Here is a 54,897-nt window from a genome sequence, read left to right on the forward strand (position 1 = left end):
CAGGCCGGTGCTGGTGGCGGGGGACAGCGTTGCCACGAAGGTGCACGCGGCCATGGCGGCGAGCAAGCGTGCGGCGTCGCGAGCGAACGCGGCGCCGACAGCGGCCACGGCCCCTGCCGACACGGAGATCGCTGCGGCCAGTGGAACGAAACCAGCGGCGAGCGGGTGAGTGCCGACGAAACCGAGCAGGTTGTCGATCGCGAGAAGAGCGGCGCCGGTGTTCGCGGTCATCAGGGCCGCAGTGGCGGCTCTGCGCGCCGTGAGCCGAGTTCGTGATGCGCTCACCGCTCGTCTCCTCCGAGCGGGCGGACAGTGTCACCAACCGCTCGGTACGCGGCCGCGCACTGTTTCTTGAGTCGGGGACCGATCGGCGACAGCGCGGCGATCCATCGCTCCTTGTCCGGGACCTGCAGCACGTGGCGTCGTCCGAGCTCCTCGATTGCCGCGTGCACCTCGGCAGCGACCCCTGGAAAGAGCGCGCTGTACTGATCCGCGGACGTGCTGCGCTGTTTCGGGTACTGCACGTACCGCTGACCCTCGCTCGAGACGAACAGCACGCAGGTCGTCATGTAGTCCTGCTCGGGGGTCACGGGGACGGGCACGCCGATGTCGTTCGCGATCCGGGGTGCTCCATTCGGAGGTATCACCGACGAGACCGTTTCGGGCGTTCCGATGACGTACCAGTGCTCACCCCTGGTCACTGCCCGCTCGGTGCCGAACGTACCGTCCCAGTCGGCGAGGGTCTGCGGCACCGACGCCGCGTGTGCGTAGACCCGGATGAACGCCGATGCGTCCGTATCGAGGCAGTCGAAGCCGCGCATGCTGTCCCAGGACGCGAGGTCGTCGTGCAGCGCATCTGCCCGCTCGCACGGCACAGAGGTGCGGAGTTCATCGGCGATCCGCTCCATCGATGCCGCGTCGAGAGCGGGTACGGCTGCCGGCGCGGGGACAGGATCCTGCGTCGGCGACTGCGCCCGAGGCGTCCGATCGTCGGAGCCCGACGAGCACGCGGACAGGACGGCTGCGGCGACGCAGACCACGGCAAGGGCCTCGGTGCTGCGTCGCCGCGATCGCTCCGGCATCACTGCCACTGCACGCCGGCCCAACCGGTGCCGGTGAGGCCCTTCATCTTCTTGGTGGCGGCCACGTTGCCCCACGGGACGAACTTCGAGCGTCCGGTCCCGCAGTTCAGGGTCGTCCAGGTCGGGGCGTGCCGCGAGTTGAACGACTTCCCCCAGATGCAGGGATTCGAGTTGCCCCGGTGCTTGTACCACTTGTACTGCACCTGGGTCGATGCCCTCGAGCCGATGACGCTGCAGCCGTTCAGCGACTGTGTCATCTTCGCGACGACGGCGAACGCTCGGTCCCTGCAGTCCCCCGACCGAGTGGAGCGTCCGTCATCGGCGATGACGACTTCCCCGCTGGGATCGAAGTTGTCGTCGATCACGACGTTCGACGGGACCTCGACCTGCGTCGCGCTCTGCGCCTGTGCCGGTGCTGCGATCAAGAGTCCCGCAGACATTGCGGCGGTCACGACTGCGGACGCGACCGAAAGAGTCTTCTTCATGTATTCCTCCCCGAACCGTCTCCGCGGGCGCAGCGACCCTGCCAGAATGCTGCATATCAATACCCGGCACAACCTTGCGGCCGTGATGACTACAGACGACTTGATGACGCAGGCAACGCGAAGGTCCCGACAGCACCTCGTACGAATGGCGAACGTGGGTACCTGGACAAAGCGACCGAGTCGCTCCGGAACGTCGGCCTGATCTCCACCGGTCAGGGTGACAAGGTGACCCGACCGGACGATCACGAGGAAGCCTGGTGACCAACGAATGAACGGTTCCACGATTGCGAGGAGCGCGGCGCGGGGACGACCCGCGGCGCGATGGTCGGGTGCGGTGGTGGCCGCGGTCGTGACGATGTCTCTGCTGACAGCATGCGCAGGAGGAAAACCGATGGAAAGTCCCTCGACTGACCACACCGTGAAGCCCGATGCAGCCAAGCGCACCGTGGTGGATCTCGTCGATCAAACGGCTCGTGCCGTGGACGGCGGCCCCTGGAAGGCCATCAGTGGCCCGCGAGTCGGCCTGTGCCCCGGATCTGACGGCTCGGGGCGTGCGGACGACAGTGGTGGAGTCACCTGGGTGTACGTGAAGCAGCGCGAGGGCGCGGCCGACCCGAGGGACGATCTCCGGAAAGTCGAGGCGGTGTGGAAGAGCCTCGGCATCACGACCGAGCGGTATCGGAGCGGCGGCGACGATCCTGATCTCGGGGTCCGGGGCCGCGGTGGTCCGATCGAGACGATCGACTTCCTCGCTTCCACGGTGGGTGGCTACAGCATCGACGCTGAATCGCACTGCGCCGACGGCGATTACGGAGAGATGACCGGGAGCGGCTCGGCCAGCTGATCAGGGGCTCGTCAACGGACCTCCGCTCGACCACAGCTCGTGCGCAATCCTCCGGCTGCTGCATGTCCGAGATGACCGTGTCGTGCGCGAAGGGCACGCTGTCCGTGTGGTCAGTCGGAAGAAGCGGGCGGTAGATCGATGGCAGGCTCCCTCGGCCGCAACCCGAGCTCGGCAGCAGCCGTGAGGTAGGCGCGGTACACCTCGCCGTACCGAGCGGTCGCGCGATCCGCACGAGCGACGTCCGCCGGGCGCTCGACGTTCGTCTCGTACCCGATCGTGCGGCGCTCCGCGACCTCGTCACCGATCGCTACTGACCACCGCCAGATGTCGGAACTCGAGGCGGCCCGCGGCGCATGCTGCAGCACCTCGTCCGGTACTGCGATCACTCGACGGTCGGGGGCCGCGCCGCGGGAGAAGGCGAAGAACATCGCGGGAACGGCGACGATGCCTCCGCCGAGGACCACGCCGATGACTCGGGCCACGGCTGGCTCGTCCCCGGGCAGCAGCGGCGGCGCGACCACGAAGCCGAACGCGCCGCCTGCCATGTACCCAATCGCGAAGGCCGCCAAGACGAACGCTGTTGCGAGCCGGTCCTGACGGCGCACGCCAGCGGGATCGTGGAGTCGGCGCCATCGAGACGCGGTGTCGGCAGCGGGGCCGTCGCGATCGACGTACACGCGGCCGTCGGGGGCCCGGAAGAAGGGTGAGTCTGCACGCTCCGGATCGATCACGGGGTTCCGTCAGCCCTGCTCATCGCCCCTGTGGTCAGCATCAGAAGTCCGGGCCCTGGTGAGTCTGACCTCTGCCCAAGGAACATCCGGCCATCAACCAACGCGAGCGTGCCCCCGAACGCGCAAACGAGCACCTGCGTCCACCACGGGATGCGTCGAGCGCAGTGCTTCTGCGAGTTCACGCCATCAATCTACGGCGTGACGCCGACGCCTTCCGCTGCTATGTTTGCGCGCACAACAAATCCCGGACGACGATGTCAGAGGACGCGCGATGACGCACGCAACAGAGCACCGCTTCGGCGAGACGATCCTGACGGTCGTCGATGCCACCGGCGCACCCATCCCCGATGCCGACATCACGGTCGAGCAGACCCGCCATGCCTTCGCCTTCGGCAACATCGGCTTCGACTTCATCGAACTGGCCAACGGCGGAGCCAACGTCGAAGCGACCGACGAAGCAGGCACCGAACACCTCGCCGACCTCTACGCCGACGTCTTCAACACCGCGACGCTCCCGTTCTACTGGGGCCGCTTCGAGCCCGAGCGCGGAGCCCCGGACACCGCCAGACTCCTGACGACGGCACAGTGGTTCCGCGACCGCGGCATCGCCCTCAAGGGTCACCCCCTGGTCTGGCACACGGTGCAGCCCGACTGGCTGCTGGGGCTCCCGCTGGACGAGGTCGAGCAGCTCCAGCGCGAGCGCATCCGCCGCGAGGTCTCCGCCTTCGCCCGCACGATCGACACCTGGGACGCCATCAACGAGGTCGTCATCATGCCGGTGTTCGACAACGGCGACAACGCGATCACCCCGCTCGCCCGGGCCAAGGGCCGCATCCCGATGATCCGGATGGCCTTCGAGGAGGCCCGCGCTGCCAACCCGCACGCCACCCTGCTGCTCAACGACTTCGACCTGTCGAGCGCCTACGAGTGCCTGATCGAGGGCGTGCTCGAGGCCGGCGTGCAGATCGACGCCATCGGGCTGCAGACCCACATGCACCAGGGCTACTGGGGCGAGGACACGATGCTCGCGATGGTCGACCGGTTCGCCCGCTACGGCCTGCCGCTGCACCTGACCGAGACCTCGCTCGTCTCCGGTGACCTCATGCCCGCGCACATCGTCGACCTCAACGACCACCAGGTCGCTTCGTGGCCGTCGACGCCCGAGGGCGAGGCGCGCCAGGCCGACGACATCGAACGGCACTACCGGAGCCTGGTCGGCCACCCTTCCGTCGAGGCGATCACCTACTGGGGCATCACCGACGCCGGCGCCTGGCTCGGCGCCCCGATCGGACTCGTCCGCGCCGACGGCACCCCGAAGCCGTCGTACGACGCGCTCCGCCGCCTGGTCAAGGAGGAGTGGTGGCTCGGCTCGACGGTGCTGCGCACCGACGACCGTGGTCGGGTGCAGGTCCGCGGTTTCCGCGGCGACTACCGCGTCGACGTGCGTGGCACGTCCGCCCCGTTCGCCGTCACCGACGTGCCCACGCAGGTGCAGATCGTCACGTGACCACCTGACGGCCTGGAGGCCCGGTGTGGCCCCGCCCCGCGCCTCCGGTCCGTCACCTGGTCGCGCGTCGTGCGGCCACCACACCCCAGAGGACTCCACCGACGAGGATCGCGGCGCACGCGACGAACGCGGGAACGTCGTCGGCGCGGCCGAGCGCGATGTAGACCAGGCTCACGACCACCGTCGCACCGCCGGCGATGCTCGTCGGGACGATCGCTGCTCGGTGGCCGAGCATCCAGTCCTCGTCGCTGCGCATGGTCGCCCGGGTGCGGATGCCCACGAGGCTGTTCCTGCCGATGAGGCCCCGCGCCGGCAGCGCGACGAAGACGATGGTCAGGACGGCGGCCGCCGTCTCGATCGCGATCACGTGATCTCCTTCTGGGTCGGACATCGCGCTCGGGTGTGCAGTGGGCCTGAGCGTGGAGCGCGTCAGACCAAACCTGCCGGTATCCGGTGAAATACGCAAGAGGCGGCAGGGCACGCTACCGCCGCACGTACCGGTGCTCCGGCCGCCCCGCAGCCCCGTACCGCAACTGCATCGCCACGGTCCCGTCGGCAGTGAGCTGCGCCAGGTACCGCTGCGCCGTCGCCCGCGACACCCCGATCGCCGCAGCGACCTCGGCGGCCGATCGTTCCTCGCCCGCGACGAGTTGCTCGAGCACCAGTGCCGCTGTGGCCGCCCGGGACGGCGAGGCCCCACCGCTGTCGCCGGCGTGCAGGATCCGGAAGGCCCGCTCGACGGCCTCCTGGTCGAGCGTCGACCGCTCGTCGAGGACGTTCCGCGACCGTGCGTAGGCCTGCAGTCGCTCGGCCAGCACCCCGGCCGCGAAGGGCTTGATCAGGTAGGCGAGTGCCCCGCTCCGCATCGCCCGGCGAACGGTGCCCGAGTCCGACGCTGCGCTCAGCACGAAGGCATCGGCGTCGATCGACCGCAGCAGGTCGAGCCCGCTGCCGTCGGGCAGGTAGACATCGACGAGCACCAGGTCCACGGTCCCGCTCGACAGGGCCGAGCGGGCAGCGGCGATGGTGCCGACGGGATCGAGCGCCCGGAACCCCGGTACCTCGTCGACCTGCCGCCGGTGCAGGTCGGCGACGTGGAAGTCGTCGTCGACCACCAGCACGGTGAAGACGGAACTCACGACACCACTCCTTCCAGTCGGGCGCAGAAGACCGCGCCGTGGTCGTCACCGCCGGGGGAGGCGAACCACACGTCGCCACCGTGCCGCCGGGCGATCTCACGTGACAACGGCAGCCCGATCCCGAGCCCGTGCACCTGCGAGACGTCCGCCGACGCGCCACCGGCCGCCGACCCGCGCACGAACAGCGAGTCCGCAGCACCGACCGGAACCCCGGGCCCCGAGTCCATCACCGACAGGTGCAGCGTCGTGCCGTCGTCGAGCACCTCGACCTCGACCCACGGTGAGCCGCCGTCCGGGGCGCTTCCGTCGCCGCTGAGCGCCGCCGACACCGCGTTGTCGACCAGGTTGCCGAGCACGGTGGTCACGTCGCCCGGCTCGGTGATCGTCCCCTGCACGAGCGTCTCCGCCCCGATCCGCAGCAGCACCCCGCGCTCGGCGGCCTCGACGCCCTTCGCCCCGAGGAACGCCTGCAGGTAGGGCTCGGTCAACCGGTCCGCGTGCTGAACGGGGTAGCGCAGCGGCCCGCGCTCCTGCACGTCCGCCAGGTACGCCTGCGCCCGGGAGGTCTCGCCGATGTCGAGCAGCCCCGAGATCGCGTGCAGCCGGTTCGCGAACTCGTGCCGCTGCGCGCGGAGCGCGGTGCTCATCGCCCCGACGGCGTCGAGCCGCCGGGTCAGGGCCTCGACGTCGGTCCGGTCGCGCAGGACGGCGACCCGGCCCAGGTCGCGTCCGTCGCGGAACACCGTGCGGACGTCGACGAGCAGCACCCGGTGCCCGGCGACGATCGTGGCGCTCGCCGGAGCCGCGGTGGTCACGTCCAGCATCGACCCGAGTGGCGCGGGCAGGTCGAGCGATGCCACCGGACGGCCGACCGGATCGGCCAGTCCGAGCAGTCGCACGGCTTCGGGGTTGCAGACGGTGACGACCCCCGACGGCCCGATCGCGATGACGCCTTCACCGACCCCGCCGAGCACGGCCTGCTGGTTCTGCACGAGCATCACGAGCTCCTCCGGCTGCAGCCCGAGCGTCAGCCGCACCAGCCGCCGGCGGATCAGCACCGAGGCGATCAGCGCGAGCAGGACGGCCACCAGCCCGGCACCGATCACCGGCATGCTGTCCTCGACCAGGGTGTCGTAGACGCGTGCCCGGGTGAACCCGACGCTCACCTCGCCGACGACGGCGGACTGCCGGGAGGCCCGGCTCGTCTCCGCCCCGCCAGCTGCGGGCGCGGAGACGGGCACCTTCGCCCGCGCCGACTCACCGAGTGTTCCGCGCGCCCAGGACACGGTCTCGCGACCGGCGAGTGCGGCGTCGGGGGAGGTGCTCACCATCTCGCCGATCCGGTCGACGTCGGGATGGGCCAGTCGGATGCCCCGGTCGTCGGTGACCACGACGAAGAGCGCCCCGGTCCGGCGCTGGGCCGCGAGTGCCGCACGCTGGACGGGTCCGTCGGCGAGGACCGCGGGGTCGAGGTCGGTGCCGTCGACGCTGAGCCGGGCGACCTCTGCGCGGACCTCGGACTGCGCAGCGACGCTCTGCGCGATCGCGAGTGCGGTCCCCTCGGCAGCGCGTTCGAGCCGGGTGACCTCGATCCGGACGAACACGGCACTGGTCAGGGCGACGACGGCGACGACCACGGCGAGCTGCAGGACGAGCACCTGGGTAGCGAAGCGGAGCCTGGGGCGCCGTGAACGGTCGTCGGTCACGACCCCAGCGTACGGAGGGTGCGCCGACCTGCTTGCGCACAATGCGCAGAAAGCGGTCAATGCGCGATGGTGCGCCAATGTGCAGAAGCGCGCCGCGCCTCCAGGCCGGGTCGTAGCGTGCCCGGACTGCCAGACACGGACGAAGGAGTCCTGATGCTCGTCATCCTCGGGTACGCGATGGTCCTGACCTTCATGGTCCTGATCATGACCAAGCGCATGTCGCCCATGCTCGCGCTGATCATCGTGCCGACCGTGTTCGGGCTGTTCGCGGGGGCGGGCCTGGGGCTCGGCGACATGGTGACCGAGGCGATCGGGACGCTGGCGCCGACGGCCGCGCTCCTGATGTTCGCGATCATGTACTTCGGCCTGATGATCGACGTCGGCCTGTTCGACCCGCTCGTCCGGTTCATCCTGCGGGTGACCGGCAACGACCCGGCGAAGATCGTGCTCGGGACAGCCCTGCTGGCGGGGGCGGTCTCGCTCGACGGCGACGGTTCGACGACGTTCATCGTGGTGACGGCCGCGATGCTGCCCATCTACCTGAAGCTCGGCATGAGCCCGGTCGTGATGACGTGCGTGGCGGGTCTGACGAACGGAACGCTCAACATCGTGCCGTGGGGCGGTCCCACCGCCCGCGCGGCCGCCGCGCTGAAGATCGACCCGACGGACATCTTCGTGCCCCTCGTGCCGTCGCTCGTGGTGGGGCTGCTGCTGTGCTTCACGTTCGCGTGGACGATGGGCCTGCGGGAGCGCAAGCGCCTCGGGCTGATCGAGTTCACCGAGGCCTCGCGGGGTGCGCGGGTGCCGGAACGGGCGAACGCTCGGGCCGGCTCACGGGTGCTCGCGGCGGTGGGCGGGACCGGCGGCGGGATGTTCACGAGCCCCACGGTCGCGCTCGGACTGCGCGGCGGGAAGGCCGACGGCCGACGTGCGGACGGCGAGGGCGTGGACGGCGCCGGCTCGGCGGACGAGGGTGCGGGTGCCGGCACCATGGCCGAGACGATGCTCGACCCGAACCGTCCGACGCTCCGGCCGAAGCGGATCTGGTTCAACCTGGCGCTGACCGTCGCCGTGATGGTGGCGCTCGTGATGGGCCTGCTGCCGCTGCACTTCGTGTTCATGATCGGCACGGCGATCGCCCTGCTCGTGAACTTCCCGCAGCTCAAGCAGCAGACCGCGCAGATCGTCGCGCACGCCCCCAGCATCGTCGGTGTCGTGTCGATGGTGTTCGCCGCCGGCGTGCTGATCGGGGTGCTCGACGGCACCGGGATGGTCGCGGCGATGGCCGACTGGCTCGTCGCGGTGATCCCGGACTCGATGGGCCCGTACCTGGCGGGCATCACCGGTGTGCTGAGCATGCCGCTGACGTTCTTCATGAGCAACGACGCGTTCTACTTCGGGATCCTGCCGGTGCTGTCCGAGAGCGCCGCGGCGTACGGGATCACGCCGGCCGAGATGGCGCGCGCCTCGGTCGTCGGGCAGCCGGTGCACATGCAGAGCCCGCTCGTCCCCGCGATCCTGCTGCTGGTGTCACTGGCGAACGTGAACCTCGGTGACCACCACCGGAAGGTGCTGTGGCGGGCCGCCGTGGTCGCGATGGCGATGCTCGTGGTGGCGATCGTCGTGCGGGTCATCCCGTTCGGGTGAGGCGGCGCTGACGGCTGACGGCTGACGGCGGACGCCTGACGGCGGGCGCCCGGCCGGCCGGCTCAGCCCGCGTCGAGCTCGCGCGTCAGTGCTGCGACGAAGTCGTCGACGTCCTGCTCCGAGGTGTCGTACGCGCACATCCACCGCACCTCGTTGCGGCTGGCGTCCCAGTCGTAGAACCGGAAGTGTTGCCGCAGCCGGTCGGCCACCCCGGCGGGCAGGGTCGCGAAGACGCCGTTCGCCTGGGTCTCCTGACTGAAGCCGACGCCCCGGATGCTGCCGTCGGCGATGCCCGCCTCGAGTGCTCCGCGCAGCCGGGCGGCCATGGCGTTGGCGTGCCGCGCCGAGCGCAGGTACAGGTCGTCACGCAGCAGGGCGATGAGCTGGGCGGAGACGAACCGCATCTTCGAGGACAGCTGCATGTTCATCTTGCGCAGGTAGGGCAGGCCCTGGGACGCCACGGGGTCGAGCACGACGATCGCCTCGCCGTAGAGCATGCCGTTCTTCGTGCCGCCGAAGCTCAGCACGTCGACCCCGGCGTCGGTGGTGAAGTCGCGGAGGGGTACCCCGAGGGTCGCGGCGGCGTTGGAGACGCGGGCGCCGTCCATGTGCAGCTTCATGCCGAGCGGGTGGACGTGGTCCGCGATCGCCCGGATCTCGTCGACCGTGTAGGCGGTGCCGAGCTCGGTGGTCTGCGTGATCGACACGACGAGCGGCTGTGCACGGTGCTCGTTGCCCCAGCCCCAGGCCTCGCGGTCGATGAGCTCGGGGGTGAGCTTGCCGTCGGGCGCCGCCACCGGCAGGAGCTTGATGCCGCCGATGCGCTCGGGTGCCCCGGCTTCGTCGGTGTTGATGTGCGCGGTCGTGGTGCACACGACCGCACCCCATCGCGGCAGCATCGACTGCAGGCCGACGACGTTCGCGCCGGTGCCGTTGAAGACCGGGAAGGCCTCCGCCCGGGAACCGAAGTGCTCCTGGACGACCTCGTGGAGGCGTGCTGTGTAGACGTCCTCGCCGTACGCGGTCTGGTGGCCGTCGTTGGCCGCGGCGATCGCGTCGAGGATCTCGGGGTGGACGCCGGCGTAGTTGTCCGAGGCGAAGCCCCGCAGGTCGAGGTCGTGCAGTCGGAGGGTCACCGGATCATCCTAGGTTCGCGGGGTCGACGGACGGGCGCGGGTTCCGGGGCCAACCGTCGCTCGGGTGTTCACCCGCGGTTCACCTGGTGTCGGGGTGCGCCAGGGGGCGGGTGCTGTTGCCGTTCGTGTGCGCGCCGAGGGTGTGCGGGCTCGGAAATGTCGAGGAAAGGTTAGTTCCGGGCACGAACTACCGGTCCCAACTGGGGTTCTGTGGCGCGGGCGGCTTGTGCCCCGACGGCTGTACCCCGGACCGTTCCGTCCGCCCCCGAACGGAGGGTGCGGGGACCAGAGGAACCTTGCGATCCGCTCAGGAAACCCGTCTGTTCACTTCTGAGCCGTTTCCTGGACGCCGGCTGAGGGGCATCCGTTGGGCGAGCGACTGCCAATGTGATGCCCGCCGGAACGGGAACGCAGCATCCCCCGGCGCACCCGACCTGCTGCCCCGGACCCTCCGAAGGATGCCGTTGTCCACAGATTCGCCCCGCCTGCTCACGGTCGTGCGGGACCCATCGGACGTCAGGTTCCGGAACATCGCTCGTGCTGGCGGTGTCACCGTCCTCGCGATCATGCTGCTCGTCGGCCTCTTCCTGGCCGTCCGGGCCGCGGAGGCCCTGCGTGTCGCCGGGTTCGGGTTCCTCACCACGCAGGCCTGGGACCCCGACGCCCACCGGTTCGGCATCGCCGCCGTCCTGGTCGGCACGGTCCTGATCGCCGGTGTCGCGATCGCGTTCGCGCTGCCCCTGTCCTTGGGCACCGCGCTGTACATCACCGAGTACGCGCCGCTGCGGATCCGCAAGGCGTTCATCGGCCTGGTCGACCTGATGGCCGCGATCCCGAGCGTCGTCTACGGGCTCTGGGGCTTCTTCTTCCTGCAGTCGCAGATCACCCCGGTGTCCCGGTGGATCTCGCAGTGGTTCGGGTGGATCCCGCTCTTCTCGGTGTCCGGCGTCGACCTCGACGACCCGCTCGCGTCGCCGACCGCGTACACGGCCTCGACCTTCATCGCGGGGATCGTCGTCGGCCTGATGATCACGCCGATCGTCACCTCGATCATGCGCGAGGTGTTCTCGCAGGCCCCGCTCGGTGAGCGCGAGGGCGCGCTCGCCCTCGGGTCGACGCGGTGGGGGATGATCCGGTCGGTCGTCCTGCCGTTCGGCCGTGGCGGCATCATCGGCGGGACGATGCTCGGACTCGGCCGGGCGCTCGGCGAGACCATCGCGGTCTACATGATCATCTCGCCGGTGTTCGTCATCCAGCCGCACATCCTGCAGGCCGGTGCGAGCTCGGTCTCCTCGCTGATCGCCCTGCGGTACGGCGACGCGACACCGTTCGGCATGTCGGCACTCATGGCAGCGGGTCTGACGCTGTTCCTGATGACGCTGTGCATCAACTTCGCCGCGTCCGCAGTGGTCGCCCGATCGCGTTCGGGAGCGAGCAGCTAGTCATGACCGACACCACCCAGGCGCCAGCGGGCGTCACGTCACCCCTGCCCACCGTCCCCCTGTCGACGCCCGTGCCGGCCAGCCCGGTGACCGCGTCGACCCCCTCCGGCTCCGGTTCCGGCACGGTCCTGCCGCGGCTCGAGCGGGGGTCCGAGCCGGACCGCGGACCCGAGGAACGCCGGTTCAGCGGCACTCGGATCAGCGACGTGCTCTGCGTCGTCGGCGCCGCGGTCGCGTCGGCCTCGGTCACGTCGATCGTCTTCACCGAGCTCGCACCGGTCTCCGGACCCATCGCGTTCGCCGCCGTCGCCTACGTGATGTTCCTGGTCTTCTACGCGCTCCTCGTCGCCACCAACGAGAGTGCGGCCGTGGTCCGTGACCGGGTCGTCTCGGCCGCGGTGCACTCGCTCGCGTTCGTCGTGGTCGCGACGCTCGTTTTCGTCGTCTCGTTCAGCGTGATCCGGGCGACCAAGGCCCTGCCGCACTGGAACTTCTACACCCAGGACATGGCGCTCACCGGGCCCCTCGACCCGATGACCTCCGGCGGCGTCCTGCACGCGGTCGCCGGGTCCCTCATCCAGATCTCGATCGCGCTCGTGATCACGGTGCCCCTCGGGGTGACCACGGCGCTGTTCCTGACCGAGGTGCCCGGGCCGTTCGCCCGGTTCGTCCGCACCATCGTCGAGGCGATGACCGCGCTGCCCTCGATCGTCGCGGGGCTCTTCATCTACGCCAGCGTCATCGTCGGGCTCGGCTTCGACAAGTCCGGGTTCGCCGCGTCCCTGGCGATCAGCGTGATGATGCTGCCGATCATGATCCGGTCCGCCGACGTCGTGCTCCGCCTGGTGCCGTCGACGCTCAAGGAAGCGTCGATCGGGCTCGGCGCCGGGCAGTGGCAGACGGTGTGGCGGGTCGTGCTGCCCACGTCCCGCTCCGGCCTCGTCACCGCGATCATCCTCGCCACCGCGCGGGGCATCGGCGAGACGAGCCCGGTGCTGCTCACCGCCGGCTTCGCGCCCGACCTGAACCTCGACCCGACGACCGGCCCGATGATCTCGCTGCCGCTGGCGATCTTCGAGTTCGTGAAGTCGCCCGAACCGAACATGATCGCCCGCGGCTTCGGCGCGGCCGCGGTCCTGATGTTCCTCGTGCTCGTGCTGTTCGTGATCGCCCGTGTGATCGGGTCGCAGACCGTCGCGACCCGCGAGCGCCGCAACGACCGCTTCCGCGCACTCGGCCGCCTCGTCCTGCGCTGGGTCGCCGCCGCCGAACCGGTCTGGCGCCCCGTCGGCCGCTTCGTCCGTCGGCACGCCCGACGCTACGTCCACCCGTTCCCCACCGACGCCTCCCAGAAGGACCCCTCGTGAGAACCCGCAGAACACGCCTGATGGGCGCGGTCCTGGCCGCCGCCGCACTGGCCCTGTCGATCCTCCCCGCCACCGCGGCCGACGCGGGTGAGTCCTACGTGCCCATCTCGGGCGCGGGCTCGTCGTGGAGCTCGGTCGCGATCCAGCAGTGGGCCGTGAACGTGCAGCAGTACGGCATGAAGGTCCGGTACGCCAGCACCGGGTCCTCCGACGGCCGCAACCAGTTCAAGGCGGGCACGGTCGACTTCGCCGTCTCGGAGATCCCCTACGGCATCAAGGACGGCGGGGTCACCGACGTCCCGCCGACCGTCGGGTACGCGTACATGCCGATCGTCGCCGGTGGCACGTCGTTCATGTACAACCTCAGTGCCGGTGGCAAGCAGATCACCAACCTGCGGCTCTCCGGCCCGGTGCTCGCGGGCATCTTCACCGGCAAGATCACGAGCTGGGACGACCCGAAGGTCAAGGCCGACAACCCCGGGCTCGACCTGCCGAAGCGCCGCGTGGTGCCGGTGGTCCGGTCCGACGGCTCCGGGTCGACCGCACAGTTCACGACCTGGATGAGCAAGAAGTACCCGTCCGAGTGGAACGCGTACTGCAAGCAGGCCGGTCGCCCGCTGCCCTGCGGCATCACGTCGAACTACCCGACGGTCGCCGGCAAGGGCTTCATCGCCCAGCCGAACTCGCAGGGCGTGTCCGGGTACGTCGCACAGAAGGCCAACGTCGGCACCATCACGTACGTCGAGTACTCCTACGCTCTGAAGACCGGCTACCCGGTGGCGAAGGTGCTGAACAAGGCGGGCTACTACGTCGAGCCCACCGCCTCGAACGTCGCGGTCGGTCTGCTCGGCGCCAAGATCAACCAGGACAAGCGGTCGTCGTCGTACCTGACGCAGATCCTCGACGGCGTGTACGACAATCCCGATGCCCGCACCTACCCGCTGTCGTCGTACTCGTACATGGTCGTCCCGACGACCACCGACGCGAGCCTCACGACAGCGAAGGGCAAGACCCTCGGCGCGTTCGACTACTACTTCCTCTGCGAGGGGCAGCAGCAGGCCGAGGTGCTCGGGTACTCGCCGCTGCCGATCAACCTGGTGCAGGCCGGACTCGACCAGGTGCGGCGCATCCCCGGGGTCGAGGCGAAGAAGATCGACATCCGGAAGTGCAACAACCCGACGTTCTCCGCCGACGGCAAGAACACCCTCGCCGTCAAGGCGCCGCAACCCCCGGCGTGCGACAAGCTCGGCGCGACCCAGTGCAACACCGGCACCGGCGGGGCGAAGGGCACCGCGACGCCGACACAGAGCGGCGGCGCGGCCGGCGGCGGCACGAACGACGGCGGCGGTGCCGGGGCGGCCGGGGGCTCCGGCTCGGGGTCCGGCGGCGGTTCGGGTTCCGGTGCGGAGGGCGGCGGTTCCGGGGGCTCCGGCTCGGGAACCGGCTCCGGTTCGGGTTCCGGGAGCGGCTCGACGGACCAGCTCTCCGGCGGCAGCACCGGCAACGGCGGGACCGGCGCGGTGCCGGCACTCAACAACGGCTCACCCGTGCAGTGCGACGCCGACAGCGGCGTGTGCCAGAACGTGGCCGCCCTGCCCGTCGAGGTCGACGCCGCCGACGGCTGGACGCCGACCCGCACCCTGATGCTCTGCGCCGTGGCCGCCCTGCTGGCCGTGGTCCTGCTGCCGCCGCTCATCGGCGTGCTCGTGTCCCGACGGAGGGCCCAGAAGTGAAGAACCAGCACCTCGTCCGACTCGGCTCCGCCGCGCTCGTCTTCGGCGCCGTCACGTCGACCATCGCCGGTTCGCTGCTCGTCGCCACGATCCCGGCGTCGGCCACCGCGCCGTCGGCCACGCCCTCGTCCGCGGTCACGAAGTCGTGGGTCGACGCACAGGCCGCGATCGGCGCCGGGGGAGCGACCCCCGAGCCCGATCCCGACGCAGCCGACTTCTCGAAGATGTCCTTCACGGTCAGCCAGACCGAGGAACTCACCGACCAGGGCATCACCGTGAGCTGGACCGGTGCGAAGCCGACCTCGCCGAGCGAGTACGCCACCGACTACGTCCAGCTCATGCAGTGCTGGGGCGACGAGGCGGCCGGACCGTCCCCCGAGCAGTGCCAGTGGGGCGCTCCGTCGTCGACCATCGCGGGACTGACCGGTGTCGGGGCCGCCAAGCGCGACCTGGTGAACGGGGACGACCCCCGGCAGGACCCGACCCTGACCGGACCGGACGCGAACCCCGACCTGCTGCTCGAGCCACCGGTCGAGAACCCGTTCCTGCGGGCGTACCGCGTGCCCTTCCGGTCCGTCGACGGCACGCTGTCGAAGAGCACGACCGAGCTGTCGAAGCAGTTCGACGCGACGACCACGAACGAGGTCACCGCCGCCCGGACCGCGAGCGACGGCACCGGCCAGGTCACCTTCGAGACCCAGTCGGGCCTCGAGGCCCCGCAGCTCGGCTGCGGACAGGACCGTGTGGTGGCCGGCAAGGCGACACCGCGGGACTGCTGGCTGGTGATCGTGCCCCGGGGCAGCCACAACCTCGACGGTGGCACCGCGGCGTCGACCGCCGCCGGTCGCGTCACCGGGTCGCCGCTGTCGGCGTCGGCCTGGCGCAACCGCGTCGTGTTCCCCCTCGGCTTCCAGTCGGTGGCGCAGGCCTGCCCGATCGGCAACGCGGAGCAGCGCATGGTCGGGTCGGAGCCCGCCACCGAGGCGGTCACCGCCTGGCAGCCGGCTCTGTGCGGGCTCGGCACCACCTACGGCTACTCGCAGATCGGCGACGAGGAGGCGCAGCACCAGATCGTCTCCACCACCGGCGGGGCGTCTCGACTCGCACTCGTCAACACGCCCGTCGACCCCGCGACCGCCCCCGACACGACCATCCGGTACGCCCCGGTGGCCCAGTCGGCGATCGTGATCGGGTTCTCGATCGACTACCGCCTGTACCCGGACGCCCCGGCGAAGGCGAGGAACGGTCTGCAGGCGCAGGAGCTCACCCTCGACGCACGGCTCGTGGCGAAGCTGCTCACGCAGTCGTACCAGGCGGACGTGCCCGGCCGCGGCAAGGGTGACCCCACGGTGGCGGCGAACCCGTCGAGCATCGTGACCGACCCGGAGTTCCTCGCGCTCAACCCCACCTTCGTCGGCTCGAAGAGCGACACCGCTCCGGCCGGCCTGATGGTCGCGCTCGGCGACACCGACGCGAACGCCCGGGTGTGGGCCTGGCTGCGGGCCGACCCGGTCGCGGCGGCCTTCCTCGACGGGCGCCCGGACGAGTGGGGCATGCGGATCAACCCCGCGTACCGCCCGCTGGCGCTGGCCACCGACACGACGGTCGACAGCTTCCCGAAGGCCGACCTGACCATCGCGAAGGGCGGCGACCCGGACGAGACCGGCTACGGCACCCTCGACATGCGGCCGTACATGAACGACATGCACGAGGGGGCCTACCGGACGCTCAAGGCTGACCCGAACCAGAAGGACTCCTGGAACCCGTTCGGACAGCCGAAGGGCTACACCTCGCTCGGCGCGCAGGTGCCGGGGAGCCGGTTCCTGCTGTCGATCACCGACACGGCATCGGCTGCCCGGTACGCGATCCCCACGGCCAAGCTCGTGAACGCCGCGGGCGAGGCGGTCGCCCCGACCACCGAGTCGATCACGAAGGGCATCGCGACCATGCGGCCGTCGACCGTCCCCGGTGTCGTCGTCGCGGACCCCGCGAACCGCGACGCGGGTGCCTACCCGCTCGCCCTGCTCAGCTACGCGGCGGTGAACGTCTGTGCCTCGAGTCCCACCGAGCGTTCGGACTACGCCACCTTCATCCGCTACGCGAGCGGTGCGGGGCAGGTACCGGGGGAGAAGCAGGGCCAGCTCCCCGCCGGCTACGTCCCGCTGTCGAGCAGCATGCGGGCAGCGGCCGGACAGGTCGCCAGCGGCCTGACCGACGCGAAGACGGTCGCCGCCGCCTGCCCGGAGGCTCCGGAGACGTCGGCGCCGACCGAGCCGACGACGTCCGGCCCCGACGGGGCGGTCCCGCCGCCCACCGACACGACGGAGACCGTGACGGACCCCGTGACCGACCCGGGGACGTCGACCGACACCCTGCCGGACGCGACCCTCGACCCGGTGGCCGACGCCGCGCCTCCCGTGTCGACCAACGACGTCGACGAGGCGTCCGGACCCACCCAACGCACCCACGACCAGCCGCTCGCGGCGACCCGCCTGGGTCTCGCCGCGGCGCTCGGAGCCGGCCTGCCGGCGCTCGGCGTGGGGCCGTTCCTGATCCGCCGTGGCCGGAGGCTGGCGATGCTGGCCGCCGCCCACGTGTGACCGAGTTCCACCCACGACCGCTGCCACCTGGGCAGCGTCGAACCCACGAAAGGAAACACCAGCCATGAAGGTCAACACCTTCTGCAAGACGGCAGTCACGTTCGGTGCAACTGCGCTGATCGTCGGTGCCCTCTCCGTGCCGGCGGCCCAGGCCGACCCCGCGGGGAACGCGTTCGGCAAGCTCGTCGGTCTCGGCTCGGACACGACGCAGGACGTCATGAACGGCGTCGCTGCAGCGGTCGGCGGCAACCAGATCGCCTCGTACGACGCGACCAACGCCGGCCCCTCCGTCGTCACCCGCTCCGGCGGCGCGGCCATCCCGCGCGTCTCCGGCTCCGGTGCCGGCCGTGACGAGCTGCTCGTCTCGATCGGTGCGGTCGCCAACAAGTCGGGCGTCGCCCTGGCCGACGGCACGAGCACGACGATCGACGAGTCCGTCGTCGGACAGCTCGACTTCGCCCGCTCGTCGAGCGGCCCCGCCGCCAAGGACCAGTCGGCCGACGGTGTCCTGGCCTACGTGCCGTTCGCCCGCGACGCGGTCGACGTCGCCTACGCGCCGGGCAGCCCGCTGTCGAAGGTGCCCTTCTTCATCGGTGACGGCTCGCAGGCCAAGACCGCCCCGACGCTCTGGAACGTCTACCGCGGCGACGTGTCGCACGCCTACTTCAACGCGGATGGCACCTACAACTCCGTCGGTGGCAGCGCGACCGGTCCGGACGGCACCAAGGCCTACAAGCTCCAGCCGCTCCTGCCCAAGTTCGGTTCGGGCACCCGCAGCTACTTCCTCGGCCAGCTCGGTCTGACCGACGCCTCGGGGTTCACGAGCACGAACTCGTTCGTGTCCGACACCTCGGCAGGCAAGCCGATCGAGGAGCACGACGGCACCGCGGTCGTCGCGGCCGACACGGGCTCGACGCTCGCGATCGCCCCGTTCTCGGTCAGCCAGTGGGTCGCGCAGGCCAACGGCGTCGGCGGGGTCACCGACCGTCGCCACGGCGTGACGCTCGCCGACCTCGGCAAGACGGCCGGCAGCCAGACCCCGGCCACCACCGGCAGCGGCAAGGCCTACGCGACCAACCCGGCGTTCGCTGGCTTCGTCCGTGACGTCTACAACATCGTCCCGTCGCGCCTGGCGGACGACCCGTCGAGCGCGATCGCGAAGACGTTCGTCGGCAAGGACTCGCTCGTCTGCAAGCAGACCGCGACCATCGCCGCCTACGGGTTCCTGCCGGAGCCGGCCACCAACGCCGCCACCACCTGCGGCTACGCCCAGCTGCGCGCCTTCTCCGCGTCGCTGAGCACCACCGCGCTGTCGATCCCGGCGAAGGCCGTGGCCGGCAAGCCCGTCAGCGCCACCGTCTCCGTCGACTCGTTCGGCACGGGTGGCGGCACGGTCCGGTTCCTGAACGGCTCGACGGTCGTCGGGACCGGCACCATCGCCAAGGGTGCCAAGAGCGTCACCGCCCCGGTGACCCTGCCCAGCGGCACGGCCTCGGTCAACGCGCTGTTCATCCCGGCGCTCGCCGGTGTCTCGTCGAGCACCTCGGCGGCGTCCACGGTCACGGTCTCCGCGGCGACCGGCGTCACCATGACGGTCCCGCGCCTGACGGTCGGCAAGACCGCCAAGGTGACCACGACGATCACGGGCGGGAACGCCACGGGCGGCACCGTCACCATCAAGAACGGCACGGAGACCGTCGGCACCGCCAAGGTCGCCGCCGGAGCCACCACCGCTTCGGTCTCGTTCGTCCCGAAGCGCACCTCGTACAGCCTCGTCGCCACGTACACTCCGGCCACCACCGGCGGGACCGCCGCCACCAGCGCGGTGTCGACGGTGAAGGTCGCCAAGGGTGCACCGACCGTCAAGGCCGGCAAGGTCAAATCGGTCTCCACGAAGTCCCACGCCAAGGTCACCGTCGCCGTGAGCGGTGCCGGTGCGACCCCGACCGGCAAGGTCACCGTCAAGGAGGGCAGCAAGACGCTCGCCTCGGTGTCGCTGTCGAAGACCGGGCGCGGCACCGTCTCGCTCCCGCGTCTCAAGGCCGGCACGCACAAGCTGACCGTCGTCTACAGCGGTGACTCCCTCTGGAACACCGCGCGTACCTCGTCCTCGGTCAAGATCACGCGCTAGTCCCACCCCGCCCGGCCGGTCCGACAGGACCGGCCGGGCACCCCACACCGAAGACACCACCCCACCCCCGAACACCCCGACGGACGGATCGATGACGAGCTTCACCTCCTGGTTGCCGGGCCGGCGACCCTCCGGCGAGCAGGACGCGAGCGGTCGCCGCCGAGCCGCCGGCCCGTGGCGGCCGATCCGGGGGCTGCGACCGTCCCGCGCGCGGCGCCCCTCCCGACCGGTCACCGGCTGGTCCCACGAGTCCGCCGGCCCCGCTGCCCGCGCGATCCCCGTCCTCGGAGCCCCCGACCGCTGGCGCTTCAGCGGCTCTGCCGTCGTCGTCGTCGGGTTGCTGCTCGTCGGGTTCGCGCTGCAGTTCACCGCCGTGTCGCAGGTCACCTCCTCGCGTGACCAGCAGCTGGCGCGCGACGCGTTCCGCTACCAGCTCGCCAACGCCACCGCCCCGGTCGGCCAGACCGGCACCGACGGACGTCTGGTCCCCGAGGGCACGCCCGTCGCGATCGTCCGGGTGCCGGCACTCGGCCTCGACACCGTCGTGCTGCAGGGCACCACGTCGGAGACCACCCGCTCCGGCCCCGGCCACCGTCGCGACACCCCGCTGCCCGGCCAGGTCGGCGCGAGTGTCGTCTACGGACGCCAGACCGCCTACGGCGGCCCCTTCGGTCGCATCGACCAGCTCGACAAGGGCGCGGTCATCACCGCGACGACCGGGCAGGGGACCGCGAAGTACCGGGTCGTCGACGTCCGCCGCACCGGTGACCACGTCCCCGCACCGCTCGAGGCCGGCGACGGTCGGCTCACCCTGGTCTCCGCCGCCGGGCTGCCGTTCCTGCCCGACTCCGTCGTCCGCGTCGACGCCGAACTCGTCTCGAAGGCCGCTCCCACCCCGACGCCCTCGTTCGGCTACGCCGCACTCGCCCCCGCCGAACTGACCATGGCCGGTGACGGTTCGGTGTGGCCGTTCCTCGTGCTCGGCCTGATCGTCCTGGCCGGCATGGTCGCGCTGTTCGCGGTCGGGATGCGCTTCTGGGGCCGTCGGCAGACACTCGTCGTCGCCGTCCCGGTGGTGCTCGCCGTCGGGCTCTCCGCGGCGTCCCAGCTCACCGTCCTCCTGCCCAACCTGATGTGACCGAAGAGACCACGATGCCCGGAACAGAAACCGAAACCCTCCTCGCCGAGTTCGACAGCTGGTTCGACCGCGTGCCCCCGGCACCGGATCCGTCGACCCTGCCCGCGACCCTCGACGCCCGATCCGTCTCCGCCTGGTTCGGTGACCACAAGGTGCTCGACCGTGTCTCGCTGACCATGCCGGCCGGCCAGGTCACCGCCCTGATCGGGCCCTCCGGCTGCGGGAAGAGCACGTTCCTCCGCACCCTCAACCGCATGCACGAGCTGGTCCCCACCGCGTCGCTCGCGGGCGAGGTGCTCCTCGACGACGTCGACATCTACGACGCGTCCCGGCGGATCACCGAGGCCCGGCGGCAGATCGGGATGGTCTTCCAGAAGCCCAACCCGTTCCCCGCGATGAGCATCCAGGACAACGTGCTCGCAGGACTCGCTCTGACGGGGGTGCGGCTCGACAAGGCCGCGAAGGCCGCGCTCGTCGAGGAGACCCTGACCAAGGCGGGCCTGTGGAACGAGGTCAAGGACCGCCTGCGGCAACCCGGCGGCGGTCTGTCAGGTGGGCAGCAGCAGCGGCTCTGCATCGCTCGTTCGCTCGCCGTCCGTCCGCGGGTGCTCCTGATGGACGAGCCGTGCTCCGCCCTCGACCCCACGTCGACCCGGCGCATCGAGCAGACGATCACGGAGCTCGCCACCGACGTGACGATCGTCATCGTCACGCACAACATGCAGCAGGCGCAGCGCGTCTCCGACCGCTGCGCGTTCTTCCTCGCCGAGGCCGGGACACCCGGTGCGATCGTCGAGCACGGCCCGACCGACGCGATGTTCCAGACACCGCAGGATCCGCGCACCGCCGACTACGTCAACGGTCGCTTCGGATGACGGACTGGAGGCGCGGTGCGGGCCCGCACCGCGCCTCCCGTCCGGTGGACGGACCGTCGTCGTGCGGTCGGACTACGCGAGTACCTGGTTGAGGACGAGCGCGGCGCCGATCACTGCGACGCAGACCAGGAACGCAACCGGTGCTGCCCTGCTCTTCGGGTGCACCATGCCAGCAAAGCCCGAGGCACTCAGGCCAGCTGCTCCCGCTGCGACCGAGAGCGGCCATCCATTGACGACGAGCACGACACAAGCGACGCCGAGCAAGACCGCGCACGCTGCGAGCACCCTGCTGAGCACGCGGCGGAGACGAGCCGGCGTTGCTCGCTCCGGAACGGTCAACGCTAGATCGCCATACACGTTCGGCCACGTACTTCGCCGTTGTTCCGGAAGTCGACGCACATGCTCCCCGGACGCAACGTGTGCTTCTTGACGCTGGGGATGTTGAAGACGGCTTGTCCGCAGCCTGAACGCACCGACGTCGTCTCCTGCGCGTACTGCCGCCCGTTGACGTCCTTGAAGCGGTAGACGCCGCTCCAGTTGCAGAACATCCCCGGGATGACCGCAGCGAGGCCGTAGCACTCGGCCGCGGTCGTCGACCCCGTGACCCGCAGCCCCGAACCTCGAACGGACATGTTGAGGAAGCATCCCGCTGGTACGACGATCGTCACGCCTCGGTAGCTCCAGCGGAAGGACGCAACTGGTGACGTCGCGAACCCTCCGTTGACCGTGTTGCCCCCGCCGGCCTGATTCGAGTCGTAGGCGTGCGAAAGGTCAGCCAGTTTCCGTGCCTGTTCGTGCACGTCCACGTCGGCGACTGGCTCCGCGACGTTCGGTGCCGCCGTTGCTGGCGAGGCAAGAGCTGCCACGAAGAGCAAGCACGCTCCGAGCGCTACCGAAGATCGTCCAATGAAATTGCGGGACAACGTCATCTCCCCATGTCAGTCCCGGCCTGTGCCGAGGACCTCACGCCACTGATCTTCCAACACGTAGAACAAGCAATGTGTATTTCAGCAGAAGGAAAGCTGGGCCAGTAGAGTCGAGATGTGGAACATCAGCGGCGGGAGGTTGGGCGCGTGAGGCGGAGCGGGGGCCGGGTGATCCTGTTCGCCAGCATGGCGCTCGGGGCCTCGATGCTGAGCGCTCCGAACGAGGCGTCGTGGAATCCGGGGGCGTTCCTGCTCGTCGGTGGCGCCCTCTGCGCCCTGCCGTTCTTGCTGGGACGGCATCGGCGCAGAGGCACCGTGCGGGCCGGGATCTCCACGTCGGACTGGGTGGCTCTGTCGACCGGTCTCGGGGCAGGGCTGCTCGTCGGCCTCCTCTTCTTCGACGGCTCGGCTGCCTTCGCCGCGCTCTTCCCGGTCCCGTTCGTGGCGATCCACGCCGCCGTGAGCCGCTCGGACGGGAGCCTGCGAGCCCGGTCGATCGTGCTCGCGGTGACGGCGGCGTTGGTCGTCGCGATCCTCGTCACGGGTGACGATCTGCAGCGCGGCTTCGCGGACCTCGTCCAGGGGGCCGTGGTCGCCGGCGTCCTGTTGACGCTTGCGCTGGTCCTTCGGAGCGCTGTGCAGAGACAGCGGGCCTGAAGCTGCTGCGGTGCACTCCAGCGCTGCGGGCTGCGTGATCGGTACGGTGGTCGCCATGGCCCGATTCACGCCCCCAGCCGCTGACGCGATGCGCGCCCGGCTCCTGCTCGCCGCGCGGGACGAGTTCGCCGCGGTCGGACTGGCCGCCGGCAGGGTCGAACGGATCGGTGCCGCGGCGTCGAGCAACAAGGCGCAGGTCTTCCACTACTTCGGCAGCAAGGAGGGGCTGTTCGACGCCCTCGTCGCGGACACCGTGACCGAGACGTTCGCCGAGGCCCCGCTCGACACCGCTGACCTCGCCGCCTGGGCCGGCCGGGTGCACGACTCCTACGTCCGTCGCCCCTGGGCCCAGCGGCTCGCGACCTGGCACCGGCTCGAGCGCGCCGACGTCCCGCTCGAGTCCGTCGCGACCAGCTACGCAGACGCGGTGGCCGAGGTCGAGCACGCCCAGCGCGCCGGGGTCCTGCCGCGGGCGTTCCGTCCGGCGGTGCTCCTCGGGCTCGTCCTGCACGCCGCGGCGTTCTGGAGCGCGACCGCTCCGGAGTACGAGCCGCTGGTGCAGGCCGTGACGCCGCCGCGGCGTCGCCAGGTCGTGGCCGACGCGGTCACGGCCCTGCTCGGCGGGAAGTCCTGACCGAGCGATCCGCGGGCGCCAGCGTTAGCGCCGCCGGACGGAACGTGCGGGGCGGAGCCGCACCGCGCCTCCTGGCCGTCCCTCAGTCGGCTGCGCCGGCGGCGACCCGCAGCGTCCGCTCGGCGTCGTCGAGGTAGTCGGCGAGCAGCGCCGAGGCGCCGTCCTGGTCGCCACCGCGCAACGCGGACACGATCGCGTCGTTGCGTTCGACGAAGTCGGCGTGGAACGAGGCAGGGTCCGCGGTGGTCAGGAAGGCGAGCCGCATCTCGGCGAGCAGCCCGTCCATCAGGGCGTGGATCCGCTCGCTCGGCACCGCGCGCACGAGCTCGGCGTGGAACCGGATGTCGGCGGTGCCGACCGCGCCCCAGTCGCCCGCGGACGCCGCTGCCCGGGCGTCGGCGACCGCTGCAGCGGCCTCGGCGAGTGCCGGCGAGTCGGGGGTGCAGGCGCGGACGGCTGCCTCCTCGAGCACCCGCCGAGCCGCGTAGAGATCGGTGACGTCGTCGGCGGAGAGCCGGCGGACGAACACGCCGCGGTTGAACACGTGCTCGACCAGACGGTCGCGGGCGAGCAGCCGGAACGCCTCGCGCAGGGTGTTCCGCGACACCCCGAGCTGGTCGCTCAACCGCTCCTCGGACAGCTGCGCCCCGGGGGAGAAGTCGCCCGAGGCGATCATGGTGCGCAACCGCGTGGCCGTGGAGTCAGCGCCGCCGACGGTTCGGGTCATGGCACCGATCCTGGCATGCGTGGCGATTGTGAAGGGCGTGTTACAGAGCGGAACCGGCTCTTGCGATTGTTGAACAATGCGGTCCAGACTGTCCCGCATGTTCGTCCTCATCGGCGTCGCCGTCGTCATCGTCGGCTTCGCGCTGCGCATCAACGCGCTCCTCGTCGTCACGGTCGCGGGCATCGTGACCGCGGCCATCGGCGGGATCGGTCCCGTCGGCATCCTCGACGCGTTCGGCAACGGGTTCGCCTCGAGCCGGTCCGTCACGACCTTCGCGCTCGTCCTGCCCGTCATCGGCCTGATCGAGCGCTACGGCCTGCAGGACCAGGCGAAGCGCCTCATCGCGAAGCTCGACAAGCTCACGACGGGTCGCCTGCTCGCCGGGTACCTGGTGATCCGGCAGGTCACCGCGGCGGTCGGCCTGACCAGCATCGGTGGCCCGGCGCAGACCGTGCGCCCGCTGGTGTACCCGATGGCCGAGGGCGCGGCGACGAAGAAGTACGGGCGGATCGACGAGCGGATGCGCGAGAAGATCAAGGGCTACTCGGCCTCGTCCGACACCGTCGGCGTGTTCTTCGGCGAGGACGTCTTCGTCGCCGTCGGCTCGATCCTGCTCATCACGACCTTCGTCGACTCGACGTACGGGCTGTCGCTCGAGCCGATCGACCTGGCGCTCTGGGCCATCCCCACCGGCATCGCAGCGCTGATCGTGCACGGCGGACGCCTGCTGCTGTTCGATCGCCGACTCGACAAGATGGCGGCGGACGCCCGTGCCGACGCCCCGACCCTGGGGGCAGCAGCGTGATCACCAGCGAATGGCTCTACTGGCTCATCGGCGCGTTCTTCATCGCCGTCGCCGTCCTGATCGTCACCGACACCGCGCACGCGAAGCGCCTGGGCAACGCGGCGTTCTGGGGCATCCTCGGCCTGTCGTTCTTCTACGGCACCTTCGTCGCCGCGGGCACCGTGCCGGCCTGGACGCTCGGGATCGCCGTCCTCGTGATGGTCGCGCTCGCCGGGCTCGGCTTCACCGGCACGACGAGCCGCACCCGGGTCGCGAGCATCCCCGGCGCGGGCACCGGTGCCGAGACCGGCCCCGCCGAGCCCACCGGCGTGACGCAGAAGATCACGAACGCCGGCAGCGGCAGCACGAGTGTGCTCGCCACCACCAGCCCCGACGAGCGTGCCGGGTTCGCGACGAAGTACGGCAACCGGCTCTTCATCCCGGCGCTCGTGGTGCCGGTGGTCGCCGTGCTGGTCGCGACGCTCGGCCCGCTCGTCTCGTTCGGCGGCGAACCGCTGCTGGCCGAGGGCAGTGCGACCCTGACCGGCCTGGGCATCGGTTCGGTGCTCGCCGTGGTCGTGGCCGTGTTCGTCCTGCGCCCGCCGAAGGTCGCCACCCCGATCCGCGAGGGCGGACGGCTGCTGCAGGCGATCGGCTGGGCGGCACTGCTGCCGCAGATGCTCTCGACGCTCGGCATCGTCTTCACCCAGGCCGGGGTCGGTGACGCCGTCGGCACGATCATCAAGTCGGTGCTGCCGGAGAACTCGCTGCTCGCCGCCGTGGTCATCTACTGCCTGGGCATGGCCCTGTTCACGATCATCATGGGCAACGCCTTCGCCGCCTTCCCGATCATGACGGCCGCGATCGGCTGGCCCGTCCTGGTGCAGGGCTTCGACGGCAACCCGGCCGCGATCTTCGCGATCGGCATGCTCGCCGGCTTCTGCGGCACGCTCGTGACCCCGATGGCCGCGAACTTCAACCTCGTGCCGGCCGCCCTGCTCGAGATGCGGGACAAGTACGGCCCGATCAAGGCGCAGATCCCGACCGCCGCCATCCTGCTCGTCGTCAACATGGGAGTCATGTACCTTGTCGCATTCTGATGCCGCCCCGATCGACCTGACCCGGGCCGCCTGGGCCGACCGCTTCGCGGCCGTCGCCGCGGACAACACCACCCGCGAGTACCCCTACGCAGCGCACCACGCGACGTCCGGACCGGACGACCGGGCACTGCCCGTCGAGCTCCACCCCGCCTTCGCCACGTCGTACGACTGGCACTCGTCGGTGCACATGCACTGGCTCGCGGCGCGCCTGGTCGCGCACGGCCTGCCCACCGAACTGGAGGCCCGGCTCACCTCGATCCTGCAGGCGCACCTCACGACGGATCACCTCGCGACCGAGGCGGCCTACCTGCGCGAGACCCCGCACTACGAGCGCCCCTACGGCTGGGCCTGGCTCGCGCGGCTCGCCGCCGAGGTCTCGGCATCCGAGGCGCCCGCCGTCCGGGCACTGGCCCCGGGGTTCGCGCCGGTCGTCGACGTCCTCGAGGACCTGGTCGTCCGGTGGATCGACGGCGCAGCACACCCTGTCCGGCACGGCGTGCACTCGAACTCGGCGTTCGGGTTGCTGCTCGTGCTCGAGGCCGCCCGGTCGCTCGACCGTCCGGCCCTGGCCGCCGCGATCGAGGGGGCCGCGAAGGAGTGGTTCGGCACGGACGCCGGCTGGCCGTTCGCCTGGGAGCGGAGCGGGCACGACTTCCTGTCCGCAGGCCTGGCCGAAGCCGACCTGATGCGTGCCGTGCTGCCGGCCCCGGAGTTCGCCGCGTGGGCGCGCGGGTTCTTCGCCTCGGTGCAGCCGGGCGACGCGATCCTGCGCTCGACGGTGGTCCGCGACGAGAACGACCCGCAGCAGGTGCACCTGTTCGGGCTCGACCTGTCGCGTGCGGGGTCGGCCCGGCGCATCGCGGACGCACTCGGCGACGGCGGCTCGGACGGCACCGGCGTCGCCGACCTGCTCGACGACGCGGCGGACCGGCTGCTGACCTCCGGGCTCGCGGCGAGCGTGGGCGAGGAGTACTACTCCACCCACTGGCTGGCGAGCTTCGCCTGGGACGCCATGGAGGCCCGGGAGCACGCCGCTCGCTGACCGTCGTCGGGAGCGCTGACCGTCTGCGGACACGTCGAGGATCCGGAGGTACCTTCGGGGCCATGAGCGATCCGAAGGACGACGACACCCTCGACGACTTCCGCGAGGCGCAGGAGACCGACTACGAACCGGAGCCGACCGTGCTCGACCCCGACGACCTGCCCGTGGTCGACGACGCGGACGACGAACTGCTCCCCGACGACGACCGGCCGGTGCCGCTCGACACCGACGACGACACGATCTGAGTGATCGCGCCGTCGTCGGGCCGCGGCACCGGCGTCGGCGTCACCTCAGTCGAGCGGGACGGTCCGCGCGAAGGTGCGGGTGATCGGCGCGGTCGCCAGGAGCGGGCCGATGGCTGCTGCACCCTCCGGGGTCGCGCGCCACGCGACGTAGGTGTCGTGGTCCTCGGCGGTCGTCCACGACTCGACGACGACCATCGTGTTCGGGTCGGCATCGTCGACCAGGACCTCGAGCGACTCGAGTCCGTGGAACGACGCGGTCTGTTCGAGCGTCTCGCGGATCGCCGTCTCGACGGCATCGGCGGGGGCGTCGCTCTGGAACTGGACCTCGAGCAGGACGGTCATCGACATGGGGAACCTTTCGTCAGCGGTCTCCAAGCCAACCCCGGACCCCCTGCACTTGTTCCGGGTCGGTCAGTCGACGATGCGGAAGCGGATCACGTCGCCCGGGCGGAGCTGTGCGGCACGGTCGACGGATTCCGGCGTCAGGACCGCGACGACCGGGTAGCCGCCGGTCACCGGGTGGTCGGCGAGGAACAGCACCGGGAAGCCCTCTGGTGGGACCTGCAGCGACCCGGTCTCGACGCCCTCGCTCGGTAGTTCCCCCGTGACGGCGCGGGCGAGCGGTGTCCGTGCGGTGGTGCGGACCCCGACGCGGTCGCTGTCGGCGCTGACGGAGAAGTCCTGGCCGGTCAGGGTCGTCCGCCACTCCGGGGCGAACCAGTCGTCGCGGGGACCGGGTACCAGGTCGAGCACGACCGGCTCGTCGGGCCACCGCGGTTCGGGTTGCGGCACGGCGTCCACGATCGGCCACGAGACCCGGGCATCCCCGACGGGCAGGACGTCACCGGCCGTCAGCGGCGGCGGGCCGAGGCGCGCGAGGGAGTCCCACGAGCGACTACCGAGCACGGGTTCCACCGCGAAGCCGCCGAGGACCGCGACGTAGGTGCGGAGTCCCACGGTCGCGGTGCCGATCCGGAGCGTGTCGCCCGGTGCCAGCAGCACGACCTCGTGGGAGGCCGCGCCGCGGACCCGGCCGTCCGCCCGCTCGACCTCGACGGGGCAGGCCGCGCCGGCGGTGGCCGCGACCACGTACGTGTCGGCGCGGAGCGTGACGGAGCCGAGCAGGGCCTCCAGGACGGCGGCGTCGGGACGGTTGCCGACCAGCCGGTTGGCGAGCGCCGCGGAGCCGCGGTCGGCGGCGCCGGCCGCGCCGAGGCCCATGTCGCTGAAGCCCGGGCGCCCGAGGTCCTGCGTGGTCGCGCCGTAGCCGACCTGCACGACGGTCAGCGCGGTCATGCCACACCCGCCTCGACGAACCGGACGAGCGTGCCGGCGGGGGCGAGCGCCGGAGGCGTGCGGTCGAGCGACCACATCGGGACGTCGGTCCGGCCGATGAGCTGCCACCCACCCGGCGAGGTACGTGGGTAGACGGCGCTGAACTCGCCCGCCAGGGCGACCGCGCCGCTCGGGACGGCCGTGCGGGCGGTGGCCCGGCGGGGCAGGTCGAGTGGTCGATCGCTGCCGGTGAGGTAGCTGAAACCGGGGGCGAAGCCGCAGAACGCGCTCGTCCAGAGCTGCTCGGTGTGCCAGGACACGAGGTCGTCGCGCGTCATGCCGGTCAGCTCGGTGACGGCGTCGAGGTCCTCGCCGTCGTACGTGACGGGGATGACGAGCGGCTCGGAGTCGCCCGCGTCGATCGTGTCGGTGTCCGGGGTGACGCGCGTCAGGTCCGAGCGGAGTCGTGCTGCGTCCGTCGTCGTCGGGTCGTACCGGAGCAGCAGCGTCCGGGCTCCGGAGACGACCTCGGTCACCCCGGGCAGCGCGGCGTCGGCGAGTCCGGCGCGGAAGGCGATGACGTCGGCGAGGGAGTCGAACGTGGCGAGGAGTGCGGTGCCGCCAGCGGAGCGGACCTCGGGACCGGTCACGGCACGAGTGGTGCGAACGGGGCGATCGTGACGCCGTGCTCGGTCAGGAGCGTCCGGATCGCACGGGCCATCGCGACGGCGTCGGGGGAGTCGCCGTGCACGCAGACCGAGTCGGCACGGACCGCGATTTCGGAGCCGTCGACCGCGGTGGCGACGCCCTCCGTGACCATGCGGAGCACGCGGGCCGCGACCTCGTCCGGGTCGTGCAGCACGGATGCCGGCTGCTTGCGGGACACCAGGGATCCGTCGGGCTTGTACGCGCGGTCCGCGAAGGACTCGCTCACCGTGCGGAGTCCGTACCGCTCGGCCGCGAGCAGGAGTTCCGACCCGGGCAGCGCGAGCACGGCGAGGGACGGGTCGACGTCGGCCACGGCACGGACGACCGCCTCGGCCGGCACCGGGTCGGCGCAGGCCGTGTTGTAGAGGGCGCCGTGTGGCTTGACGTACGTGACGGCGGTGCCGGCCACGCGGGCGGCGGCGGCCATGGCGCCGAGCTGGTGGACGACGTCGGCGTGCAGCTCGTCGGGCGTCACGTGCACCGGGCGACGACCGAAGCCGATGAGGTCGCGGTATGCCACGTGGGAGCCGATCGCGACTCCGCGCTCGGCGGCGGCGCGGGCCGTCGCGAGCATGATCGTCGGGTCGCCGGCGTGGAAGCCGCAGGCGACGTTGGCGCTCGAGACGACGTCGAGCATCGCGTCGTCGTCGCCCATGGCCCAGGCGCCGAAGCCCTCGCCGAGGTCGCTGTTCAGGTCGATCGTCGTCACGGGTGCTCCCTGTCCTCGCGGGTTGTTGAACAATCTACCCAGCGAGTCGGTCCGTGTCATCCGTCCTCCGGTCCGGGGACGGCTGTTTCCGAGGCGCGCCACGTACTGTTCGAGTCCTCAGTACCACCGGAGGCAGCGTCTCCGGATCGACCTCTGCACTGGAGCAGCTCATGTCTGACAGCGACAACACCCACGGCGCCCCGAAGAACGACTCGGAGGGCACCGAGAAGCCGGCCGGCCTCGGCGACGACAACACGATCCCGAACAACCCCGACGGCCTGGCTGCCGGCCACACCGACGAGGACTCGCACTTCAACCCCGAAGAGGACGGCGAGCAGTAGGCGCTTCGCTACTCGGGTCGACGCAGAACGACACCGTCGTTGTCCTCCGACAGCGGCGGTGTCGTTCTGCGTCCGCATGGCCCGCGCTGACCGACCCGCCGGGGTTCAGTGCTGCGGCGACCGCTTGCCGAACAGCGCGTCGAGGAACCGCGAGAACCGGGACTCCGGTTCGTGGGGTGTCTCGATCGATCGCGTCGGCGACCGGAACGCCAGGTCGTGCAGCATGTTCCGCTTCGACCCGTCCCAGTTCGCGAAGAGGTACGCCCCGCCGATGAACGTCATGCTCCGGACCGGGGTCCGCTTCCACGAGTCGGCGGCCACGTAGTAGCCCGCGTGACCGGCGCGGATGTGCTGGATGACGGTGTCCACGTCGATGACACCGGTCGGCGTCACGACGGCGGTGATGCCCGTGCGGTCGCGGGCGACGTACTCGATGAGGTGTTCGGTCACGATGGAACTCTTCGTCACGGTGGTGAAGCGCCACGGCAGGGAGCGTGGCGGAGGGGATTCGGAACCGCCGTTGCTTCCGATTCCACGATACGTCCGAGGTCGGCGTGCCGTTCCCCGGATGCCGCCGTTCGCCGCCGGATGAGCGCTCAGTGGATGGTCGCTCGGTCGACCCAGCCCGTGATGCGCTCGATCGCGTCGTCGAAGTCCCGGGTGCCGGGTCGGTTGAGGAACGCGTGACGACTGTCCGGCAGGACCTGGCGTTCGACCTCGACGCCCGCATCCTCGAGCTCGGTCGCGAAGCGTTCCCCCGAGGTGCGCATCACGTCCCGCTCGGCGTCGACCACGTAGGCGAGCACGAGGCCGATCAGCGGCGGGGCGGTCGCGACCGCCGAGGCCGCCAGACATGCCCCGGCACTCGCCCCGCCGAGCACCAGGCCGGACGGTGATTCGTCCCGCAGGTGGTGGAGCACGCCGACGACCTCGTCCCGGGCGTGCGGCGCCCGTCGTCGTCCACGCGGGCCACCCCGACCGAGCCACGGCAGCCCGGGCAGCGGTCCGAGGCGGTAGTCGACGGTCACGACCGGCAGACCCTGCTCGGCAAGCGTGCGGGCGACGGCATCGGACTCGGGCAGGTCGAGGTCCCCACGGAAGAACCCGCCACCGTGCACCCAGACCAGGGTCGGGGATCCCGTGCCGGCGCTCCGGTCCAGCGGTCGGTACCGCCGGATGGGGACCGGTCCGTGTGGGCCGTCGATCCTGTCATCCGCGACATCGATCGTGTCCTGGTGCATCCCCCGCATGGGAGCAGTGTCGCAGCACGCGGGCTGCGGGCAGGTCCACGTCGCTTGAATAGGCATACTTTTGTAGCGCAGGGAGGGACACGGCCCTCGCCCCACGAGTTCAGTGATGGTCGTCCGGCGCGGACGCGACGCCGAGCTCGCGCTGCAGTGCGCGCAGGACCCGCACGAGGGTGTCGAGCTTTCCGGGCCCCGCCTCGAACCCACGCCCGAGCGTGGGACGGGGTTCCACGACGACGTCCTGACCGTCGACCGTGGTGATCCAGATGCCGAAGTCGACCCGCTGTCCGCGTGAGTCCTTCGTCGCGACGGAGAACCTGTCGACCCGCGCCCACGGCATGTCGAACACTGGCTGGTCCCGTGACGGTGCCCACGCGTGCAGGCCGAACTCGTCGACGGTCCAGATCTCGGGGCGGGGCTTCGGGAAGTCGTCGGAGGTGCGCAGGCCCGAAGTCAGCACCGGCAGGTGGAATCGAGGTGCCCTGCCGGCTCCGATGCGTGCGAGCGTCCGGCGGTCGGCGCGGCCCGCCGCCATCGTCGACACTGCCAGCAGGAGTCCGAACCCGACCACGATCAACGGCCACACCACGAACGACGCCTGGGTCCGGGCGTTGTCGATGCCGCGCAGGAAGTCCGGGAACGCGAACTCTGCGACGAGCAGGGCGAGCCCCACCGCCGTGGTGATCGCCGCCGCGAGCAGCACCGGCCCCCGCCGCAGCATCTGCCCGTCGCGCAGCCGCTGCACCCACGGCTCCTCCGGCGGGGTCACCGGTCGTCCCGCGTTCGACCAGGACGCGCGTCGTCGTGCTGCGCGCCGAGCTCACGGCGCAGTGACCGGAGCACCTGCATCACGATGTGGATCTTCGTCGCGCTCGCACCGAAGGGCCGTCCGACGGCTGGCCGTGGCTGCACGGCGAACCGCCCGACGTCCTCGGTGATGATCCAGATGCCGGTGTCGGTCCGCTGCCCACGGACCTCTGCCGAGGCGAGTTCGATCGAGCGGATCGCGCTCCACGCCAGGTCGAACACCGGTGTTCCCCGTTCCGACGACCACGCGTGCAGCCCAGCGGCGTCGACCGTCCACATCTCGGGCCTCGGCTCGGGGAAGTCGTCGAGGGTGTACGCACCCGTGCGGAGGACCGGCAGGTGGAAGCGCGGCGTCGTGCCGTGCTGACGGATGGCCGCAAGAATCCGTCCGTCACTCCGACTGCGCACCCGCGACAGGACGGCGGCGACGGGGCCGAGCACGAGCAGGATCACCGAGAACAGCGGCACGGCGAACGGACGGCGTGCATCCGAGTGCAGGATGGCGTCGACGTGCGTGATCGAGAACACGACCCCGATGCCACCGGCCACGGTCACGATCGCCAAGCCGATCAGGAACGGCCACCGCTTCGGCATCTCCCCGTCGCGCAGTCGCTGCACCCACCGTTCCGCCGCGTACTCCACCAGCCCATCCTGCCCGTCACGACCACGGATCGTCCGCGAGCGCGACATGCTGGTCCCATGCAGTCCGTCCGTGCCGCCGCCACCGGCGTCGCCGTCGCCGTGGCGATCGGGATCGTCGCCACCTCCGTCGGCCGGGTCGTCCCGGTGGTCGGCGGCCCCGTCCCCGCCGTCCTGATCGGTGCTGTGGTGGGGTGGCTCGTCCGGCGTCGCACCGGTGGCACGCTCGCGGTGCTGGCACCCGGGGTCAAGTTCTCGTCGAGCCGGGTCCTGCAGTTCGCGGTGGTCCTGCTCGGGGCGCAGCTGTCCATCGGCGAGGTCCTGCGCATCGGCGGTGAGACCCTGCCGGTGATGCTCGCGACGCTCGTCGTCTGCCTGGTGGCCGCGTGGGGGATCGGCCGACTCCTCCGGGTCTCGGGAGCACTCCGCACCCTGATCGGCGTCGGCACCGGGATCTGCGGCGCCTCGGCGATCGCCGCCGTGACACCCGTCATCGGCGCGGTCAGTGCGGACGTCACCTACGCGATGTCGACGATCTTCCTCTGCAACATCGCCGCGGTCTTCGCCTTCCCGCTGCTCGGACATGCCCTCGGCCTCAGCCAGCACGCCTTCGGCGTCTTCGCGGGCACCGCCGTGAACGACACGTCGTCCGTCGTCGCCACGGCGACCGTCTACGGCCGCCATGCGACCGACACCGCGGTCGTCGTGAAGCTGGTGCGCACCCTGATGATCATCCCGATCGTCATCGGGCTGGCCGGACTGGAGGCCCGCCGCGCCTCCCGCGAGCAGCTCGCCCCCGCCTCGGGGCCGGGTCGCGGGTTCCGTGTGTTCCGGTTGGTGCCGTGGTTCCTGATCGGGTTCCTCGTGGTGGTGCTGCTCCGGACGGTCGGGGTCCTGCCCGCGTCCGTGGCGCCGGGGTTCGCGACGGCCGCCTCGTTCCTCATCACGGTGGCGCTCGCCGCGATCGGCTGCTCGACGGACTTCGCGGCGCTCCGCCGTGCGGGCTTCCGGCCGATGCTGCTCGGCATCGCGCTCTGGGTCCTGGTGGCGGGGACGAGTCTCGGCATGCAGGCGGCCTTCGGGCTGCTGTAGGGGCTTGCCGGACTCCGCCCTATCGTTTATCGTTACATCGACAATCGATGGTATCGATGATCGACAGGGGAAGAAGCCATGACCACACCCGTCTACGAACCGCCCCGCGGGCGGAACTCCTACCTGGCCTACGTCGTCGCGTGCGCGATCGGCATCGCGATCGTGGTGTGGCGGTACGTCGACCTGCTGGTGCGCTCGATCACCTCGGGCACGGTGGCGGTACCGATCCGGATGCGGGAGACGAGCGACGTCCCGCAGCCTCCCGGTGGTGCGACGGTGACCTCCGACCAGCTCGTGCTCCGGGCGCCGATCGCCGACGTGCCGGGTGGCGCGATCGGGTACATCCGCGTCGGCGACGCCCTCGAGGTCGTGCTCGTCTGCGCCCTCATCGCCCTGGTCGCGGCGGTGGCCTGGAAGATCTCGCGCGGCGGGCTCTTCGACCGCTCGACCACACGGATCCTCGACTGGCTCGCCGGAGCGGTGCTGGTCGCCGGGTTCCTGCCGTCGTTCGTCCGGCGGATGGGGTGGAACTGGGTCGTGTCCGGGCTCGGTTGGGACGGGTACCTGCCCGCCCCGCTGGTCGAGCACCAGTTCCTGCCGGTGTACCTCGGCCTGCTCGTCGTGGTCTGCTTCCGGTTCGCGCTCACCGCCTCGCAGCGGATGGTCCGCGACCAGGCGGGACTGGTCTGATGCCGCCGGAGCAGGAGGACGGCCACGCGGTCGTCTGTCACCTCGACGACCTGCTGGCTGCGCGGGGGATGACCCTCACGGAGCTCGCCGACCGGGTCGGTGTGACCGTGGTCAACCTGTCGGTGCTCAAGAACAACCGGGCTCGGGCCATCCGGTTCTCGACCCTCACACGACTGTGCGAGGTGCTCGGCTGCCAGCCGGGCGACGTCTTCTCGGTGCGCGCGGACTGACGACGGGAGGCCCGCCCGACGTGAGCGGGTCTGCTCACGCGGGACGGGCCTCCCGTCTGGGTCTGCCGGGTCTGCGGCGTCAGCCGCGCAGCGCCTCCGACAGCTTCACGCGACTGCCGGTGCGGAGCAGGGCGTTCTCGTAGACGCGAGCGCCGATGACCACGACCGCGACGACCGACGCGGCGACGATGACGAGCGACAGGATCGGCTCCCACCACTCGGCGGTCCCCAGGAAGATCCGCATGGGCATGCCGATCGGGGCGCTGAACGGCACGTACGACATGATGCCGAGGATCGTCGGGTTGTCGTACGCCACGATGATCAGGAAGTACGGGATCATCACGAGCATCATCACCGGGGTGGTGACGCTGCCGACGTCCTCTTGACGCGAGACGAGCACGGCCGCGGCGGCGAACAGTGACGCGAGGAGCACGAACCCGATCGCGAAGAAGCCGATGAACCACAGGATGCTCGGGCCGAGCATCGCGAACATGTTGTCCTGGCCGGTCACCGCCAACGTGACGATGGCGGCGACGGCCACCGCGACGATCTGGGCGAAGGCCATGATGCTGTTGCCGAGGACCTTGCCGGCGAGCAGCGCCCTGGCCGGGATCGCGGACATCAGGATCTCGACCACCCGCGTCGACTTCTCCTCGACGACGCTCTGCGCGATCGACTGGCCGAAGGTCACCGCCGACGCGAAGTACACGACGCCGAACGCGATGGCGATGAGGTAGACGAGGCCACCCGGCAGTGCGTCCGGGTCGAGCAGCTCGATGCGCGGGGTGACGCTCAACGCCGAGACGACCTCGGACGGGGCCTCGTCGAGCCCGACGACCTTGTAGCCGAGCGGGTCGTCCGACGGCACGATCGCCGCGTCGACGTCGCCCTTCGTCACGAGCCGTTCGGCGTCGTCGACCGATGCCGACTTCGTGACGTCGAGCCCACTGGTGGTCGGCAGCGAGACGCCGTCGACGACCGCGACCGGGGTGGTGTCATCCGCGGTGGCCTTGCTCACGAGCCCGCCGACGACGATCGACGCGACGACCATGCCGATCAGGATGAGCGCCGAGACCACGAAGGCCTTGCTGCGGATGCGCGCCTGGATCTCGCGTGCGGAGACGAGCCGCACGGCCTGCACGAAGGAGTTGTTCATCGGACGACCTCCCGGAAGACCTCGCTGAGCCGCGGCACCCGCGGCGAGAACGACCCGACCGTGCCGTGCTGGACGGCACGCTGCAGGACGCGCTGGGCGGTGGCCGCATCGGCCTCGAAGACCGCGTAGCCGCCGTCGAACTCCCGCACGGCGACTCCCGGCTCGTCGCGGAGCCAGGCGACGTCCCCGTCGACCAGCAGCTCCCAGGCGGCGGGGCCGGCCTGCTTGCGGAGTTCCTCCTGCGGACCGGCGGCGCGGATCGTGCCGCCGGCGATGACGACGACGTCGTCGCAGAGCCGCTCGACCACGTCGAGCTGGTGGCTCGAGAACAGCACCGGGACGCCCCGGGCCGCGGTCTCGCGCAGGACGCCGAGCACCGTGTCGACGGCCATCGGGTCGAGGCCCGAGAACGGCTCGTCGAGCACGAGCACCTCGGGGTCGTGTGCCAGCGCCGCTGCGATCTGCACGCGCTGCTGGTTGCCGAGCGAGAGCTTCTCGACGGGGTCTCCGGCGTGCGCGGTGAGTTCGAGGCGTTCGAGCAGCTCACCGGTCCGGCTCGTCGCGGCGCGCTTGTCGACGCCGTGCAGCCGGGCCAGGTAGGTGACCTGCTCGGCCACCGGCATCTTCGGGTACAGGCCGCGTTCCTCGGGCATGTAGCCGAAGCGGCGGCGGTCGGCGGGACGCACCGCGGCGCCGTCGATCGAGACCGTGCCGGCATCGGCCTGGAGCACGCCGAGCATGATGCGCATGGTGGTGGTCTTGCCGGCACCGTTGCCGCCGACGAACCCGGTGAGGCGGCCGCTGCCGACCGTGAACCCCACGTCGTCGAGCACCCGGCGGTCACCGAAGTGCTTGGTCACCCCTTCGATGGTGAGCATGTCGTTCCCCTTCGTCGCGACGCTGGTCGTCGCTGCGTCCGACGCTATTGGCCGGGAGGCATGGCCCACCTCCGCCGTCAGGCGGGACTTGGGTGGGTGGTCGGCTCCACCGCGTGGGGGAGGAGCGCGCGTCGGCTCGGTGGGCACGGCGCGCGCTGGGTGCGAGTCGGCACGGTGCGCGCTTGTTCGGCTGGTGCGGGTTTGGTTGCTCGGTGCGTCGTGCTGGCGGAGCACGGTGCAGTCAAGGCCGCACGGGTTGAGTGACCCTGCACGGTGCGGGCTGGGTGCGGGTCAGCACGGCGCGGGCTTGTTCGGCTCGTGCCGGTTCGACCCTGCTCGGTCAGCCGGCGACGCCGTGCTCGAACGCCCAGACGACGGCCTGGATCCGGTCGCGCAGTGCGAGTTTCTGCAGCACGTTCGACACGTGGGTCTTCACGGTGGCGTCGCCGACGTAGAGCTCGGCGGCGATCTCCGCGTTGCTCAGGCCTCGGGCGAGGAGTCGCAGCACCTCGGTCTCCCGCTCGGTGAGCCCGGCGGCGGCGAGCGCGTCCTCGCCCGTCGTCGAAGGTGTCGCGGTCGTGGTGGTCGCCGAGGGCTGGGCCGCAGCGGACGCCGTCGCCCGGCTGATCACCCGGCGTGTGACGTCCGGCGCGAGCAGGGCGTCCCCGGCTGCGACGGTCCGGACCGCGTCGATCAGCCGCTCGGGGGAGGCGTTCTTCAGCAGGAACCCGCTCGCTCCCGCCTCGAGCGCCTGGAACAGCGCATCGTCGCTGTCGAACGTCGTGAGGATGAGCACCGCCGGCGGGTCCGGCAGCGCCGCGATCCGCCGTGCGGCCTCGAGCCCGTCGACGCCGGGCATCTGCACGTCGAGGCAGACCACGTCCGGGTGGAGTTCCTGCACGGCCTCGACGGCACGCGCTCCGTCCGAGGCCTCGCCGACCACCCGGAACCCGGGCTCGGACTCGAGGATCACGCGGAAGCCTGCGCGGACGAGCTCCTGGTCGTCGGCCAGCACGATCGTCAGGTCGGTCGTTCCGTTCACGTCGTCGGCAGCCATGCCCGCACCAGGTAGCCTCCCCGGGCTCGTGGCCCGATCTCGATCCGTCCGTCCACGGCGGCGACGCGTTCCCGCATCCCGACGTGTCCGAGTCCGCTGCCGGAGGTGCTCCGGGCCGCACGGGCACCGAGCCCGTCGTCCGTGACCTCCACCTCGACGCCGTCGTCCAGGTACCGCAGCCGGACGTCGGCGCGGGCGGTCGGGCCGGCGTGCTTGAGGATGTTCGTCACCGCTTCCTGCACGATCCGGTACGCCACCGCGGCCACCGTCGGCGGCACCGGGCGCTCGTCGCCGACGACCACGTACTCGGCGGGGTGACCGGCGACCCGGGCGGACTCGGCGAGCTCACCGATCCGGGTGATCCCCTCGGTGCTCGGGGCGTCGGCGCCACTGGCCGTTCCGCGGCCGTCCGCATCGTCGTCGGAGCGCAGGGTACCGAGCATCCGCCGGAGCTCCTCCACCGCGGTGCGGGCGCTCTCCTCGACCACCCCGAGCGACGCGGCGGCCTGCGCCGGGTCGCGGTCGATCACCCGACGTGCGGCACCGGCCTGCACGCCCATCAGCGACACGTGGTGGGCGACGACGTCGTGCAGCTCGCGGGCGATCCGCACCCGCTCGATGGTGACGGCCTGTGCGGCCGACCGCTCCCGCTCGGTGGCGAGTTCGGCGGTGCGTTCGGCGAGCTCGTGTCGTGCGACCGCGGAGGCCCAGGCCCGGTTGCCGGCGTACCAGGCGGCACCGAAGTAGATCACGTTGATGAAGATGTTCAGCAGCGAGATCGCGACGTACGGGGCGACGGGCGAGTCCGTGTCGTTCGGCAGCGCGTTCGGTGACGCCCACCCGAACGAGATCGCGACGAACAACCAGGCGAACATGCTGCCGATGACGACCCAACGCACCGCCTCGGCCCGGACCCGGTCGGAGCACCACGCCCCCACCGTGTACAGCGCGATGAACAGGGTGAAGTTGACGAGGAAGACCTCGGGGACCTGGAGCAGCTGCGTGGCGGCGAAGGCTGCCGCCGACACCAGTGCCACCGCCATCGGGAAGCGTCGGCGGAACGCGATCGGGGCCGCGTTCGCGACGATCATCAGCGCGGAGACCCACCAGGCGGCCTGGTCGTCACCGTACGTACCGGCCGACCCGTACAGGAAGGTCGTGACGGCGAGTCCACCGGCCAGCACCACGGCGAGCACCGTGTCCTGCCGGTACTCGTGCCGCCCCACCGGCAGTCGCGACCACTCCGCCGTCGTCCCCACTCGCGAAACGCTAGCGGAATCCCCGTGCGATGTCGCCACCACGCTGTACTGCTCGGCGTCCGCTCGCTTCACGGTGGGGCGGTCACTCGGCGGGCTCGGCGATCGCTCGGATGGCGGCGAAGTGCCGCTCGAACGCATCTCGTCCTGCGTCGGTGAGGGCGAGCCAGCTCCTCGTGCTCCGCCCCACGCGGAGTCTGCGGACGCGGAGGAAACCCGCCTCTCTCAGAGTCGTCGCTGCTTGGGACAGCGTTGAGTCGCTGACCTCGAGTGCGTCCCGGACGACACCGAACTCCGCTTCGTCCACCGTCCTGAGCAGGGCGAGCAGTGAGAACCGCACCGGCGAGTGGATCCGGTCGTCGAGTTCGTGCCGAGGGTGGGAGCCGCTCGTCATCGACGCCGCGGCCGAGCCTGCACCGCGGCCACGAAGAGTGGCGCTGCGACGACGAGCGAGGCCACTCCCCACGCCAGCACCGACGTCGACCCGTCGAGTCCTCGGAGCAGCGCGGCATCGAGCGGAGCGACGGCGAGGACGAACAGGACACCGGTTGCGACCCAGGCGACGGTCATCAGTCGGTTGCCTCCGCGGGGGACGACCCGCCGGGTACTCGCGACGAGCCACAGCGTGATGACGACGGCCGCGGCGATCGCGAGGACCGGCAGCCGCGGGGCATCCAGCCCCTCGACCACGAACACGAAGGACGCGACCACGGCGGCGCTGCAGAGGAACACCGGTGTCTGCCAACCGCGCCCGTGCCTGAGGCGAGTCCCGGCGTCAGCTCCTCGAGCGGAAGTGTTCATGTTCAAAGATGGTAAACGTGAAACTGTCGCACCCGCGGATGTCCCAGCGGAACAGCAGCTTCGCGGCGAACGCGTCCGTCGATGCGCGGCAGGAGTAGCCTCCCGCCAACGAGCAGGGGAGACGCCATGCAGTTCCTCGTCAACGTCATCGACGACGGCCAGGCCGCCGCCGTCGGCAACACGTACTCCGCGACCGACGCGGAAGCCGCCGCGGTCGATGCCTTCAACCAACGGATGGCCGACGCGATCGTGTTCGCCGCCGGGGTCTCCGCACCCGCTGACGCCACCGTGGTCGACGCCCGCGAGGGCGCGGCCGCTACGACGGCCGACACGACGACCCGGCCCGCCACGACCGTGCCCGCCACCAACTCCGACGAGTACGTCGCCGGGTTCTGGGTCATGGACCTCCCGGATGCCGAGACGGCGGCACGGGTGGCGCACCAGGCGTCGCAGGCGTGCAACCGGAAGATCGAGCTCCGCCCGCTGCTCTGACGGCACGGACCCCACCCGGCCGGCGGACCACCGCGGGGACGGCGCTCGCAGCGGTCACGACCGCCCCGACCACGAACGTCCCGACGAACCCGATCGCACCGACGAGCGCCCCGGCCCCCGCAGCGCCGACGGCCTGTCCGAGCACGAGTGCGACGAACAGCATCGACGTGCCCGCCGACGACCGCTCGGCATCGATCTCGGTCGTCCACGCGATCAGCGCCCCGGTCGCCGCCGTGTAGCCCCAGCCGAACACAGCACACGCCAGCAGCGCCGCGACCGTCGACTGTGGCGCTGCCCCGAGCACGGCGACGGCGACGGCGACCGAACCCGCCGTGACCGCCCAGAGCGTCCGGGCGCGCAACCCGTTCGTCCAACGCGCGGTGACCACGACGGCCGCACCACCGATCCCGAGCGCGATCCAGGCCGACACCGAGACGACGACCGACGCGCCGGCCTCCGCCAGCGCCGAACGTCCGTAGGTCCAGACGACAGCGGACCCCGCTCCGAACAGGAGCGCCAGCACGAGGACCCCTCGGTGCGCCGCGAACCACGGGGCGCCGGGCAGCGGTGACCGGGACGCGGCAGTCCCGCCGCGGGACACCACGAGCAGCAACGCTCCGACGGCCAGGGCGAACACCCCGGACACCGCCCAGGCCGTCCGCCAGTCGGGCAGCAGCACGAGTGCGAGCACGCCGGCGCCCACGAGCCCCGGGCCGGTGCCGGCGTTCACGATCGCCTGCGCGCGGCCCTGCAGCCCCTGGGGCACCTGCGCCGCGACGATCCGCACGAGGGCGGGCGACGCGAGTCCGGCGCCCGCCGACGCGACCACGGCGCTGACACCGAACGCCGGCGACCCGCCGGCCGTCGCCATGGCGATCGCGCCGGCCCCCGCCACCAGGGTCGCGACCGAGACGAGCACGCGGGGCGTCCGTGCGGCGAGCAGGAACCCGGCCACCGCACCGACGCAGTACAGCGCCGAGGCACCCGATGAGACCCACCCGGCGGCATCGGACCGCAGCCCCAGGTCCCGCTGCACGTCGGGCAGGAACAGCCCGTACGCCAGGCGCACCAGGCCGTAGGTGGCGGCGATCAGGCCGAGTCCGCTCACCAGGAGCAGTCGATGTCGTAACGAAAACGATCGTTTCACTTTTCAGAGCCTAGGGTGCTCTCATGGTGATGCGCCCAGGGACCGAGCAACGGCTGCTCGACGCCGCCGAGGAGCTCTTCTTCTCGCAGGGCATCGCCGCCACCCCGATCGACGCCGTCCTCGAACGGGCCGGGGTCTCGACAGCCACGCTGTACCGCGGCTACGCGAGCAAGGAGTCGCTCGTCGCCGCGGCCCTCACCCGTCGCCACGATGACTGGATCGCCACCTGGGATCGTGCGGTCGCCGCCGAACACGACGACCTGGGCCGACTCCTGGCGGTGTTCGACGCCCTCGACGACTACCGCTCGACGCCCACGGGCTCCCGCTGGTGCGCCTTCCTCGGCACCGCCGCCGAGTACGCGGACGCCCCCGCCGAGGTCCGGCAGGTCCTGGACCTCGAGACCACCACGTTGCGCCGTCGGCTCGTGGCGCGGGCGGCGCCGGTGGTCGGTCCCCGTGCCGAGGCCCTCGCCGACCAGCTGCTCCTCATCGTCTCCGGTTCCCTCGCGATGCGGTTGCGCGACCCCGCGCTCGACACGACGACGGCACGGTCCGTCGCCGCGTCCCTCATCCGGGAACACACCCCAGACGGAACGGCGCCCACCACATGACCCGATCGCGGGCTTCCACGATCACCCGCCGTTCCCTGCTGATCGGTGGCACGGGCGTCGTCGCAGCGGGAGCCGTGGCCGAGGCGATCAACCTCGGCCTGCTGCCCGGACGCTCGACCCTGTACCGGGTCCTCGGTCTGGACGGCACCGACGGCACGGTCCCCGACGTCGAGCCGGTCCCCACCGCCTCCGGCACCTTCGTCTCGACCGCGCGGAACGGTCGCACCGTCGGCTGGACGATCGCGGCGCCGGCGTCCGACACCCCCTTGCCGGTGGCGGTCGCCCTGCACGGCTACGGCGACGACCACACGTCGTTCTTCGGGCGGAGCCTGGGCTACGACCGGTTCCTCGCGGCGCACGTCGCCGACGGCGGAGCACCGTTCGCGATCGCCTCGATCGACGGCGGCAACCGCTACTGGCACCGGCGTGCCGACGGCGACGACCCCGCCGCGATGGTCGTCGACGAGTTCCTGCCCCTGATCGCCCGCCGCGGATTCGACACGGACCGCCTCGCCCTGACCGGCTACTCGATGGGTGGCTTCGGCGCGCTCCGGCTCGGCGGGGTCCTCGGTGCCTCGCGCGTCCGGGCCGTCTCGGTCATCAGCCCCGCGCTCTGGACGTCGGCCGCCGACACCGCTCGCGGCGCCTTCGACGATGCTGCCGACTTCCGGGCGAACACCGTCCTCGGGCGGCAGCGCGCCCTGGACGGTGTCGCCGTCCGCGTCGACTGCGGCAACGGTGACGGGTTCGCGCCCGCGGTGCACACCTACGTCGACGGCTTCGACACGCCTCCGGCCGGAGGCTTCGCACCCGGCGCCCACACGCACGGCTACTGGCGCCGCCTGGCGCCCCAGCAGCTCGCCTTCCTCGGCCGCCACCTGGGCCGCTGACCCGACCCGCGCCCGAGACGCGCGTCGAGGCGGACGGGAGGCCCGTGGCGGCCCCGCACCGCGCCTCCAGGCCGTCGAGCGGTCACCGCAACGGCCCGTGCCGCGTGACCAGGAGCGCTCAGGCGCGACCGCGGTTGCGGCGCCGGATCTCCTTCGGAGCCCGCCCGGCCATGAAGGACCGCGCAGGATCGACGAGGAAGCCCTGGCGCAGTGCCTCACGCCCGACGAGCATCCGGAAGCCCATCTGGTCCCGGTTGCTCAGCGTCACCTCGGACTCGATGACCCGCCCGGCGAGCGCGATCTGCGTCAGCACCACGATGCGCTCCTGGGTGTGCCCGGTCGAGCTGCGGACGATGCGGCGGTCGTGCACGTCGCACTCGATGGTGGAGGCGTCGGCATCGGTGTCCTGCCAGGGGTGCAGCGAGAACCGGACCCGCTCGCCGGGCAGTTCCTCGAGGTCGAAGGCGTGCAACGCGGAGCTCCGTGCGCCGGTGTCGAGCTTCACCTTGATCCACGGCACGCCGAGGTCCGGCAGTCCCGCCCACTCCCGCCACCCGGCGACGACGAGCCCGCTGTCGGAGGACTTCGGAGCTCGGGCCATGTGCCCATCCTGTCGCATGCTCCGTGGCCACGTCCGCATGCTTTGATGGAGCGTCGCCGTCGATCCGACCCAGCGGAGAACCCCTCGATGAAACTCGCCATCCTGTCGCGCGCGCCCCAGGCGTACTCGACCCAGCGCCTCCGCGCAGCGGCACTCGACCGCGGTCACGAGGTCAAGGTGCTCAACACCCTGCGCTTCGCGATCGACCTGTCCGGCGACGACCCGGACCTGCTCTACCGCGGCAAGCTGCTGAGCGACTACGACGCCGTGCTGCCGCGCATCGGCAACTCGATCACCTACTACGGCACCGCCGTCGTGCGGCAGTTCGAGCAGATGGACGTCTACACGCCGAACACGGCGAACGGCATCACGAACTCGCGCGACAAGCTCCGGGCGAACCAGATCCTGTCGCGGCACGACATCGGCATGCCGGCGACGACCTTCGTGGCCGGCCGCAACGACGTGCGCGGGGCGATCGAACGGGTCGGTGGCGCGCCCGTCGTCATCAAGCTCCTCGAGGGCACGCAGGGCATCGGTGTGATCCTGGCACCCGAGGCGAAGGTGGCCGAGTCGATCGTCGAGACCCTGCACTCCACCAAGCAGAACGTCCTGATCCAGCGGTTCATCGCCGAGAGCCGCGGTCGTGACATCCGGGCCCTCGTCGTCGGTGACCGGGTCGTGGCGGCGATGCGCCGGACCGCGTCGGGTGACGAGTTCCGCTCGAACGTGCACCGCGGCGGCACCGTCGAGAAGGTCACGCTCTCGCCCGAGTACGAGGCGGTGGCCGTGCGCTCGGCGCAGATCATGGGCCTCAAGGTCGCCGGCGTCGACATGCTCGAGGGCAACGACGGGCCGCTCGTGATGGAGGTCAACTCCTCGCCAGGACTCGAGGGCGTCGAGCGCGCCACCGGCCTCGACATCGCCGGTGCGATCGTCGACTTCATCGCGAACCAGGTGGCGTTCCCCGAGATCGACGTCCGCCAGCGGCTGTCCGTCTCGACCGGCTACGGCGTCGCCGAGCTCCTCGTGCACACGAACGCCGACCTGGTCGGCAAGACGATCAAGGAGTCCGGGCTCTGGGACCGCGACATCACGGTCCTCACGCTGCACCGCGGCTCGAACGTCATCCCGAACCCGCGCAGTGGCGTCGCCCTGGAGCCGGGGGACCGTCTGCTCTGCTTCGGCAAGCTCGAGGAGATGCGGTCGATGATCCCGGAGCGCCGCAAGCGGCGCGCGAAGGTGCGGAAGCTGCCGAAGGACGTCTGATCCGGAGCCGTCCAGCGCATCCGGATCGCGCACACAGGCCAGATGCGGAAGTATGTGTCGGTGACGATCATGACGGAACGGCCGGTCGACCAGGCATCGAGCAGTGAACCGGAGCAGCCCGGCAACGCCACGGCGAAGCACCGGAACGTCTCACTGCTCTCCGTGGCGACCACCACGGCGGAGCGTGTGACGACCTCGGCCGACATCGAGGCCAAGCTGCGAGGGGTCCTCCGTCGACTCCGTCTGCCGATGGGTCTGCTGGAGCGTGTCGCCGGGGTCATCGAGCGCCGCAACTGGGGCGAGGGGCAGACCTTCCAGGACGCCGCCATCGATGCCGGCCGCCGTGCCATGGCCGAGGCGGGGGTCCGTCCGGACGAGATCGGGCTCCTGATCAACACCTCGGTGACCCGTCCGCACCTCGAGCCGTCGGTGGCCGTCCGACTGCACCACGGGCTCGGGCTGCCGTCGTCCGCCATCAACTTCGACATCGCGAACGCCTGCCTGGGGTTCGTCAACGCCATGAGCGTCGCCGCGGGCATGATCGACTCCGGGCAGATCAAGTACGCGCTCGTCGTCGACGGCGAGGACGCCGACCAGGTGCAGCTCAACACCATCGACCGCCTGAACCAGGGCGGCCGGAACCGCAAGGACTTCATGAGCGAGTTCGCCAGCCTGACCCTCGGGTCCGGTGCTGCGGCGGCCGTGCTCGGCCCGGCGGACCTGCACCCCGAAGGACACCGGATCGTCGGCGGCGTCACCCGCGCGGCGACCCAGTGGTACGACCTGTGCGTCGGCAGCGTCGACGGGATGTTCACGGACGCGAAGATGCTGCTCAAGGGTGGCATGGAGCTCGTCGTCGCCGCCTGGACCGAGGCCCGCGCCCACTTCGACTGGGCGAACATGGACCGCTACGTGCTGCACCAGGTGTCCGACGTGCACACCAACGCCTTCGTCGAGGCCATCGGCATCCCACGTGACAAGGTCCCCACCACCTACCAGCGCTTCGGCAACGTCGGTCCCGCATCGATCCCGATCACCCTGGCCGACGAGGTCGCGTCGGGCGGGATCCGTCGCGGCGACCGTGTGTTCCTCGGTGGCGTCGGCTCCGGCATCAACACGGCGATGATGGAACTCCACTGGTGAGGTCCCGGCTGCCCCGCGTCGCCGCGAGCACGGCTCCGGCGACGCGGCCGCCCTCCCTGCCCGACCTCGACCCGGCCTGGTCGCGTCTGGTCACGGTCCCCGCGTGGTCTGCAGATCGCAGGGGAGGAACGGATCGCGCCGCGCGCACCTGGCACCTCCTCGACACGGCCGGCTCCCTGGCCGCGCTCGGCGTGGAACCGGTGGGCACGATCCTCTGCGTGCACGGCAACCCGACCTGGTCGTACCTGTGGCGGTCGGTGCTCCGTACCTCGCTCGAGGTCGCCCAGGCCGGCGGCCCGGCCTGGCGCGTGGTCGCCGTCGACCAGCTCGACATGGGGTTCTCGGAGCGCACCGGTGTCGAGCGGGGACTGGCGCAGCGCGTCGCGGACCTCGGCGCCCTGACCGACGAACTCGGGCTGGCCGGACCGGTCGTCACCCTCGGCCACGACTGGGGCGGTGTGGTGTCGCTCGGCTGGGCGGTCGACCACCCGGACGTCCTGGTCGCCGCGATGACGTGCAACACCGCCGTGCACCAGCCCGACGACGCCCCGATCCCGGCGCCACTGCGCCTCGCACTGGGCCCGGGGATGCTCGGCCGCGCGACGGTCGTGACACCGGCGTTCCTCGAGACCACCCTCGCCATCGCGCACCCGAAGCTCGACCGGGCCACAGCCGACGGCTACCGTGCGCCCTACCGCGGTGCCGCCCGACGCGGTGGCATCGGCGGGTTCGTCGCGGACATCCCCGTCGACGCCCGGCACCGGAGCGCCCCCGAACTCGACCGCATCGCCGCCGGGGTCGCCGCGCTCGACGTGCCGGTGCTCCTGCTCTGGGGTCCGCGCGACCCGGTGTTCCTCGAGCGCTACCTGGACGACCTGAACGAACGCGTGCCGCACGCCGACGTCCACCGGTTCGAGGGCGCCGGGCACCTGCTGCCGGATGACGCCGACGTGGCGGGCGCGGTGTTCGACTGGCTCGGTGACCGCCTGCCGGACGGTGGCCGTCCTGCCCAGGCCCCCACGGGCCTCCAGTCCGACGCCGTGGACCCGGGCCAGTCCGCACAGGCGACCCCGCCGCTCTGGGCGCGGCTCGACGAACTGCGCGAGAGCGACGAACCCGCGCTGGTCGAGATGGCCGCCGCCGGTGGCCCCCGCACGATCACGTGGCGGCTGCTCGCCCGACGGGTCGACGAGATCGCCGCAGGACTCGACGACCTGGGCGTCCGGAGCGGCGACCGTGTCTCGCTCCTGGTGACCCCCGGTGCCGACCTGACCGCCGTCCTGTACGCCTGCGTGCGGATCGGGGCGGTCGTCGTCGTCGCGGACGCCGGACTCGGACTCGGCGGCCTGACCCGGGCCGTCCGCGGAGCCCGACCGGACTGGATCATCGGCGCGTTGCCCGGGCTCGGTGCCGCGCGTGCCCTCGGCTGGCCGGGGCGACGCATCGCGACGGTCTCGTTGCCCGCGCCGGCCCGGAAGGCGCTGCGCGTGGAGCACACGCTCGTCGACGTCGCCCGCCGTGGCGCCCGCCGTCTCGCCCACGGCACCGCGCTGCCGGCGGCCCCGTCGCCGGACGCACCCGCTGCCGTGCTCTTCACCTCGGGATCGACCGGGCCGGCGAAGGGCGTCGTGTACACGCACGGCCAGCTCAGTGCCGTCCGGGACGCCCTGGCCACCCAGTACGACGTCGGTGTCGGCACCGGCCTCGTCGCCGGGTTCGCGCCGTTCGCGCTGCTCGGCCCGGCCCTCGGGGCACGGTCGGTCGCGCCCGACATGGACGTCACCGCGCCGCGCACCCTGACGGCGAAGGCGGTCGCGGCCTCGGTCGCCGCGGCTGACGCCACCGTGGTGTTCCTGTCGCCGGCGGCCCTGGCGAACGTCGTCGCGACCGCGTCGGAACTCACCGACGCCGACCGCCAGGCGCTGCGGGGCGTGCGGCTGTTCCTGTCGGCCGGGGCTCCCGTCTCGGCTGCGCTGCTGACCGCGGCGACCGAGCTGATGCCGAACGCCAGCGCGCACACCCCCTACGGCATGACCGAGGGGCTGCTCATGACGGACGTCGACCTTGACGGGGTCCGTGCCGCCGGCCGGTCCGATGACGAGGGGATCTGCGTCGGGGTGCCGGCAGCGAACGTCCGCGTCCGCATCGCACCGCTCGACGGTTCCGGGCGCTCGACCGGAGCCCTGACGGACGAGCCCGGGGTCACCGGCGAGATCGTCGTCGCGGCACCACACGTGCGCGACCACTACGACCGGCTCTGGCGCACCGACCGGGTCTCGCGCCTCGGTGTCGACGACCCGCGCGGACACCGCACCGGTGACGTCGGACACCTCGACGCCGCAGGTCGGGTCTGGGTCGAAGGGCGGCTGCAGCACGTGCTGACCACCCCGGACGGGGTCGTCACGCCGGTGGGGCCGGAGCAGCGGATCGAGGACGTCGACGGTGTCGGACGTGCCGGGGTCGCGGGCATCGGACCGATCGGCACCCAGCAGGTGGTGGCCGTCATCGAGACCGACCCCGCGGTGCGCCGGCCCGGGCTGGCGTCGCCGTCGCTCGCCGCAGCGGTCCGTGCCGCCGCCGGAGTGCCACTCGCCGCGGTGCTCGTCGTGCCCGTGCTGCCGACGGACATCCGGCACAACTCCAAGGTCGACCGCACCCGGCTGTCCCGCTGGGCGGCGTCCGTGCTCTCCGGCGGACGGATGGTCCGCCCGTGATCGGCGCGGAGGGCGCGTTCGGTGCGGAGGGCGCGATCTCACGCGCTCACCGACACTTCGCGGGCCGTCGGGCGCGTGAGGTGTCGGTGAGCACGAATCTCCGACCCGCCACGGTTCGAGACCGCGGACGGATGGTCCGCCCGTGAAGGTCCTGGTCACCGGCGCCAGCGGGTTCCTCGGGCAGGCCACCGCCGCCGCCGTGCGGGACGCCGGGCACGAGGTCCGGACGTTCCAGCGCCGTCCCTCCGGTGTGGCCGGGGTGCAGGACGTCGCCGGCTCGATGACCGACGACGCCGCGATCGCCCGCGCGGTCGACGGGGTCGAGGCCGTCGTGCACCTGGCTGCGAAGGTGTCACTCGCCGGGGACCCGGCCGACTTCGCCCGGATCAACATCGAGGGGACGCGCTCCCTGCTGCGCGTCGCCCGTGCCGCCGGGGTCGGGCGCTTCGTCTTCGTGTCGTCGCCGTCGGTCGCGCACACCGGGTCGTCGCTCGTGGGCGCCGGTGCCGGTCCAGCCGAACCGTCCCGCGCTCGTGGCGACTACGCCCGCACCAAGGCCGCGGCGGAACTGCTGGCACTCGAGGCCGACGCCCCGGACTTCGCCGTCGTGGCGGTCCGGCCGCACCTGGTGTGGGGCCCCGGTGACGCACAGCTCGTCGGACGGATCGTCGAGCGGGCCCGGGCCGGCCGGCTCCCGCTGCTCGACTCCGGTGCCGCACTCATCGACACGCTCTACGTCGACAACGCCGCGACGGCCATGGTCGCGGCGCTCGAACGCGTCACGGACGACGGTGTGCACGGCAACGCCTACGTCGTCACGAACGGTGAGCCACGGCCCGTCGCCGACCTGCTCGCGGGCATCTGCACGGCGTCGGGCGTCCGACCGCCGCGGTGGCACGTGCCGGCAGCGGTCGCCCGGGCCGCGGGCTCGGTGGTCGAGGCCGTCTGGCGCGTCCGGCCGGGCGAGGACGAGCCGCCGATGACCCGGTTCCTGGCCGAGCAGCTGTCGACGGCGCACTGGTTCGACCAGCGACGGACCCGGCGCGAACTGCGGTGGACCCCGTCGGTCTCGATCGACGAGGGGCTCGAACGGCTGCGCGCGGCGGGAGCCGGGCTCGGTTCCGGAGTTTCGCGCTGAGCGACAGTTCGCGGGCGCCTCGCCCCGAGGAGTGTCGCTGGGCCCGAAACTCGCCCGCGGACGAGCGAACGGCTGCGCGCGGTGGCTCAGGCTTCGTCGGCCGCCACGTAGACCCAGGCCGTCCAGCCCGAGGCCAGCGTGACCCGGATGCGCTGGTAGTCGGCGACCTCGTAGCGGTCGACCGCGCGGAGCTGCCACTCGTACCCGAGGGTCAGCGCCACGCCCTCGACGACGTCGTCCTGGCTGCCGCGGCGGAGGATCGGGTGCCGGTCGGAGCCGCTCGTCCGGATGACCTCCGGGTCGGTGATCGTCACCCAGTCGAGTCGCCAGCCGGGCAGCGAGGCCGGGGTGGTGGGGACGTGGTCGCCGAACAGCGACTCCTGCACGAGGGGCTGCTGCAGCGTGCCGTAGGAGAAGACCCGGTGCGTCTCGCCGGGGAGCGGGGTCGGGCGCTTCACGGGACGCGGGGCGATCGTCGGTGTCGAGGTCCAGACGAGCGCACCGGCCAGGCCGGTCAGGCCGAGGTGCAGCAGGCCGATGATGCCGATGACGCTGCCCCAGAGCACGCCCGAGGTGTCGCCGGGGCACGGGTACGTCATCCCCTCGTCCTCGAAGTCGACGCACTCGGCCCCGCCGTTGGTGATCCCGACCGCGATCGCGATGATGCCGACGACGAGACAGACGAGCGCGAACGCGCCGAGACCGATGACCCAGCGCTGGCCGGGGGAGAGACGCTTCACGTCGCGAGGCTAGCGGACGGGCAGTGGACCCCGGGACCACCCGGGTGGGCCGAGCGGGTCGGGTGGGGCGGGCCTCCAGGCGGTGGTCACGCGTGGTCGGGGTGGGGCGGCGACTGCTCGTCGTCGAACGGACCGTGCACGTCGAGGACGCGCACGTCCACCGCGGTGCGGAGGTCGGACAGCTGCCGCGTCGCCGCGGTGACCTGCTGCCGGACCTCGGCGGCGACCTCGAGCACCGGGTGCGGGTAGCTCACGACGACGGCGACCTGCACCTCGAGGGTGCCGTCCTCTTCGTCGACCTGCACGCCGGCGGTGCCCGCCGAGCGGCCGAGCTGCTTCCGCAGCTGGTCGGCGGCACGGGCGGCGATCCCGCCGAGGTGGTGCACGCCGGGCACGCCGAGCGCGGTCTCCGCCGCGGTGCGCGCGACGATCGTCGCGGTGCTCGCGTCGTCGGGCAGCGGCTCCGTCAGAGCTGCGGGCAGGGGCACCTCGGTGACCAGCGTGTCCGCATGGGGGTCGTGCTGCATGGTTCCTCCTCGTTCGGGATCTGCGCGGGGACGCATCGGGGCACCCGTTGGACGGGTGCCCCGATGCGGTCGTGCGACCTACTTCTTGAAGACGTCCTTGACGTCCTCGCCGGTCTGCTTCGCGCTCGCAGCGGTCTGGTCCTTCTTGCCTTCGGCGACCTTGGCGTCGTCGTTGGTCAGGTTGCCGACGGCTTCCTTCGCCTTGCCGGCGAGGTCCTGAGCGGCGTTCTTGATCTTGTCGTCGAGTCCCATGACGGGTCCTTTCGTGGGTGGGCGTGCGCCCGGTGGTGTGGTGGTGGGCCGGGAGGCCCGGGGTGCGTCCGGCTGACGGGTGTCAGTGGACGCGGGTCGACTTCGCGAGCGCGGAGCGGGTACCGCCGGTCAGGTGCACGAGCACCGGGACCGGACGGCCGAGGGTGCGGTCGAGGACCGCGACGGCTCGGTCGACGGCGTCGAGCACGGTGACGGCGTCCCCGCCGCGGCGGACCGCGACACGGATCCGTGCGGCGCGCTGCCGGCGGACGAGGTAGGTGTCGACCCGGGAGCCGACGACGTCGCGGACACCCGCGAGTTCGTGCTCGAGGACGTCCCGGACGAGTGCGACGTTGACGGTGACGGCGTCGTCGCCCGAGTGTTCCCGGACGGCGACGGACGTGCCGCCACCACCGCGGGTGAACACCCACACGAGCGACAGGACGATCACGAGGGCCGCGGCCCCGGCGACGGTCCACAGCGCGGACGCGGGGACGTCGAGGCTGCGGGGGAGGTCGACGTACGGCGTGACGGCGTCCTGGACGGCGGGCAGCACACCCGCGCCCATCGTGATCCCGACGACGACGGCAACGAGGCCGAGGACGAACAGGATGATCCGGTTGAGGGTCCGGTTGCTCTTGGTCATGCCAGGGTTCCCTTCTCCTCGACCCGGACGCGGACGCGTCGGCCGAAGCGCTCGTCGAGGCCGCTCAGGCGCTCCACGACGGCGGCGCGGACGCTCGCCTCGTCGACCGGCACACCGGTGACGGGGACGATCCGGACCTCGGTGGAACGGCCACGGGCGGTGGCGGAGGCGTTCCCCTCGGGGACACCGGCCGCCGTGCCGGCGGCGTTGGCCGCGGTGGAGGCGAGGATGCGGGCGTCGATGACGACGGCACCACGCTCGTGTTCGACGACCGAACGGTGCTGGCGGCCGGGCTTGAGTGCCAGGACGACCAGCACGACGCCGAGGACGACGAGCACACCCGCGATGACCTCGACGATGGTGACGAACGCAGCGTCCGGGCGGAGCGCCGTGTCGACCACGGTCTGGGGGTCGGCGACGAGCGGCGGGCGGCCGATGGCGCTGAGCACCGACTCGGTGCCGATCCAGGCGGCCACCAGGGCGAGCACCACGAGGGCCACCGCCACTGCGGTGGAGCGGGAGCGGTGCACGCTCCGACGACGGATGCGTCGTTCGACGGAACCGTTGCGCATGATGGCCTCCTAGCGGGCACGGGACTCGTGCTCGCGCACGATCCCGGTGAGTTCGATGTGGGCACTGCCGACGCGGCGTCCGGTCAGGTCGCTCACGCGGCCCTTGACCTGGTCCGCGATCCGGATCGACCCCGAGACGATGTCGTCGCTCGCGGCGATCGGCCCGGTGATGTCGAGCGACAGTGCTCCCGACGCGTCGCCGAGTCCGACGCGCACCCGCTTGGCGGGGGCGCCGAGCCCTTCGGCTGCGACGGCCCGCGCCAGCGAGGTGAGCGCGCGTGCGGTGATCTCGACGCGGCCCGGGACGTCCGGGCCGGCGTTCACCGGGAGCTCCGGCGTCCGGTCAGCACGTCGGTCAGGGCGCCGCGGTCGATGCGACCGGTGGCGAGGGCGGCCACGAGGGCCCCGATCGCACCGAACACGATCACGAGCACGAAGCCCCAGAACCCGAACTGCAGTGCCACGACGGCGAGGACTGCGCCGATGAGGGCGCCGATCAGCGTGTTGCTCATGCGACTCGGGCTTCCTTCTTCTCGTCGTCGTTGTCGTCGTCGTCACCCGGGATGTAGACGTCCTGGACGGTCACGTTGACCTCGGCGACCTCCATGCCGACGATCTGCTCAAGGGCACGGGCGACACCGGAACGGACGCCGTCGGCGACCTGCTGGAGCGACACCGGGTACTCGGCGACGATCACGATGTCCGCGGCGACCTGCTTCTCGCCGACCTCGACCTTGACGCCCTGACCGAAGTCGCGCTGGCCGATGGCGTCGCGGAGGGCACCGATGGCACGGGCTGCGCCGTTGCCGAGGGAGTGCACGCCGTTGACCTCGCGGGCGGCGATGCCGGCGACCTTCGACACGACGGTGTCGTCGATGACGGTCTTGCCGGTGACGCCGCTGGTGCCGGCGTGCGAGGTGGCACGGGTCGCCGTGGTGGCCGGGGTGGGGGTGATGGTGTCAGCCATGTTCGTTCCTTCCGTTGACCCGCCGGGCGTTCCCAGCGGTTGCTGTTCACGGATGAGACGGGCTGTGGAAGAGATTCGTCACACACGACTTCTCGGATTCGGGTGATGTCCAGGCATCCCCGGAAATCCGGGGATCTGCGTGTACCCCCGGGCTGTTCCGTCGGGCCGTTCAGCCGTTTCCGGCCGCGTCGTTGCGTTCTGCAGCGGCCCGCATGGCGCGCACGCAGGCCATCGGCGACTCGCCGCGCTCCTCGCGGAAGAGCTGCTGCAGGCGTCGGGGGAGCACCCCTGCGGCAGCCGCGATGTCGTCGAGCGTGAGCGGGTCGTCGAGGTGCTGTTCGATGTACGACACCGCACGGCGGACCCGCCACGACGCCTTGCCGGCCTCCGGTCGCGCAGCCAGCGACGCGCGTTTCGTCACAGCCGGGTCCTCACCGAACCGGTCGCGGTAGGTCTCGGCGAACCGGCCCGGGTTGGTGAAGCCCCAGCGGCGGGCGATCGCGGCGATGCCGGAGGACACGAGCGGGCAGTCCGCCGGGGCGACCGGGCCACCCCGGTCCGCGCGGAGCAGCTCCTCGCGCACCCGGTCCAGGCGGTGGTCGCGGAGGAACCGGTGCGGGGTGGTGT

62 protein-coding genes (2 of these 62 only partly in view) are annotated in these 54,897 nt (G+C 71.5%); 27 read left to right on the plus strand and 35 right to left on the minus strand.

From position 1 onward, the window contains the following. The 3 genes in view from KK087_RS00280 to KK087_RS00290 are tightly spaced (at most 50 nt apart) and all read right to left on the minus strand, a layout consistent with a single transcriptional unit that may run on beyond the window. Positions 1-231, minus strand: the beginning of a protein-coding gene (locus KK087_RS00280; protein ID WP_214563815.1) for a hypothetical protein. Its footprint begins 294 nt before the window's first position; 231 of the gene's 525 nt are visible here — the first part of the coding sequence; the start codon lies at positions 229-231; its stop codon lies beyond the left edge, outside the window. Between the two features lie 50 nt (positions 232-281). Continuing rightward, positions 282-1,082: a hypothetical protein gene (locus KK087_RS00285; protein WP_214563816.1), complete on the minus strand. Its 801-nt coding sequence runs from the start codon at positions 1,080-1,082 to the stop codon at positions 282-284. Next, positions 1,082-1,567, minus strand: a complete 486-nt coding sequence (locus KK087_RS00290; protein ID WP_214563817.1) for a hypothetical protein — start codon at positions 1,565-1,567, stop codon at positions 1,082-1,084. The genes KK087_RS00285 and KK087_RS00290 overlap by 1 nt, the downstream gene beginning before the upstream one ends. A 349-nt stretch (positions 1,568-1,916) precedes the next feature. Between KK087_RS00290 and KK087_RS00295 the strand changes: the two genes are divergently transcribed. Further along, positions 1,917-2,411: a hypothetical protein gene (locus KK087_RS00295; protein ID WP_214563818.1), complete on the plus strand. Its 495-nt coding sequence runs from the start codon at positions 1,917-1,919 to the stop codon at positions 2,409-2,411. Positions 2,412-2,521: 110 nt separating this feature from the next. On the opposite strand, the gene KK087_RS00300 is transcribed toward KK087_RS00295, so the two are convergent. Then, positions 2,522-2,956: a hypothetical protein gene (locus KK087_RS00300; RefSeq protein WP_214563819.1), complete on the minus strand. Its 435-nt coding sequence runs from the start codon at positions 2,954-2,956 to the stop codon at positions 2,522-2,524. A gap of 457 nt (positions 2,957-3,413) precedes the next feature. On the opposite strand from KK087_RS00300, the gene KK087_RS00305 reads away from it, so the two are divergent. Beyond that, entirely contained in the window at positions 3,414-4,649 is a 1,236-nt protein-coding gene (locus KK087_RS00305; protein ID WP_214563820.1) for an endo-1,4-beta-xylanase, read from the plus strand. Between the two features lie 52 nt (positions 4,650-4,701). Here the strand turns inward: KK087_RS00305 and KK087_RS17550 are convergent, their stop codons facing one another. The 3 genes from KK087_RS17550 to KK087_RS00320 all read right to left on the minus strand — a co-directional run bounded on the left by KK087_RS17550 (position 4,702) and on the right by KK087_RS00320 (position 7,494). Next, complete coding sequence (locus KK087_RS17550; protein WP_214563821.1) at positions 4,702-5,016, minus strand: SdpI family protein; 315 nt, start codon at positions 5,014-5,016, stop codon at positions 4,702-4,704. Between the two features lie 115 nt (positions 5,017-5,131). Next, complete coding sequence (locus KK087_RS00315) at positions 5,132-5,788, minus strand: response regulator (RefSeq protein WP_214545191.1); 657 nt, start codon at positions 5,786-5,788, stop codon at positions 5,132-5,134. Further along, positions 5,785-7,494 carry a sensor histidine kinase gene (locus KK087_RS00320; RefSeq protein ID WP_214563822.1) on the minus strand — a complete coding sequence of 570 codons (1,710 nt, stop codon included), beginning with the start codon at positions 7,492-7,494 and terminating at the stop codon, positions 5,785-5,787. Before KK087_RS00320 ends, KK087_RS00315 begins: the two co-directional genes overlap by 4 nt. Before the next feature lie 153 nt (positions 7,495-7,647). Here KK087_RS00320 and KK087_RS00325 point away from each other — a divergent pair, with 153 nt between their 5' ends. Next, positions 7,648-9,141: a CitMHS family transporter gene (locus KK087_RS00325; RefSeq protein WP_214529922.1), complete on the plus strand. Its 1,494-nt coding sequence runs from the start codon at positions 7,648-7,650 to the stop codon at positions 9,139-9,141. 62 nt (positions 9,142-9,203) lie between these two features. Here KK087_RS00325 and KK087_RS00330 read toward each other — a convergent pair whose 3' ends face one another. Beyond that, positions 9,204-10,277, minus strand: coding sequence for a threonine aldolase family protein (locus KK087_RS00330; RefSeq protein WP_214563823.1), 1,074 nt, complete (start codon positions 10,275-10,277; stop codon positions 9,204-9,206). Between the two features lie 458 nt (positions 10,278-10,735). On the opposite strand from KK087_RS00330, the gene pstC reads away from it, so the two are divergent. The 7 genes from pstC (at position 10,736) to KK087_RS00365 (ending at position 21,563) form a co-directional block, all read left to right on the plus strand. After that, positions 10,736-11,719 carry a phosphate ABC transporter permease subunit PstC gene (gene pstC / locus KK087_RS00335; protein WP_214529924.1) on the plus strand — a complete coding sequence of 328 codons (984 nt, stop codon included), beginning with the start codon at positions 10,736-10,738 and terminating at the stop codon, positions 11,717-11,719. Positions 11,720-11,721: 2 nt separating this feature from the next. After that, positions 11,722-13,086 carry a phosphate ABC transporter permease PstA gene (pstA, locus tag KK087_RS00340; protein ID WP_214563824.1) on the plus strand — a complete coding sequence of 455 codons (1,365 nt, stop codon included), beginning with the start codon at positions 11,722-11,724 and terminating at the stop codon, positions 13,084-13,086. Next, positions 13,083-14,819 carry a phosphate ABC transporter substrate-binding protein PstS gene (pstS, locus tag KK087_RS00345; protein WP_307859892.1) on the plus strand — a complete coding sequence of 579 codons (1,737 nt, stop codon included), beginning with the start codon at positions 13,083-13,085 and terminating at the stop codon, positions 14,817-14,819. The genes pstA and pstS overlap by 4 nt, the downstream gene beginning before the upstream one ends. Then, on the plus strand, positions 14,816-17,419 hold the full coding sequence (locus KK087_RS00350) for a hypothetical protein (RefSeq protein WP_214563825.1): 2,604 nt from the start codon (positions 14,816-14,818) through the stop codon (positions 17,417-17,419). Before pstS ends, KK087_RS00350 begins: the two co-directional genes overlap by 4 nt. A 64-nt stretch (positions 17,420-17,483) precedes the next feature. Next, on the plus strand, positions 17,484-19,550 hold the full coding sequence (locus KK087_RS17555; RefSeq protein WP_214563826.1) for an Ig-like domain repeat protein: 2,067 nt from the start codon (positions 17,484-17,486) through the stop codon (positions 19,548-19,550). A gap of 91 nt (positions 19,551-19,641) precedes the next feature. Then, positions 19,642-20,688 (plus strand): sortase, encoded by a 1,047-nt coding sequence (locus KK087_RS00360; RefSeq protein WP_214529928.1) that lies wholly within the window; start codon positions 19,642-19,644, stop codon positions 20,686-20,688. 98 nt (positions 20,689-20,786) lie between these two features. Beyond that, positions 20,787-21,563 (plus strand): phosphate ABC transporter ATP-binding protein, encoded by a 777-nt coding sequence (locus KK087_RS00365; RefSeq protein ID WP_228513776.1) that lies wholly within the window; start codon positions 20,787-20,789, stop codon positions 21,561-21,563. 341 nt (positions 21,564-21,904) lie between these two features. Here KK087_RS00365 and KK087_RS00370 read toward each other — a convergent pair whose 3' ends face one another. After that, the gene (locus KK087_RS00370; protein ID WP_214563827.1) at positions 21,905-22,438 is read right to left on the minus strand and encodes a hypothetical protein; all 534 of its coding nucleotides are present in this window, start codon (positions 22,436-22,438) and stop codon (positions 21,905-21,907) included. A 168-nt stretch (positions 22,439-22,606) separates the two neighbouring features. On the opposite strand from KK087_RS00370, the gene KK087_RS00375 reads away from it, so the two are divergent. Both KK087_RS00375 and KK087_RS00380 read left to right on the plus strand, forming a co-directional pair. Further along, positions 22,607-23,146 carry a hypothetical protein gene (locus tag KK087_RS00375; RefSeq protein ID WP_214563828.1) on the plus strand — a complete coding sequence of 180 codons (540 nt, stop codon included), beginning with the start codon at positions 22,607-22,609 and terminating at the stop codon, positions 23,144-23,146. Positions 23,147-23,201: 55 nt separating this feature from the next. Then, positions 23,202-23,780: a TetR/AcrR family transcriptional regulator gene (locus KK087_RS00380; protein WP_214563829.1), complete on the plus strand. Its 579-nt coding sequence runs from the start codon at positions 23,202-23,204 to the stop codon at positions 23,778-23,780. Between the two features lie 82 nt (positions 23,781-23,862). Here the strand turns inward: KK087_RS00380 and KK087_RS00385 are convergent, their stop codons facing one another. Then, entirely contained in the window at positions 23,863-24,507 is a 645-nt protein-coding gene (locus KK087_RS00385; protein ID WP_214563830.1) for a GntR family transcriptional regulator, read from the minus strand. Positions 24,508-24,604: 97 nt separating this feature from the next. Here KK087_RS00385 and KK087_RS00390 point away from each other — a divergent pair, with 97 nt between their 5' ends. The 4 genes from KK087_RS00390 to KK087_RS00405 all read left to right on the plus strand — a co-directional run bounded on the left by KK087_RS00390 (position 24,605) and on the right by KK087_RS00405 (position 27,678). Then, positions 24,605-25,312, plus strand: coding sequence for a DUF969 domain-containing protein (locus tag KK087_RS00390; protein ID WP_214529932.1), 708 nt, complete (start codon positions 24,605-24,607; stop codon positions 25,310-25,312). Then, the gene (locus KK087_RS00395) at positions 25,309-26,391 is read left to right on the plus strand and encodes a DUF979 domain-containing protein (protein ID WP_214563831.1); all 1,083 of its coding nucleotides are present in this window, start codon (positions 25,309-25,311) and stop codon (positions 26,389-26,391) included. The genes KK087_RS00390 and KK087_RS00395 overlap by 4 nt, the downstream gene beginning before the upstream one ends. After that, the gene (locus KK087_RS00400; protein ID WP_250900687.1) at positions 26,378-27,433 is read left to right on the plus strand and encodes a DUF2891 family protein; all 1,056 of its coding nucleotides are present in this window, start codon (positions 26,378-26,380) and stop codon (positions 27,431-27,433) included. Before KK087_RS00395 ends, KK087_RS00400 begins: the two co-directional genes overlap by 14 nt. Positions 27,434-27,495: 62 nt before the next feature. Beyond that, positions 27,496-27,678: a hypothetical protein gene (locus KK087_RS00405; RefSeq protein WP_214529934.1), complete on the plus strand. Its 183-nt coding sequence runs from the start codon at positions 27,496-27,498 to the stop codon at positions 27,676-27,678. A gap of 45 nt (positions 27,679-27,723) precedes the next feature. Here the strand turns inward: KK087_RS00405 and KK087_RS00410 are convergent, their stop codons facing one another. From KK087_RS00410 to KK087_RS00425, 4 genes are all read right to left on the minus strand, one after another. Next, positions 27,724-28,026, minus strand: a complete 303-nt coding sequence (locus tag KK087_RS00410; RefSeq protein WP_214544812.1) for a putative quinol monooxygenase — start codon at positions 28,024-28,026, stop codon at positions 27,724-27,726. 63 nt (positions 28,027-28,089) lie between these two features. Then, positions 28,090-28,974: a 5-oxoprolinase subunit C family protein gene (locus KK087_RS00415; protein ID WP_214563832.1), complete on the minus strand. Its 885-nt coding sequence runs from the start codon at positions 28,972-28,974 to the stop codon at positions 28,090-28,092. Next, entirely contained in the window at positions 28,971-29,603 is a 633-nt protein-coding gene (locus KK087_RS00420) for a 5-oxoprolinase subunit B family protein (protein WP_214563833.1), read from the minus strand. Before KK087_RS00420 ends, KK087_RS00415 begins: the two co-directional genes overlap by 4 nt. After that, complete coding sequence (locus tag KK087_RS00425; RefSeq protein WP_214564022.1) at positions 29,600-30,370, minus strand: LamB/YcsF family protein; 771 nt, start codon at positions 30,368-30,370, stop codon at positions 29,600-29,602. The genes KK087_RS00420 and KK087_RS00425 overlap by 4 nt, the downstream gene beginning before the upstream one ends. Positions 30,371-30,540: 170 nt before the next feature. On the opposite strand from KK087_RS00425, the gene KK087_RS00430 reads away from it, so the two are divergent. Next, complete coding sequence (locus KK087_RS00430) at positions 30,541-30,711, plus strand: hypothetical protein (protein WP_214563834.1); 171 nt, start codon at positions 30,541-30,543, stop codon at positions 30,709-30,711. 105 nt (positions 30,712-30,816) lie between these two features. Here the strand turns inward: KK087_RS00430 and KK087_RS00435 are convergent, their stop codons facing one another. The 4 genes from KK087_RS00435 to KK087_RS00450 form a co-directional block, all read right to left on the minus strand. Beyond that, positions 30,817-31,161, minus strand: a complete 345-nt coding sequence (locus KK087_RS00435) for a hypothetical protein (RefSeq protein ID WP_214563835.1) — start codon at positions 31,159-31,161, stop codon at positions 30,817-30,819. A gap of 146 nt (positions 31,162-31,307) precedes the next feature. Beyond that, a complete protein-coding gene (locus KK087_RS00440) occupies positions 31,308-31,952 on the minus strand; it encodes an alpha/beta hydrolase (protein ID WP_250900689.1) in 645 nt (214 codons plus the stop codon). A 109-nt stretch (positions 31,953-32,061) separates the two neighbouring features. After that, entirely contained in the window at positions 32,062-32,727 is a 666-nt protein-coding gene (locus KK087_RS00445) for a hypothetical protein (RefSeq protein WP_214563837.1), read from the minus strand. Continuing rightward, positions 32,724-33,455, minus strand: coding sequence for a hypothetical protein (locus KK087_RS00450; RefSeq protein ID WP_214563838.1), 732 nt, complete (start codon positions 33,453-33,455; stop codon positions 32,724-32,726). The genes KK087_RS00445 and KK087_RS00450 overlap by 4 nt, the downstream gene beginning before the upstream one ends. A gap of 9 nt (positions 33,456-33,464) precedes the next feature. Between KK087_RS00450 and KK087_RS00455 the strand changes: the two genes are divergently transcribed. From KK087_RS00455 to KK087_RS00465, 3 genes are all read left to right on the plus strand, one after another. Then, positions 33,465-34,496 carry a YeiH family protein gene (locus KK087_RS00455; RefSeq protein WP_214563839.1) on the plus strand — a complete coding sequence of 344 codons (1,032 nt, stop codon included), beginning with the start codon at positions 33,465-33,467 and terminating at the stop codon, positions 34,494-34,496. A gap of 78 nt (positions 34,497-34,574) precedes the next feature. After that, positions 34,575-35,186 carry a hypothetical protein gene (locus KK087_RS00460; protein WP_214563840.1) on the plus strand — a complete coding sequence of 204 codons (612 nt, stop codon included), beginning with the start codon at positions 34,575-34,577 and terminating at the stop codon, positions 35,184-35,186. Further along, entirely contained in the window at positions 35,186-35,416 is a 231-nt protein-coding gene (locus KK087_RS00465) for a helix-turn-helix domain-containing protein (RefSeq protein WP_214529945.1), read from the plus strand. The genes KK087_RS00460 and KK087_RS00465 overlap by 1 nt, the downstream gene beginning before the upstream one ends. Before the next feature lie 79 nt (positions 35,417-35,495). Here KK087_RS00465 and KK087_RS00470 read toward each other — a convergent pair whose 3' ends face one another. From KK087_RS00470 to KK087_RS00495, 6 genes are all read right to left on the minus strand, one after another. Next, positions 35,496-36,572 carry an ABC transporter permease gene (locus KK087_RS00470; RefSeq protein ID WP_214563841.1) on the minus strand — a complete coding sequence of 359 codons (1,077 nt, stop codon included), beginning with the start codon at positions 36,570-36,572 and terminating at the stop codon, positions 35,496-35,498. Next, the gene (locus KK087_RS00475) at positions 36,569-37,450 is read right to left on the minus strand and encodes an ABC transporter ATP-binding protein (RefSeq protein ID WP_214563842.1); all 882 of its coding nucleotides are present in this window, start codon (positions 37,448-37,450) and stop codon (positions 36,569-36,571) included. Before KK087_RS00475 ends, KK087_RS00470 begins: the two co-directional genes overlap by 4 nt. A 340-nt stretch (positions 37,451-37,790) precedes the next feature. Continuing rightward, positions 37,791-38,507 carry a response regulator gene (locus tag KK087_RS00480; RefSeq protein WP_214563843.1) on the minus strand — a complete coding sequence of 239 codons (717 nt, stop codon included), beginning with the start codon at positions 38,505-38,507 and terminating at the stop codon, positions 37,791-37,793. After that, complete coding sequence (locus KK087_RS17560; RefSeq protein ID WP_307859898.1) at positions 38,489-39,766, minus strand: sensor histidine kinase; 1,278 nt, start codon at positions 39,764-39,766, stop codon at positions 38,489-38,491. The genes KK087_RS00480 and KK087_RS17560 overlap by 19 nt, the downstream gene beginning before the upstream one ends. Before the next feature lie 82 nt (positions 39,767-39,848). Then, positions 39,849-40,157, minus strand: coding sequence for a transcriptional regulator (locus KK087_RS00490; RefSeq protein WP_214563844.1), 309 nt, complete (start codon positions 40,155-40,157; stop codon positions 39,849-39,851). Next, entirely contained in the window at positions 40,154-40,495 is a 342-nt protein-coding gene (locus tag KK087_RS00495) for a hypothetical protein (RefSeq protein WP_214563845.1), read from the minus strand. The genes KK087_RS00490 and KK087_RS00495 overlap by 4 nt, the downstream gene beginning before the upstream one ends. A gap of 195 nt (positions 40,496-40,690) precedes the next feature. On the opposite strand from KK087_RS00495, the gene KK087_RS00500 reads away from it, so the two are divergent. Beyond that, positions 40,691-41,056 (plus strand): YciI family protein, encoded by a 366-nt coding sequence (locus KK087_RS00500; protein WP_214563846.1) that lies wholly within the window; start codon positions 40,691-40,693, stop codon positions 41,054-41,056. On the opposite strand, the gene KK087_RS00505 is transcribed toward KK087_RS00500, so the two are convergent. Beyond that, positions 40,962-42,164: an MFS transporter gene (locus KK087_RS00505; protein ID WP_214563847.1), complete on the minus strand. Its 1,203-nt coding sequence runs from the start codon at positions 42,162-42,164 to the stop codon at positions 40,962-40,964. The two genes, KK087_RS00500 and KK087_RS00505, sit on opposite strands and share 95 nt — an antisense overlap. 62 nt (positions 42,165-42,226) lie before the next feature. On the opposite strand from KK087_RS00505, the gene KK087_RS00510 reads away from it, so the two are divergent. Beyond that, the gene (locus KK087_RS00510; RefSeq protein WP_214563848.1) at positions 42,227-42,814 is read left to right on the plus strand and encodes a TetR/AcrR family transcriptional regulator; all 588 of its coding nucleotides are present in this window, start codon (positions 42,227-42,229) and stop codon (positions 42,812-42,814) included. Then, positions 42,811-43,704 (plus strand): alpha/beta hydrolase, encoded by an 894-nt coding sequence (locus tag KK087_RS00515; protein ID WP_214563849.1) that lies wholly within the window; start codon positions 42,811-42,813, stop codon positions 43,702-43,704. The genes KK087_RS00510 and KK087_RS00515 overlap by 4 nt, the downstream gene beginning before the upstream one ends. Before the next feature lie 118 nt (positions 43,705-43,822). On the opposite strand, the gene KK087_RS00520 is transcribed toward KK087_RS00515, so the two are convergent. Further along, entirely contained in the window at positions 43,823-44,305 is a 483-nt protein-coding gene (locus tag KK087_RS00520; protein ID WP_214563850.1) for an ATP-dependent zinc protease family protein, read from the minus strand. Between the two features lie 87 nt (positions 44,306-44,392). Between KK087_RS00520 and KK087_RS00525 the strand changes: the two genes are divergently transcribed. From KK087_RS00525 to KK087_RS00540, 4 genes are all read left to right on the plus strand, one after another. After that, positions 44,393-45,571 (plus strand): RimK family alpha-L-glutamate ligase, encoded by a 1,179-nt coding sequence (locus KK087_RS00525; RefSeq protein ID WP_110861118.1) that lies wholly within the window; start codon positions 44,393-44,395, stop codon positions 45,569-45,571. Positions 45,572-45,640: 69 nt separating this feature from the next. Continuing rightward, the gene (locus KK087_RS00530) at positions 45,641-46,714 is read left to right on the plus strand and encodes a 3-oxoacyl-ACP synthase III (RefSeq protein ID WP_182064995.1); all 1,074 of its coding nucleotides are present in this window, start codon (positions 45,641-45,643) and stop codon (positions 46,712-46,714) included. Between the two features lie 8 nt (positions 46,715-46,722). Further along, positions 46,723-49,428: an alpha/beta fold hydrolase gene (locus KK087_RS00535; protein ID WP_214564024.1), complete on the plus strand. Its 2,706-nt coding sequence runs from the start codon at positions 46,723-46,725 to the stop codon at positions 49,426-49,428. A gap of 142 nt (positions 49,429-49,570) precedes the next feature. Continuing rightward, positions 49,571-50,566 carry an NAD-dependent epimerase/dehydratase family protein gene (locus KK087_RS00540; RefSeq protein WP_214563851.1) on the plus strand — a complete coding sequence of 332 codons (996 nt, stop codon included), beginning with the start codon at positions 49,571-49,573 and terminating at the stop codon, positions 50,564-50,566. A gap of 86 nt (positions 50,567-50,652) precedes the next feature. On the opposite strand, the gene KK087_RS00545 is transcribed toward KK087_RS00540, so the two are convergent. The 9 genes from KK087_RS00545 to KK087_RS00585 form a co-directional block, all read right to left on the minus strand. Further along, the gene (locus tag KK087_RS00545) at positions 50,653-51,306 is read right to left on the minus strand and encodes a gamma-glutamylcyclotransferase family protein (protein ID WP_307858431.1); all 654 of its coding nucleotides are present in this window, start codon (positions 51,304-51,306) and stop codon (positions 50,653-50,655) included. A gap of 86 nt (positions 51,307-51,392) precedes the next feature. Next, entirely contained in the window at positions 51,393-51,833 is a 441-nt protein-coding gene (locus tag KK087_RS00550) for an Asp23/Gls24 family envelope stress response protein (RefSeq protein ID WP_214563852.1), read from the minus strand. Positions 51,834-51,911: 78 nt separating this feature from the next. Continuing rightward, complete coding sequence (locus tag KK087_RS00555) at positions 51,912-52,085, minus strand: CsbD family protein (RefSeq protein ID WP_017885408.1); 174 nt, start codon at positions 52,083-52,085, stop codon at positions 51,912-51,914. 82 nt (positions 52,086-52,167) lie between these two features. Then, a complete protein-coding gene (locus KK087_RS00560; RefSeq protein WP_214563853.1) occupies positions 52,168-52,731 on the minus strand; it encodes a hypothetical protein in 564 nt (187 codons plus the stop codon). After that, a complete protein-coding gene (locus KK087_RS00565; protein ID WP_214563854.1) occupies positions 52,728-53,303 on the minus strand; it encodes a DUF6286 domain-containing protein in 576 nt (191 codons plus the stop codon). Before KK087_RS00565 ends, KK087_RS00560 begins: the two co-directional genes overlap by 4 nt. A 9-nt stretch (positions 53,304-53,312) precedes the next feature. Further along, positions 53,313-53,627: a hypothetical protein gene (locus KK087_RS00570; protein ID WP_017885411.1), complete on the minus strand. Its 315-nt coding sequence runs from the start codon at positions 53,625-53,627 to the stop codon at positions 53,313-53,315. Next, the gene (locus tag KK087_RS00575; RefSeq protein ID WP_017885412.1) at positions 53,624-53,815 is read right to left on the minus strand and encodes a DUF2273 domain-containing protein; all 192 of its coding nucleotides are present in this window, start codon (positions 53,813-53,815) and stop codon (positions 53,624-53,626) included. The genes KK087_RS00570 and KK087_RS00575 overlap by 4 nt, the downstream gene beginning before the upstream one ends. Then, positions 53,812-54,270, minus strand: coding sequence for an Asp23/Gls24 family envelope stress response protein (locus KK087_RS00580; RefSeq protein WP_027465999.1), 459 nt, complete (start codon positions 54,268-54,270; stop codon positions 53,812-53,814). Before KK087_RS00580 ends, KK087_RS00575 begins: the two co-directional genes overlap by 4 nt. Before the next feature lie 169 nt (positions 54,271-54,439). Next, positions 54,440-54,897, minus strand: the 3' portion of a protein-coding gene (locus KK087_RS00585) for an AraC family transcriptional regulator (protein ID WP_214563855.1). It continues 763 nt past the right edge of the window; 458 of the gene's 1,221 nt are visible here — the last part of the coding sequence; the start codon falls outside the window, past its right edge; the stop codon is at positions 54,440-54,442.

Origin of the sequence: Curtobacterium aurantiacum (genome assembly GCF_018598555.1) — a bacterium.
In the GTDB taxonomy this organism is placed as follows: Bacteria; Actinomycetota; Actinomycetes; order Actinomycetales; family Microbacteriaceae; genus Curtobacterium; species Curtobacterium aurantiacum.

What these genes read in the sequence shown, in the direction of transcription:
- KK087_RS00285 (WP_214563816.1), bottom strand. Translation starts at nt 1,082, where the DNA reads ATGCCGGAGCGATCGCGGCGACGCAGCACCGAGGCCCTTGCCGTGGTC.
- KK087_RS00290 (WP_214563817.1), bottom strand. Translation starts at nt 1,567, where the DNA reads ATGAAGAAGACTCTTTCGGTCGCGTCCGCAGTCGTGACCGCCGCAATG.
- KK087_RS00300 (WP_214563819.1), bottom strand. Translation starts at nt 2,956, where the DNA reads ATGGCAGGCGGCGCGTTCGGCTTCGTGGTCGCGCCGCCGCTGCTGCCC.
- KK087_RS00305 (WP_214563820.1), top strand. Translation starts at nt 3,414, where the DNA reads ATGACGCACGCAACAGAGCACCGCTTCGGCGAGACGATCCTGACGGTC.
- KK087_RS00325 (WP_214529922.1), top strand. Translation starts at nt 7,648, where the DNA reads ATGCTCGTCATCCTCGGGTACGCGATGGTCCTGACCTTCATGGTCCTG.
- pstC (WP_214529924.1), top strand. Translation starts at nt 10,736, where the DNA reads ATGCCGTTGTCCACAGATTCGCCCCGCCTGCTCACGGTCGTGCGGGAC.
- pstA (WP_214563824.1), top strand. Translation starts at nt 11,722, where the DNA reads ATGACCGACACCACCCAGGCGCCAGCGGGCGTCACGTCACCCCTGCCC.
- KK087_RS17555 (WP_214563826.1), top strand. Translation starts at nt 17,484, where the DNA reads ATGAAGGTCAACACCTTCTGCAAGACGGCAGTCACGTTCGGTGCAACT.
- KK087_RS00360 (WP_214529928.1), top strand. Translation starts at nt 19,642, where the DNA reads ATGACGAGCTTCACCTCCTGGTTGCCGGGCCGGCGACCCTCCGGCGAG.
- KK087_RS00380 (WP_214563829.1), top strand. Translation starts at nt 23,202, where the DNA reads ATGGCCCGATTCACGCCCCCAGCCGCTGACGCGATGCGCGCCCGGCTC.
- KK087_RS00385 (WP_214563830.1), bottom strand. Translation starts at nt 24,507, where the DNA reads ATGACCCGAACCGTCGGCGGCGCTGACTCCACGGCCACGCGGTTGCGC.
- KK087_RS00390 (WP_214529932.1), top strand. Translation starts at nt 24,605, where the DNA reads ATGTTCGTCCTCATCGGCGTCGCCGTCGTCATCGTCGGCTTCGCGCTG.
- KK087_RS00405 (WP_214529934.1), top strand. Translation starts at nt 27,496, where the DNA reads ATGAGCGATCCGAAGGACGACGACACCCTCGACGACTTCCGCGAGGCG.
- KK087_RS00410 (WP_214544812.1), bottom strand. Translation starts at nt 28,026, where the DNA reads ATGTCGATGACCGTCCTGCTCGAGGTCCAGTTCCAGAGCGACGCCCCC.
- KK087_RS00415 (WP_214563832.1), bottom strand. Translation starts at nt 28,974, where the DNA reads ATGACCGCGCTGACCGTCGTGCAGGTCGGCTACGGCGCGACCACGCAG.
- KK087_RS00430 (WP_214563834.1), top strand. Translation starts at nt 30,541, where the DNA reads ATGTCTGACAGCGACAACACCCACGGCGCCCCGAAGAACGACTCGGAG.
- KK087_RS00440 (WP_250900689.1), bottom strand. Translation starts at nt 31,952, where the DNA reads ATGCACCAGGACACGATCGATGTCGCGGATGACAGGATCGACGGCCCA.
- KK087_RS00450 (WP_214563838.1), bottom strand. Translation starts at nt 33,455, where the DNA reads ATGTCGCGCTCGCGGACGATCCGTGGTCGTGACGGGCAGGATGGGCTG.
- KK087_RS00455 (WP_214563839.1), top strand. Translation starts at nt 33,465, where the DNA reads ATGCAGTCCGTCCGTGCCGCCGCCACCGGCGTCGCCGTCGCCGTGGCG.
- KK087_RS00460 (WP_214563840.1), top strand. Translation starts at nt 34,575, where the DNA reads ATGACCACACCCGTCTACGAACCGCCCCGCGGGCGGAACTCCTACCTG.
- KK087_RS00465 (WP_214529945.1), top strand. Translation starts at nt 35,186, where the DNA reads ATGCCGCCGGAGCAGGAGGACGGCCACGCGGTCGTCTGTCACCTCGAC.
- KK087_RS00470 (WP_214563841.1), bottom strand. Translation starts at nt 36,572, where the DNA reads ATGAACAACTCCTTCGTGCAGGCCGTGCGGCTCGTCTCCGCACGCGAG.
- KK087_RS00475 (WP_214563842.1), bottom strand. Translation starts at nt 37,450, where the DNA reads ATGCTCACCATCGAAGGGGTGACCAAGCACTTCGGTGACCGCCGGGTG.
- KK087_RS00480 (WP_214563843.1), bottom strand. Translation starts at nt 38,507, where the DNA reads ATGGCTGCCGACGACGTGAACGGAACGACCGACCTGACGATCGTGCTG.
- KK087_RS00490 (WP_214563844.1), bottom strand. Translation starts at nt 40,157, where the DNA reads ATGACGAGCGGCTCCCACCCTCGGCACGAACTCGACGACCGGATCCAC.
- KK087_RS00500 (WP_214563846.1), top strand. Translation starts at nt 40,691, where the DNA reads ATGCAGTTCCTCGTCAACGTCATCGACGACGGCCAGGCCGCCGCCGTC.
- KK087_RS00510 (WP_214563848.1), top strand. Translation starts at nt 42,227, where the DNA reads ATGGTGATGCGCCCAGGGACCGAGCAACGGCTGCTCGACGCCGCCGAG.
- KK087_RS00515 (WP_214563849.1), top strand. Translation starts at nt 42,811, where the DNA reads ATGACCCGATCGCGGGCTTCCACGATCACCCGCCGTTCCCTGCTGATC.
- KK087_RS00520 (WP_214563850.1), bottom strand. Translation starts at nt 44,305, where the DNA reads ATGGCCCGAGCTCCGAAGTCCTCCGACAGCGGGCTCGTCGTCGCCGGG.
- KK087_RS00525 (WP_110861118.1), top strand. Translation starts at nt 44,393, where the DNA reads ATGAAACTCGCCATCCTGTCGCGCGCGCCCCAGGCGTACTCGACCCAG.
- KK087_RS00530 (WP_182064995.1), top strand. Translation starts at nt 45,641, where the DNA reads ATGACGGAACGGCCGGTCGACCAGGCATCGAGCAGTGAACCGGAGCAG.
- KK087_RS00550 (WP_214563852.1), bottom strand. Translation starts at nt 51,833, where the DNA reads ATGCAGCACGACCCCCATGCGGACACGCTGGTCACCGAGGTGCCCCTG.
- KK087_RS00555 (WP_017885408.1), bottom strand. Translation starts at nt 52,085, where the DNA reads ATGGGACTCGACGACAAGATCAAGAACGCCGCTCAGGACCTCGCCGGC.
- KK087_RS00560 (WP_214563853.1), bottom strand. Translation starts at nt 52,731, where the DNA reads ATGACCAAGAGCAACCGGACCCTCAACCGGATCATCCTGTTCGTCCTC.
- KK087_RS00565 (WP_214563854.1), bottom strand. Translation starts at nt 53,303, where the DNA reads ATGCGCAACGGTTCCGTCGAACGACGCATCCGTCGTCGGAGCGTGCAC.
- KK087_RS00575 (WP_017885412.1), bottom strand. Translation starts at nt 53,815, where the DNA reads ATGAGCAACACGCTGATCGGCGCCCTCATCGGCGCAGTCCTCGCCGTC.
- KK087_RS00580 (WP_027465999.1), bottom strand. Translation starts at nt 54,270, where the DNA reads ATGGCTGACACCATCACCCCCACCCCGGCCACCACGGCGACCCGTGCC.